General features: G+C 41.4%; 41 protein-coding genes, 1 tRNA gene and 1 pseudogene. 23 read left to right on the forward strand and 20 right to left on the reverse strand.

Annotation, left to right across the window (positions count from 1 at the left end):
- From Q0V26_RS11965 to rpsU, 4 genes are all read right to left on the reverse strand, one after another.
- On the reverse strand, window positions 1-494 hold a 494-nt coding region (locus Q0V26_RS11965), incomplete at its 3' end, for an RNA polymerase sigma factor region1.1 domain-containing protein (RefSeq protein ID WP_297481884.1).
- A 92-nt stretch (window positions 495-586) separates the two neighbouring features.
- Window positions 587-2,344, reverse strand: a complete 1,758-nt coding sequence (dnaG, locus tag Q0V26_RS11970; RefSeq protein WP_297481885.1) for a DNA primase — start codon at window positions 2,342-2,344, stop codon at window positions 587-589.
- Between the two features lie 130 nt (window positions 2,345-2,474).
- A complete protein-coding gene (locus tag Q0V26_RS11975) occupies window positions 2,475-2,918 on the reverse strand; it encodes a GatB/YqeY domain-containing protein (RefSeq protein ID WP_297481886.1) in 444 nt (147 codons plus the stop codon).
- A gap of 31 nt (window positions 2,919-2,949) precedes the next feature.
- On the reverse strand, window positions 2,950-3,165 hold the full coding sequence (gene rpsU / locus Q0V26_RS11980) for a 30S ribosomal protein S21 (RefSeq protein ID WP_005301411.1): 216 nt from the start codon (window positions 3,163-3,165) through the stop codon (window positions 2,950-2,952).
- Between the two features lie 249 nt (window positions 3,166-3,414).
- Between rpsU and tsaD the strand changes: the two genes are divergently transcribed.
- Entirely contained in the window at window positions 3,415-4,431 is a 1,017-nt protein-coding gene (tsaD, locus tag Q0V26_RS11985) for a tRNA (adenosine(37)-N6)-threonylcarbamoyltransferase complex transferase subunit TsaD (protein ID WP_080158581.1), read from the forward strand.
- 71 nt (window positions 4,432-4,502) lie between these two features.
- Here tsaD and plsY read toward each other — a convergent pair whose 3' ends face one another.
- Window positions 4,503-5,117: a glycerol-3-phosphate 1-O-acyltransferase PlsY gene (plsY, locus tag Q0V26_RS11990; protein WP_297481887.1), complete on the reverse strand. Its 615-nt coding sequence runs from the start codon at window positions 5,115-5,117 to the stop codon at window positions 4,503-4,505.
- Between the two features lie 251 nt (window positions 5,118-5,368).
- Between plsY and folB the strand changes: the two genes are divergently transcribed.
- Genes folB through Q0V26_RS12005 form a run of 3 tightly spaced genes read left to right on the forward strand, consistent with a single transcriptional unit; the run spans window position 5,369 to window position 7,054 of the window.
- Entirely contained in the window at window positions 5,369-5,722 is a 354-nt protein-coding gene (folB, locus tag Q0V26_RS11995; protein WP_297481888.1) for a dihydroneopterin aldolase, read from the forward strand.
- The gene (gene folK / locus Q0V26_RS12000) at window positions 5,722-6,195 is read left to right on the forward strand and encodes a 2-amino-4-hydroxy-6-hydroxymethyldihydropteridine diphosphokinase (protein WP_297481889.1); all 474 of its coding nucleotides are present in this window, start codon (window positions 5,722-5,724) and stop codon (window positions 6,193-6,195) included. Before folB ends, folK begins: the two co-directional genes overlap by 1 nt.
- A gap of 55 nt (window positions 6,196-6,250) precedes the next feature.
- Window positions 6,251-7,054 carry an undecaprenyl-diphosphate phosphatase gene (locus Q0V26_RS12005; RefSeq protein WP_297481890.1) on the forward strand — a complete coding sequence of 268 codons (804 nt, stop codon included), beginning with the start codon at window positions 6,251-6,253 and terminating at the stop codon, window positions 7,052-7,054.
- A gap of 59 nt (window positions 7,055-7,113) precedes the next feature.
- Here Q0V26_RS12005 and Q0V26_RS12010 read toward each other — a convergent pair whose 3' ends face one another.
- Window positions 7,114-8,343 carry a multifunctional CCA addition/repair protein gene (locus Q0V26_RS12010; protein ID WP_297481891.1) on the reverse strand — a complete coding sequence of 410 codons (1,230 nt, stop codon included), beginning with the start codon at window positions 8,341-8,343 and terminating at the stop codon, window positions 7,114-7,116.
- A 244-nt stretch (window positions 8,344-8,587) separates the two neighbouring features.
- Between Q0V26_RS12010 and Q0V26_RS12015 the strand changes: the two genes are divergently transcribed.
- Together Q0V26_RS12015 and Q0V26_RS12020 are read left to right on the forward strand one after the other, a co-directional pair.
- Entirely contained in the window at window positions 8,588-10,204 is a 1,617-nt protein-coding gene (locus Q0V26_RS12015; protein ID WP_297481892.1) for an AAA family ATPase, read from the forward strand.
- Window positions 10,204-11,166 carry a general secretion pathway protein GspB gene (locus tag Q0V26_RS12020; protein WP_297481893.1) on the forward strand — a complete coding sequence of 321 codons (963 nt, stop codon included), beginning with the start codon at window positions 10,204-10,206 and terminating at the stop codon, window positions 11,164-11,166. Before Q0V26_RS12015 ends, Q0V26_RS12020 begins: the two co-directional genes overlap by 1 nt.
- Window positions 11,167-11,265: 99 nt before the next feature.
- Here Q0V26_RS12020 and Q0V26_RS12025 read toward each other — a convergent pair whose 3' ends face one another.
- From Q0V26_RS12025 to Q0V26_RS12035, 3 genes are all read right to left on the reverse strand, one after another.
- The gene (locus tag Q0V26_RS12025; protein WP_297481894.1) at window positions 11,266-11,877 is read right to left on the reverse strand and encodes a TIGR04211 family SH3 domain-containing protein; all 612 of its coding nucleotides are present in this window, start codon (window positions 11,875-11,877) and stop codon (window positions 11,266-11,268) included.
- Window positions 11,878-11,992: 115 nt separating this feature from the next.
- Complete coding sequence (locus Q0V26_RS12030) at window positions 11,993-13,258, reverse strand: inorganic phosphate transporter (protein WP_297481895.1); 1,266 nt, start codon at window positions 13,256-13,258, stop codon at window positions 11,993-11,995.
- A 31-nt stretch (window positions 13,259-13,289) separates the two neighbouring features.
- Entirely contained in the window at window positions 13,290-13,970 is a 681-nt protein-coding gene (locus Q0V26_RS12035; RefSeq protein ID WP_297481896.1) for a TIGR00153 family protein, read from the reverse strand.
- A 185-nt stretch (window positions 13,971-14,155) separates the two neighbouring features.
- On the opposite strand from Q0V26_RS12035, the gene Q0V26_RS12040 reads away from it, so the two are divergent.
- From Q0V26_RS12040 to hldE, 4 genes are all read left to right on the forward strand, one after another.
- Window positions 14,156-15,670 carry an inorganic triphosphatase gene (locus Q0V26_RS12040; RefSeq protein WP_297481897.1) on the forward strand — a complete coding sequence of 505 codons (1,515 nt, stop codon included), beginning with the start codon at window positions 14,156-14,158 and terminating at the stop codon, window positions 15,668-15,670.
- 264 nt (window positions 15,671-15,934) lie between these two features.
- Complete coding sequence (locus Q0V26_RS12045; RefSeq protein ID WP_297481898.1) at window positions 15,935-17,527, forward strand: methyl-accepting chemotaxis protein; 1,593 nt, start codon at window positions 15,935-15,937, stop codon at window positions 17,525-17,527.
- A gap of 111 nt (window positions 17,528-17,638) precedes the next feature.
- The gene (glnE, locus tag Q0V26_RS12050) at window positions 17,639-20,527 is read left to right on the forward strand and encodes a bifunctional [glutamate--ammonia ligase]-adenylyl-L-tyrosine phosphorylase/[glutamate--ammonia-ligase] adenylyltransferase (RefSeq protein WP_297481899.1); all 2,889 of its coding nucleotides are present in this window, start codon (window positions 17,639-17,641) and stop codon (window positions 20,525-20,527) included.
- Window positions 20,528-20,598: 71 nt separating this feature from the next.
- Complete coding sequence (gene hldE, locus Q0V26_RS12055; RefSeq protein WP_297481900.1) at window positions 20,599-22,029, forward strand: bifunctional D-glycero-beta-D-manno-heptose-7-phosphate kinase/D-glycero-beta-D-manno-heptose 1-phosphate adenylyltransferase HldE; 1,431 nt, start codon at window positions 20,599-20,601, stop codon at window positions 22,027-22,029.
- A gap of 68 nt (window positions 22,030-22,097) precedes the next feature.
- Here hldE and tolC read toward each other — a convergent pair whose 3' ends face one another.
- Entirely contained in the window at window positions 22,098-23,396 is a 1,299-nt protein-coding gene (gene tolC, locus Q0V26_RS12060; protein ID WP_297481901.1) for an outer membrane channel protein TolC, read from the reverse strand.
- Window positions 23,397-23,716: 320 nt separating this feature from the next.
- Here tolC and nudF point away from each other — a divergent pair, with 320 nt between their 5' ends.
- From nudF to idi, 8 genes are all read left to right on the forward strand, one after another.
- Complete coding sequence (gene nudF / locus Q0V26_RS12065) at window positions 23,717-24,352, forward strand: ADP-ribose diphosphatase (RefSeq protein WP_297481902.1); 636 nt, start codon at window positions 23,717-23,719, stop codon at window positions 24,350-24,352.
- 32 nt (window positions 24,353-24,384) lie between these two features.
- Window positions 24,385-24,813, forward strand: coding sequence for a DUF1249 family protein (locus Q0V26_RS12070; RefSeq protein WP_297481903.1), 429 nt, complete (start codon window positions 24,385-24,387; stop codon window positions 24,811-24,813).
- Between the two features lie 40 nt (window positions 24,814-24,853).
- The gene (gene cpdA / locus Q0V26_RS12075) at window positions 24,854-25,678 is read left to right on the forward strand and encodes a 3',5'-cyclic-AMP phosphodiesterase (RefSeq protein ID WP_297481904.1); all 825 of its coding nucleotides are present in this window, start codon (window positions 24,854-24,856) and stop codon (window positions 25,676-25,678) included.
- A complete protein-coding gene (gene yqiA, locus Q0V26_RS12080) occupies window positions 25,678-26,256 on the forward strand; it encodes an esterase YqiA (protein ID WP_297481905.1) in 579 nt (192 codons plus the stop codon). Before cpdA ends, yqiA begins: the two co-directional genes overlap by 1 nt.
- A 215-nt stretch (window positions 26,257-26,471) precedes the next feature.
- On the forward strand, window positions 26,472-28,355 hold the full coding sequence (gene parE, locus Q0V26_RS12085; RefSeq protein WP_297481906.1) for a DNA topoisomerase IV subunit B: 1,884 nt from the start codon (window positions 26,472-26,474) through the stop codon (window positions 28,353-28,355).
- A gap of 80 nt (window positions 28,356-28,435) precedes the next feature.
- Window positions 28,436-30,715: a DNA topoisomerase IV subunit A gene (gene parC, locus Q0V26_RS12090; protein WP_297481907.1), complete on the forward strand. Its 2,280-nt coding sequence runs from the start codon at window positions 28,436-28,438 to the stop codon at window positions 30,713-30,715.
- A gap of 165 nt (window positions 30,716-30,880) precedes the next feature.
- Window positions 30,881-31,606, forward strand: coding sequence for a 1-acylglycerol-3-phosphate O-acyltransferase (locus tag Q0V26_RS12095; protein ID WP_297481908.1), 726 nt, complete (start codon window positions 30,881-30,883; stop codon window positions 31,604-31,606).
- A gap of 145 nt (window positions 31,607-31,751) precedes the next feature.
- A complete protein-coding gene (gene idi, locus Q0V26_RS12100) occupies window positions 31,752-32,285 on the forward strand; it encodes an isopentenyl-diphosphate Delta-isomerase (RefSeq protein WP_297481909.1) in 534 nt (177 codons plus the stop codon).
- A gap of 50 nt (window positions 32,286-32,335) precedes the next feature.
- Here idi and Q0V26_RS12105 read toward each other — a convergent pair whose 3' ends face one another.
- The 5 genes and pseudogenes from Q0V26_RS12105 to Q0V26_RS12125 all read right to left on the reverse strand — a co-directional run.
- Entirely contained in the window at window positions 32,336-32,722 is a 387-nt protein-coding gene (locus tag Q0V26_RS12105) for a RidA family protein (protein ID WP_297481910.1), read from the reverse strand.
- A gap of 103 nt (window positions 32,723-32,825) precedes the next feature.
- Window positions 32,826-33,296, reverse strand: coding sequence for an aspartate carbamoyltransferase regulatory subunit (pyrI, locus tag Q0V26_RS12110; RefSeq protein WP_297481911.1), 471 nt, complete (start codon window positions 33,294-33,296; stop codon window positions 32,826-32,828).
- A gap of 15 nt (window positions 33,297-33,311) precedes the next feature.
- Window positions 33,312-34,241 (reverse strand): aspartate carbamoyltransferase, encoded by a 930-nt coding sequence (pyrB, locus tag Q0V26_RS12115; RefSeq protein WP_080158556.1) that lies wholly within the window; start codon window positions 34,239-34,241, stop codon window positions 33,312-33,314.
- A 435-nt stretch (window positions 34,242-34,676) separates the two neighbouring features.
- Window positions 34,677-35,687, reverse strand: coding sequence for an ornithine carbamoyltransferase (locus Q0V26_RS12120; protein WP_297481912.1), 1,011 nt, complete (start codon window positions 35,685-35,687; stop codon window positions 34,677-34,679).
- 140 nt (window positions 35,688-35,827) lie between these two features.
- A pseudogene (locus tag Q0V26_RS12125) lies at window positions 35,828-35,953 on the reverse strand (carbamate kinase); the annotation flags it as partial.
- 310 nt (window positions 35,954-36,263) lie between these two features.
- Between Q0V26_RS12125 and rraB the strand changes: the two are divergent.
- Window positions 36,264-36,662, forward strand: a complete 399-nt coding sequence (rraB, locus tag Q0V26_RS12130; protein WP_297481913.1) for a ribonuclease E inhibitor RraB — start codon at window positions 36,264-36,266, stop codon at window positions 36,660-36,662.
- Window positions 36,663-36,864: 202 nt separating this feature from the next.
- Window positions 36,865-39,300 (forward strand): glycoside hydrolase family 2 protein, encoded by a 2,436-nt coding sequence (locus Q0V26_RS12135; protein ID WP_297481914.1) that lies wholly within the window; start codon window positions 36,865-36,867, stop codon window positions 39,298-39,300.
- A 53-nt stretch (window positions 39,301-39,353) separates the two neighbouring features.
- Here the strand turns inward: Q0V26_RS12135 and Q0V26_RS12140 are convergent, their stop codons facing one another.
- The 4 genes from Q0V26_RS12140 to pepA all read right to left on the reverse strand — a co-directional run bounded on the left by Q0V26_RS12140 (window position 39,354) and on the right by pepA (window position 44,890).
- A complete protein-coding gene (locus Q0V26_RS12140; RefSeq protein ID WP_297481915.1) occupies window positions 39,354-39,767 on the reverse strand; it encodes a DUF2061 domain-containing protein in 414 nt (137 codons plus the stop codon).
- Between the two features lie 215 nt (window positions 39,768-39,982).
- Entirely contained in the window at window positions 39,983-42,844 is a 2,862-nt protein-coding gene (locus Q0V26_RS12145) for a valine--tRNA ligase (protein ID WP_297481916.1), read from the reverse strand.
- 33 nt (window positions 42,845-42,877) lie between these two features.
- Window positions 42,878-43,333: a DNA polymerase III subunit chi gene (locus Q0V26_RS12150; protein ID WP_297481917.1), complete on the reverse strand. Its 456-nt coding sequence runs from the start codon at window positions 43,331-43,333 to the stop codon at window positions 42,878-42,880.
- A gap of 48 nt (window positions 43,334-43,381) precedes the next feature.
- Window positions 43,382-44,890: a leucyl aminopeptidase gene (gene pepA / locus Q0V26_RS12155; RefSeq protein WP_297481918.1), complete on the reverse strand. Its 1,509-nt coding sequence runs from the start codon at window positions 44,888-44,890 to the stop codon at window positions 43,382-43,384.
- 194 nt (window positions 44,891-45,084) lie between these two features.
- Between pepA and lptF the strand changes: the two genes are divergently transcribed.
- Window positions 45,085-46,185, forward strand: coding sequence for an LPS export ABC transporter permease LptF (gene lptF, locus Q0V26_RS12160; protein WP_297481919.1), 1,101 nt, complete (start codon window positions 45,085-45,087; stop codon window positions 46,183-46,185).
- Window positions 46,185-47,258, forward strand: a complete 1,074-nt coding sequence (lptG, locus tag Q0V26_RS12165) for an LPS export ABC transporter permease LptG (protein ID WP_297481920.1) — start codon at window positions 46,185-46,187, stop codon at window positions 47,256-47,258. The genes lptF and lptG overlap by 1 nt, the downstream gene beginning before the upstream one ends.
- 63 nt (window positions 47,259-47,321) lie before the next feature.
- Here the strand turns inward: lptG and Q0V26_RS12170 are convergent, their stop codons facing one another.
- Window positions 47,322-47,810 carry an RDD family protein gene (locus Q0V26_RS12170; RefSeq protein WP_297481921.1) on the reverse strand — a complete coding sequence of 163 codons (489 nt, stop codon included), beginning with the start codon at window positions 47,808-47,810 and terminating at the stop codon, window positions 47,322-47,324.
- Window positions 47,811-48,050: 240 nt separating this feature from the next.
- Here Q0V26_RS12170 and Q0V26_RS12175 point away from each other — a divergent pair.
- A tRNA-Leu gene (locus Q0V26_RS12175) sits at window positions 48,051-48,135 on the forward strand.
- The last annotated feature ends 363 nt before the right edge of the window (window positions 48,136-48,498 follow it).

Here is a 48,498-nt window from a genome sequence, read left to right on the forward strand (position 1 = left end):
AAGCCTGAAATGATATCAGTTAGACGAAGTTCATCGGCTTCAACTTTGTCAAACTGCTCAAGTAAATGAGCGATTGCTGAAGGGTATTCAGCAACAGAGCATTGAACTTGGTTTATACCATCTTCAATGCGTTTTGCGATATCAATTTCGCCTTCGCGAGTAAGAAGTTCAACCGTGCCCATTTCACGCATATACATACGTACTGGGTCTGTTGTGCGACCGATCTCGCTTTCTACGCTTGATAATGCTTGCGCCGCTGCTTCAATGGCGTCTTCGTCGGCATTATCTTCAGTCATCATGAGTTCATCGGCATCAGGGGCAGTTTCAACTACCTTGATACCCATGTCATTAATCATTTGAATAATGTCTTCAACCTGATCAGAATCAACAATATCTTCTGGTAGGTGGTCATTTACTTCGGCGTAGGTCAGATAGCCTTGTTCCTTGCCTTTAGCAACAAGTAACTTTAGCTGTGACTGCGGATTTTGCTCCATAGACGGTATCCAACTTCGGGTCTGAGTGATAATTTAGTATGCAGAGTTGCAAACCAGTCATTATAACAAATTTCTTAATTGTTGACTACTTATTAGGCAGGACGATCCAATAATAAGGATTGTAATTCCTGCTTTTCTTCGACTGATAAGCCGACAGTTCTTGATTTAGTCTGCAACTGTTCAATTTGTTGATTAACACATTGAATAATAATTTTATCCATTGCGTCTAAAAATACATCGAGGCTGTTGTCTTCATCATTTGACAACGGTAGCTCCCACGCGGCAAGCCGTGCCATCATGGCTTCATTCTTGGTGCCACGCCAATATTCTAAAAGCTGTCCAGTGCTAATATTGGGATTGTTTCGGCATTTATCAACTATAGATAGCAATAAATTTAATCCTGCGAGCTCAATAACAGCAAATGCGTCCATATCAAATTCAAGTTGTTGCACAAAGTGTGGGTGCTGAATCAATAATGCGATAACTTCTCGCATCGGTGTACGCTTAATTTGTACTTGGCCTACCGGTTTAGTGATTTGACCATGCTTTGATAATAGTTGTTGTAATTGTGCTTCATCAGGTAAGCCGAGTTTTTTACCCAGTAACTCCCGCAAGTATAGTCGCAGAGTGCCACCTGGTACTTTATCAATTAAGGGAACAGCGAGTGTGGTGAGTTTCGCTTTACCTTCACGGCTACTGGTATCAATTTGAAGCATTAAGCTATTAAACAAAAATTCTGATAGCGATGTAGCTGCATCAATGCGCTGTTCAAATTGGGTTTTACCTTCGGTGCGAATACATGAATCTGGATCTTCGCCATCGGGTAAGAACATGAACTTTAATTGACGACCATCGGTTAGGTAAGGCAATGCTTGTTCCATCGCACGCCATGCAGCTTCTCGTCCAGCACGATCGCCATCGTAACAACACACTACAGTGCTGGTTTGACGGAACAGGCTTTGAATATGATCGCCTGTGGTTGCGGTTCCCAAAGAAGCGACCGCATAATCAACCCCAAATTGGGCTAAAGCTACCACATCCATATACCCTTCAACCACCATGATTTTTTCAGGTTCACGGTGGGTTTGTAATACTTCATATAGTCCATAAAGCTCTCGGCCTTTATGAAAAATATCGGTTTCAGGGGAGTTAAGGTATTTTGGGGTGCCATCACCTAATACTCGCCCCCCAAAGCCAATTACACGTCCTCGACGATCATGGATCGGAAACATCACTCGTCCACGAAAGCGGTCATAACGACGACCTTGATCATTTTCGATCAGCATTCCGGTATTAACAAGTGCTTTTTGCGATTCATTATCACGCCCAAAGCGAGTGCGAACCATGTCCCATTGATCGGGAATAAAACCGATATTGAATTTTTTTACAATATCACCCGATAAACCACGTCCCTTGAGATAATCAACCGCAATTTGAGTATCTTGCGCCCGTAATTGTGATTGATAAAACTGTGACACTTGGCCCATGAGTTCATAGTAATTTCGTTTGTCTGCCGCTTTAGGGCCACGAGGTGCATTGGTACCATCGTTTTCTCGTGGTACTTCTAAACCTAGTTGTGAGGCAAGCTCTTCAATAGCATCGACAAACTCTAACCGATCATACTCCATCACGAAATCAAGTACGTTGCCATGAACACCGCACCCAAAACAATGATAGAACTGTTTTTCCTGACTTACCGAAAAAGAGGGTGTTTTTTCGTTATGGAAAGGACAACAGGCACCAAAATTCTTACCTTGTTTTTTGAGTTTTACACGCGCGTCAATGACATCGACAATGTCGTGTCGAGAGATTAAATCATCAATAAATGAACGCGGTATTTTTCCTGCCATAACAAAGCAAACAACCTAGAGTAAACAAAAAGAGTGTAACGGTTAGACCGTTAAAAATGGGATTATCAGATACAAACAAGCCGTGCATTCAAAAAGAATAGCACGGCTTGTTGCAGAATAAGAGGAGTGATTAGCCTAACTTGATTTTCACCAGTTTGCTAACAATCCCCATATCGGCACGACCCTGAATTTGCGGTTTCAGTACGCCCATAACCTTACCCATATCTTGCATGTTGACAGCGCCTGTTGCAGCAATAGCTTCATCCATCAAAGCAGAGATTTCATCTTCACTTAATGGTTGAGGCATAAATTCTGCTAAGACACTGATTTCAGCATGTTCAATATCAGCAAGATCTTGACGGCCTGCAGCTTCATACTGCGCTACAGAGTCACGACGTTGCTTCACCATTTTGGTCAAAACTACCAATACGTCGTCATCGGAAAGAGTGATCTTTTCGTCAACTTCGCGTTGTTTAATTGCAGCAAGAACCAAACGGATAGCACCAAGACGAGGTTTATTCTTCGCCTTCATCGCCGCTATTTGTTCGCCTTTAAGACGTTCAATAAGAGTCATTACGCGATCCTTCTGTTTAATAATCTAACGATTAGTACAGACGAACGCGACGCGCGTTTTCGCGAGCCAATTTCTTCAGGTGACGCTTAACTGCCGCTGCTTTAGCACGCTTACGTACAGTTGTTGGCTTTTCGAAGTGCTCACGACGACGAACTTCAGAAAGGATACCTGCTTTTTCGCAAGAGCGCTTGAAACGACGTAGTGCTACGTCAAACGGTTCGTTTTCACGTACTTTGATTACTGGCATGTAATACTCACCTCAGAGTGATTCGGTTTAATACTGACGTTCAAAGTGTCAGATGATTAAAATGGTGCGAAATTCTAATCTGATTTGGGGGTATTTGTAAAGCATTCTACGCCTATGAACTGGTTAATTTGTGTTAACAGCGGTAACATGGCATCCAATTACTCCCTTATAAACCTGTATCAATTATCGGTTGTTGTTGAAACTAGGCTGATTTTTTAGATTAGGTCCCAGAATAGTATAGAGGCTGTTATGCGTATATTGGGCATTGAGACCTCCTGTGATGAAACAGGTATCGCAATTTTTGATGATGAAAAAGGTTTATTGGCACATGAACTTTACAGTCAAGTAAAGTTACATGCTGATTACGGTGGTGTTGTTCCTGAGCTAGCGTCACGTGATCATGTTAAAAAAACCATTCCCTTAATTACGGCAACCTTGGCGGCTGCGGGCTTAACGCCAGACGATCTTGACGGTGTTGCATATACTGCCGGTCCTGGCCTTGTTGGCGCGCTACTAGTGGGCGCAACAATTGGTCGTAGTTTGGCGTACGCATGGGATTTACCTGCGGTTGCCGTACACCATATGGAAGGTCATTTATTGGCTCCGATGTTGGAAGATAATCCACCTGAATTTCCTTTTGTGGCATTACTGGTTTCTGGCGGACACACCATGATGGTAGATGTGCGTGGTATTGGTGATTATAAAATTCTTGGTGAGTCAGTCGATGACGCGGCGGGTGAAGCTTTTGATAAAACAGCGAAGATGATGGGGCTTGATTACCCCGGTGGTCCGTTACTGTCTAAAATGGCTGAACAAGGTACACCAGGACGATTTAAGTTTCCACGGCCAATGACAGATCGTCCAGGTCTTGATTTTAGTTTTTCAGGATTAAAGACATTTGCAGCGAATACGATTCGTGGCAATGATGATGATCCACAAACACGTGCTGATATTGCGTATGCGTTCCAAGACGCTGTTGTTGATACGTTAGCGATAAAATGTAAGCGTGCATTAAAGCAAACGGGTTATAAGCGCCTAGTGATTGCTGGAGGTGTGAGTGCAAACAAATCATTACGTCAACAGCTTGAAACCTTGATGAAAGGCATGCATGGCCAAGTGTTTTATCCACGTACTGAATTTTGTACCGATAATGGCGCGATGATTGCTTATGCTGGTATGCAACGTCTAAAGAATAATGAATTGATGGATCTTGGTGTTAAGGTTTATCCACGTTGGCCTATCGACCAACTGAAGCCGGTTGCTTAACAATAAATATGCATTAATTCAAAAAAAAGCGAGAACATATGTTCTCGCTTTTTTGTGTTTTTTCTGTGTATTTATTGCTTTTCGTTACTTTTTCGGGAAAATTTCTGCCATATTTTTGTTTCGTCACCGTCGAGTAAACGACGAATATTATCTTGATGGCGAAAGATAATTAAGCAAGACAGCATCGCGACGGGCATGGTGTATTCAGGTTTGACCATCCATGTCATCAGTGGTGCAACAAGGGCGGTAATTAACGATGCGAGAGATGAATAACCGGTTAATGTAAGTGCTGATATCCAAATAATAATTAAACCACCACTGAGATCCCAGCCGATAGGGGCTAATGCACCAAGTGCGGTCGCGACCCCTTTACCGCCTTGAAAATGGAAGAAGATGGGGTAGATATGGCCAAGGCAAGCTGCGATACCTATGATGCCTAATAGGAAAGGATTTAAGCCTAAAAAGTAGCTTACCCAAACAGGGATCATGCCTTTTAAAATATCAGCAACTAACACTAATATGGCAGCTGTTTTACCTCCAAGGCGAAGGACATTGGTTGCGCCCGGATTAAGTGAGCCATGGGTACGAGGATCGGGAAAGTGGTACAGTTTTGAAATTAATACTGCACTGGAAATAGATCCTAATAGATAAGCCGCAATGATCATCAGTAACGCTAATGGTGTCATGCAATATTCCGGTTATTTGAAAGATAAGTGGCACTATTTACGGTCGTTAAATGTTAGCTGGATCTTATCTTGATCAATATTGGTACTGATAAATATCAGCGTGTTTATGGCTGTGATATAGTCATAATTATGGTCAGCATTCAATGTGTTGTTGACCTGTTAGCGAGTGTTCTTGCTAACTTACATAGCCTGATAATACGCGCTTTTGTGTGTATTAGGTATCCGACCTCTATCAAAATTAGCGATTAAATATGGACACGGTATTTATAGAACAACTTGAAGTTATCGCCACTATTGGAGTGTATGACTGGGAACAAAAAATTAAGCAAAAATTAGTAGTAGATTTAGAGATGGCTCACGATAATCGTCCTGCAGCCATAGCTGATGATGTTAATTTAGCGTTAGATTACTCAATGGTTAGTGCTGCGGTTACTGAACATATTACCCAAGGGCGTTTTTTGTTAGTTGAACGCGTTGCAGAAGATATTGCTACTTTGATTATGGCGCGCTTTACAGTGCCATGGATTAAAGTGCGGGTGACCAAACCGAGCGCCATTGCTAATGCAGCTGGAGTTGGGGTTCAAATTGAACGAGGCATTAAGTAGTGATCACCGCTTATATCAGCATTGGCAGCAATATTGATCGCGAACATTATTTACCCGCAGGCGTTGAGGCGGTGGCACGGTTGGCGAGTTCATGGCGTATGTCACGTATTTTTGAAGCAGAACCTGTTGGTTTTAATGGTGATAATTTCTTTAATAGTGTCATTGAAATAAAAACGTCATTGTCATTAGCGACTCTGCAGCAGTCACTAAAAGAGATTGAACGTCAATTCGGACGACCTGAAAATACCAAAAAAAATCAAAGTCGTACCATTGATCTCGATATTTTACTTTATGGTGATGTTATCTGTGAGTGCTCACCAATAATACCCAGATCTGATCTGTATAAATTTGCTTTTGTGCTTTGGCCTATGAGTGAGTTATGTCCTGAATTAGTTATTCCTGGACAGCAACAGACGATTGCGGAGTTATGGCAAAATTTTTCTTCTCAACAGTCATTGTGGCCTGTTGAATGATATTATGTAAGTCATTGCTTGTAGTAATATATATAATCTAAATTAAGGATAATGAATGAGTCACTTTGAAGCAATTATGCTTGCCCTGTTACAGGGATTAACAGAGTTTTTGCCTGTATCGAGTTCAGCCCATCTTATTTTACCGTCAGAAATCTTGGGCTGGTCAGATCAAGGGTTGGCATTTGATGTTGCAGTGCATGTGGGAACATTATTAGCGGTAATGATTTATTTTCGTAAAGAAGTTGTTACGCTACTTGGCGCATGGCTAGCCTCAATTTTTAAACGTCAACATAATGCTGAATCTAAATTAGCGTGGATGATTGTTATTTCAACTATTCCAGCCTGTATTTTTGGCTTGTTGATGAAAGACTTCATTGAGATGTATTTGCGTTCTGCGTGGGTTATTGCTTGTACAACGATTATTTTTGGCTTGCTGTTATGGTGGGTTGATAAACATGCTAAGCAGACTGACAATGAATACCAAACCACATGGAAAAGTGCGATCTTAATTGGTTTAGCTCAAGCTGCCGCTATCATTCCTGGTACGTCTCGCTCTGGTGCAACCATGACAGCCGCTTTATACCTTGGTTTTACACGTGAAGCAGCGGCACGATTCTCATTCTTAATGTCGATTCCTATTATTCTACTTGCTGGTGGGTATTTAGGTCTTAAGCTAGCAACAGGCACTGAGCCGATTGATATCAGTAATCTAAGTATTGGTATTGCTGTCTCGTTTATTAGTGCGTATGCATGTATTCATGTGTTTTTAAAATTAGTGACACGTTTAGGTATGACGCCGTTTGTTATTTATCGTTTAATCTTAGGTGCTGGTTTATTCCTGTTTTTATTATCTAAGTGATTGTAAATAAAGATTTATAAAAAAGCCGACATCATGTCGGCTTTTTTATCGTTCAAATGCTAGCGTCTGGTTCGTTGTAAATATTCATCAACCGCATATGTGCGGGCTTGCGCTAATTGTTGTTTGATTTCAGCGCCAGTGAACCCCGCGGCAACAATCGGGGCAACGGGTACTGCTTGAGCAATATCAAAAGCGGCGATGGTAATATCAGCTTGTGGATAAGCGGTCTCTTCTAAACCTTGGCGGCCACGAGCATCAGCTCGACAGCATAGTGCTAGTTGTTCAACGCGCTGGGGTTTTCTCCACGCATCTATTTGATCAAATATTGAAATAAAAGTACTGGCTCGCATTTCTTGAGCATGATGAATTTTGGTATGCTGGGCACAAACCAATAAGGCTAAATCCCGATAATCATTCGGTACTTTGATGCGCTGACATAACTGTTTAATTGGTTTGATACCATCTCGACAATGGGTTTTATGGTGAGGTAAATCCTCTTTAGGAGAGAGTGCTTTTCCAAGATCGTGTACTTGGGCTACAAAACGAATAGTTGTATTATCACTAAGTAAAGCGGCTTGCTTTGCTACCAGCAAGGTGTGAATGCCACAATCTATTTCAGGATGCCATTTTTCTGGTTGTGGTACGCCAAATAGCGCATCGATTTCTGGCATAATTACTGCCAAAGCACCACATTGACGTAATACGCTTAAAAAGATCTGTGGATCATTGCTTGAAAGTGATTTGTGCCATTCAAGCCATACTCGCTCTGGAGTTAAATTTGCTAATTCACCGCTGACGACAATTTCTTGCATTAATGCCATGGTTTCAGCGGCAATGGTAAAGCCTAAGTGAGCAAAGCGGGCGGCAAAACGAGCGACGCGTAATATTCGTAGTGGATCTTCACTAAATGCAGGTGAAACGTGACGTAAGATCTTATTTTTGAGATCATGTTGACCATGGTAAGGGTCGATGAGTTGTCCCTGTTGATCTTGGGCAATAGCATTGATGGTTAAATCACGTCGTAATAGATCTTGTTCAAGGGTAACATCGGCTGCGGCATAACAGCTAAAGCCAGTGTAACCATGGCCTGACTTTCGCTCGGTGCGTGCAAGGGCATATTCTTGTTTGGTTTGAGGATGAAGAAAAACCGGAAAATCACTGCCAATTTGCTCATAACCTAATTCAAGCATGGCCGTTGGCGTGGTGCCAACAACAACCCAGTCTTGATCTGTTATAGGTAAGCCTAATAAAGTGTCGCGAACAGCACCACCGACAAGATAGGTTTGCAATGAAGACTCCTTAATACCACGCAGGGCTAATAGTTGTAAGTCACAATGAAAAAGTCACCATTATCACAGCATGATAATGTTAATCGGTATTATTTTTTTAACCAATATACACTAGTTTGTTGATGTCATCATGATAGCAAATATCGCTCAGCAATGAGAGTTTGTCAGTACTAAGTATTTTTATGTTATTGATGATGTTATTGATAATTTATTCCTAAATAATTTTAAGTATTAGAGTATAGATATGTACCAAGATTTTTTTGGCATAAATGAAGCACCATTTTCAATTGTGCCAAGCGCCCGTTTTCTCTATCTCAGTGAGCGCCATCGAGAAGCGTTAACGCATATGTTGTCAGGACTCACCGATGGTGGTGGTTTTGGCTTATTAACTGGGGAAGTGGGAACAGGAAAAACAACGGTACTGCGAGCGATGATTTCACGATTACCGCAACAAGCGCAAGTGGCAGTGATCCTCAATCCCGCTTTATCATCGCATGATTTACTGGCCACTATTTGTGATGAATTAGGGTTATCCTATCGCGATGAAGCCAGCTTTAAGCAATTAACCGATATTATTTATCAGCATCTTATTGCTAACCATGCTGCAGGCCGGCAGACATTATTGTTAGTCGATGAAGCCCAACATTTGATGCCTGATGTGCTAGAACAATTGCGATTATTGACCAATTTAGAAACCGATAGCCGCAAATTATTAAAAGTTGTCTTGATTGGCCAGCCAGAATTACAGCAGCTATTGCAACAAGAGCGGTTACGTCAATTAGCACAGCGGATCACTTCTCGTTACCACTTGCTGCCATTGACTGAAATTGAAGTCAGTGAATATATTCGTTACCGTCTTAATGCGGTTGATTGCTTATATTCGGTATTTAATGCCAATATTGTCAGTTATATCGCTAAACAAACTCAGGGAGTGCCACGGTTAATTAATTTAGTGTGCGATAAATCGATGCAGTTGGCCTGTCAGGGTGGTACTCACAGTGTGACCAAAGCAATGGCGGTTCAAGCCTGTGAAGATATATTGAGTTGGCAAGTACCGTCAGTCACTTCGTCACGCTTAAGCTTAGCATGGCTGCCATGGACAATAGCAGCGGCACTGTGTGGCGTGATGGCGACAGTGGCGTGGCAATATTGGCCTCAAACTCATACTATTACACAATCTTTGGCTGCTGTGTCTTCTTCGCAAGCGACAGCAACAGATATGGTACCGTTAAAAACGGCAGTAGTCAGTACTGAAACTCGATTAGAGACCGCTATTAATGATAGTCGTAACCAACGTAATGCGATGCAAAGTCTGTATCAATTATGGGGCTTTGATACCGCATTGAATCAAGCAACATGTGCGACGAGTTCTCGTATTGCATTGACATGTTTTTCTGGTTCAACCTCTTTAACACGTTTAGGGTTAATTAATCGACCAGTGATCGTGACGCTAAAAGATGGTCAACAACAACCTTTTTATGCGGTTGTGTATGCGATTACAAATGATCGAATTGAGTTATTATTAGATAAACAACGCATTTCAGTAACCCCTGCATGGTTTGAGGCGCGTTGGAATGGTCACTTTAGCTTGTTATGGCGTCCACCACTTGGTAATAAAACCACGATTCGGTTTGGTCAAAGTGGAGCGCGAGTCGCATGGTTAAATCAACAGTTAAATACTTTCTTAGGTGATGATGGCCCGCAAGTCAGCTATTTTGATCAAACGATACTTGATAAATTACGTCGTTTTCAACGGGCGCAAGATATTACCGCTGATGGTATTGCAGGTCCGATGACGCTAATGATCCTTGATTCCGCACTTAATCTTCCTGGGCCTACGTTACAACCGGAGCAAGTCTAATGTCTCAGTTATTAACGGCATTAAAACAATCAGATAAAAATAATGCTAGCCAATCAAGTGTTGGTCATGCTGATGAGGAGACGGTGAAAATTGTCCATCCAATGCGGGCAGTTAAAGCTCAGCAATCTCGAGTGAAGTGGGTGATGCCGATTATTATTGCATTATTACCCGCAGCTTCGATTGTGGCATATAAGGTCTATCAGCAACATGCTGACGCTGTAACAGTAACAACAACGCATCAATCTTCATTAGCAACCGTAGCGTTACCATCATCAGTGTTACAAGCACCGAAGCAACAAGCGTTAGACACAGAGTCTGCTGCAGTAAATGCTGATATAATTTTCATGGCGTATCCAGATATCGTGACAGAGCCGTTACCAATCAGTGATGGTCTATATGTAGCTTCCCCTGCTTATCAATTATCTTCAAACGTTGAGACTTATAAGACTGAGCCGCATGAGCAAGAGCGAGATCTTGGTCCTAGTGATGATCTACAGATAGATACTGTTCAACATGTCGCTAAAGTGACATCCACTAAAGATGATCCTTACAAGCTCGATAACCTTGATTTATCAGGGTTATCACCGGATATCGCGGCAAAGCTGAAATCAGCCATTGTGGCAACGACTGGGGAACATTATCAAGATAGCGAGGTTGATCGTAGTAAAGCTGACCGTAATGCGATTAAGCACCACTCAAAGGTAACTAAGGCTTCTAAAAGTAAAGTGACTCCAATTGGTTTATTACCGGCTACGGTGCAGCGAAAGTTGCCTAAGATGAATTTTAATCAGCATATTTACTCTTCTACACCAGCTAAACGTTGGGTTAAAGTCAATGGTAATGAACGTCATCAAGGGGATATGATTGCTCCTGGCGTTAAGCTAGTTAAAATTGAATCACGAGACGTTATTCTCACATTTGATGGTTATGAAATTAGTATGCCAGCGTTATCTGAATGGTAATTTATGCGAAATAAAAATTAAAAAAGGCAGCGAGTTCGCTGCCTTTTTTTATTGGTATCTGCTGTATTTATAATATTATTATCTGTTATTTAGAAACGATTATGCCCAGCCATTAGTACGCTTGCGACGACGAGGGGTAATATGGGGTAGTATTAATCCTAGTAGCAAACCAATCCCAGCAACGATGCCACCGTAAGTGAACCATTTCATTAATAAGTCATCTTTTTGAGTATCAATTTTGGCTCGTAAACTACGGACTTCATCTTGAGCAATGGTTAACTCATTTTGTAATTGCTCATTACGTGTTTCTAATTTATTAATCTGGCTATTACGTTGAGCTAGGGCGCTATTTAAATCACTATTTTTGTCGTCATTAGTCGTCAATGCTTCTGCTAGCCTGGCTTTAACTGTGGTTAATTCAGCTTCAAGTGCGGGTAGACGTTCTTGCAATGCAATATTTGTTGAAATGAATTTAGATTCAACCCAGCCAGTACGGCCTTTAGTATCTGTAATACGACTATAACCGTTATCTTTTTTTAATAGCGTAACAGGTGAGCCTGCATTAATGCTACCGATGATACGGTATTGGCTGCCAGGGCCTTTTAATAAATAGGTAAATAAGTTATCAGAAATATAATGGGTTTTTTCGGCATTAGCTATTGGGCTAATTAGTGTCAAACAGAGCAAAAAAAAGCTTATGAAGTGTTTCACTATCGAATCCTTGATGAACCTGAAATGGTTAGAGATCGAGGATAGTAAAGGCTTTAAATGGAGGGAGCAAGAAAAGAGAGAGGGTGAGACCTCTCTCTTTGAACTTGGCCACTATTTAACTAAAAATTGCTTGTATAATGTAGAAGAAAATGACAGCAAGGAATGCACCTGCTGGTAATGTTACAATCCACGAAGCAACGATGTTGCGAACAACACCTAGGTTAAGAGCGGCAATGCCGCGAGCAAAACCAACCCCCAATACCGCACCAACAAGTGTTTGTGTGGTTGAGATTGGTAAACCTGTACCTGATGCTAGTACAACAGTCGATGCTGTTGCTAACTGAGCAGCAAAGCCACGGCTCGGTGTTAACTCAGTGATGCCTGTACCTACGGTAGCCATTACTTTATGGCCAAGAGTAGCTAGACCGATGACGATACCAATACCACCTAGTGGAAGGATCCACCATGCGATTTGGCTTTGAGCTGCAATTTGTCCTGAACTTTCAATGGTTGAAACAACCGCTGATAGAGGACCAATCGCATTTGCTACGTCGTTTGAACCATGGGCAAATGCCATCGCACATGCAGTAACAACCATCAATACGCTAAATACACTTTCAACACCGGCATAACCATTGCTGTCCACTAGATCGTCATCAGCATATTTACGCTGAATGTAGAAGTAACCTACAACCATAACGATAAATGAAATAGCAATAGAAGCAATCCAAGCTTCACCCGTAGTCAGATGCAAACCTATATGTTTCAGACCTTTCTTAATTGTTACCAATGCAATGACCATCGCTGTGATAAACATATAGACAGGAACGAAACGTTTTGCATTTGCCATCGGGTTATCAGTATCAAAGATTAATCTCTGAGCACTGATGAATATCAGATACGCAAATATACCAGCAATAAACGGTGTAATTAACCAGCTACCTACAATACCTTGGATTGAATGCCAATCCACTGCATTGGTGCCAACAGACACGCAAGCAAAACCGATGATAGCACCGATAATTGAGTGTGTTGTTGAAACAGGCCAGCCCATAAAAGAAGCGACAAGTAGCCATGTACCAGCAGCAAGAAGCGCTGACATCATGCCAAAAACTAGGGTTTCAGGGTGGGCTGCATATAGAGAAGTTTCGATAACACCCTTACGAATAGTATCGGTAACTTCACCACCTGCAAGATAAGCACCTGCAAATTCAAAAATCATCGCGATGATGATCGCTTGTTTTACTGTAAGTGCTTTTGAACCAACTGAAGTACCCATGGCATTGGCAACATCATTTGCACCAATACCAATCGCCATCAAAAGACCAAAAAAAGCTGCCACTCCGATTAATAGAGTGCCGTAGTTAGCCAGGATTTCCATTGTAAAACCTTGTTTTGTTAAATTCCCGTTATTAAGAACGCGAGAGCATAATTTCTAAACGTGAGCCGACCCGCTGTGCTTGATCAGCAATTGCGCCTACCCACTCGAGAATTTTGTACAGGAACATGACATCCACCGGGCTGTGTTGGTCTTCGATGGACATTAATTGTTGACGTAATGTAATCTGCATTGCATCGGTATCGTCTTCGATAACATCTAGCTGATTAATCATCTCGGCGACAAGAGTCACTTCTCTGCCTTTGAAACCAGTTTCGAGTAATTCATCCAATTCGTTGATTACACGACGAGCTTGATCAGCCGCGTCTAAGCAACGTTGAATATATGCCACGAAGTCTGGGTACATGATAGCAGGCATTTGTAGCTTACGACCTAAGACTCGACCAGCGATATCTTTAGAGAGGTTAGCGAGTTTATCCTGCTGGGTTAACAGTCCTAACATATCAGTACGATCTACTGGCATGAAAAGACCACGAGGAAGCTTCAGACGGATCTCACGCTTGAGGACATCCGCATCTTTTTCAAGTTGCGATATCTGTTCGCGTAAAACGGCCGCCTTTTCCCAATCTCCAGCATTACATGCCTCGAAGAACGGAATAAGCAGATCACAACACTCAGTTACGCGAATAACATGGCGTTGTAGTGGTTTGATTGGGGATTTTGCAAAGAGCCCCATTATTGTATTTACTGGCATAGCCGATCAACCTAAAGAGCGCCCGAATAAGGCTAAATCTTGAGCGATGGTCATTGAATCGCGCATTTTAACGTATTAAAGAGTATAGTGGAACTAGTTTAGATCAAGGTTTTATTGATATTTCTCACTTGCCCTTGAGTGAATAAGCAAATATCCTTGGTTTGCCACCGTTTATAGGTATAACTATGGAAACCGAGATAGAACTGAAGTTTTTTGTCTTACCAGAATTTTCAACTCAGCTGGTGGATAAAATTTCCGCAGCTAAAATTCTGCAACAGAGCCGTCGAGAGCTGGGTAATATTTATTTTGACACTCCCGATCAAGCATTGCGCCAGCATGATATTGGGTTACGTATTCGTCGTTTTGATGATGTGTTTGTACAAACGTTAAAAACGGCTGGCCGTGTTGTTGCTGGATTACATCAGCGTCCTGAATACAATATTGAAGTTAATAGTACTGAACCAAGTTTAGCGCTTCATCCCACAGATGCTTGGCCTCATGACTTTGATGTTGTTGCTATTCAGCAGCAAATTCAGCCATTATTTAGCACTGATTTTACTCGCCAGCAATGGTTAGTGGCAATGCCAGATGGAAGCCAAATTGAATTAGCGTTTGATCATGGTGAAGTGAGTGTTGATGATAAACGTTCGCCAATTTGTGAAGTAGAGCTAGAGCTTAAATCGGGTCAGACAGACGCTTTATTCACTTTAGCGCGTGAATTATGCGTTGATGGTGGAATGCGATTAGGTAATCTTAGCAAGGCTGCTCGTGGCTATCGACTTGCTGCTGATTATCAAGGCGACCCTATCAAGCCATTAGTTTTTGTTAATACTACACTTCAAGATTCGGTTGAATCTGCGTTCATTAATACACTTGAACATGCGTTAGAGCACTGGCTGTACCATGAACAGATTTATATGGAACGCCAAGAGCCGCAAGCACTGGTACAAATATCACAAGCGTTAAGCCTATTACGTCAAACTTTTGCAACCATTGGTGGCATTATTCCACGTCGTGCAAGTGCCTTATTACGCCAAGAATTACAATGGTTGGAAGGCGAGCTAACGTGGTTAGAAGATGCCAATAGCATTCAAGCGCTGATTGATGATAAAGCCTATGTATTACGTAAGCTAAATGCCCGTAAAGAGTTGCAGCAGCAATTAGAGCTACGTTATCAAGATCTCCCAGATAGTGACGATATGATCCAATTAATGCGCTCCGCGCGTTACTGTGGGTTATTACTCGATTTAAGCCGCTGGATTTTAAGTCGTGGTTGGCAGCCATTTCTTGACGATAAATCACGCGACAAACTAGCCGCATCAGTGAAAGCATTTGCAGATAATATGCTGACCCGTTCATGGTCTGAATTGCTTGATGTTTTTCCCGCTGAACGCGAACTGAGTCGTATTGATTATCTTGATCAAAAACCGCGTTTATTACGTAATTTGATGAGTGGCATTGCATTTGCTGGGTTATACGATGAAGAGCGTCGTACTTGTTTTAGAATGCCATGGTTAGATTTATTACAAGGTTTAGAAGATTTACGTGGATTAGAGCCTATTCGCCAATTATTGCCTTTATTTACAGGGGATGATTTAGCGCAAATGCAAAAGTGGCTGCAACGTCAGGAAGAATCATTATTGCATGCCATGAGTCAGACTCGGCAGATCAGTATTGAGCTAACCCCTTACTGGCCATAATTGTAATACGTTACATGTAATGAGTTTGTGTTAAATATTAACGCCTCGCTTTATGCGGGGCGTTGTTGTATCTACGAGTATAACGTGTGGGACAGATCATGTTTTGACGTATCTTTCGAAGGGATGATTAAATATTTACCCGTAAATGTCGATAAGTAGTGAAAGAGTGGAGCAATGGTGCTTATTGATGACATTACTGGCTTACGAATAACATCATCATTTTTAATGTGAAGGGTGTAAACGTTAGCGATACGGAGAAAGTAAATGGCAACGCTAGAGTTTAAACCTTGGGAAAAGTGGTTAACCAACCTTAAATTAACCCCTAAACTTATTTTACTGATGATGTTTAGTACGTTGTTATTAATTGGTAAACAATTGTGGGATGCGGAATTATTCTATCAATCGGTTATCGCGACTCAACAAAACAAAGTGCAGCAATTAGCCCAATCAAATGCGTTGATGCTAACAAGCTTAGCCGCTACCAACACTCAATCGTCAGCGTTAAATCCCTCTCAATTATCCACTGAAATGAGCAAGCATAGTGTATATGTTGTTGAATATAAAAATGATAATGTATTGGTGGAATCCAAATTAAATCAGGTTATTAGTATCAACCAGCCATTGGAAGAAGGACTGACATTAAGTCAGTTGCTACGTGATACGAAGCTAAATAATCAGCCATTTACGCGACAAGATAATGATGGCTATGGGTATATAGTTAAATTACCTGCGTTACAGTTAGCGGTTATTAGTTACCAAACAAATGCATTGGCTGCGGGTTATTATCAACAGTATTTGGGACAAATTGTGTGGCAAACATCATTAATGGTGGTGATTTTTGTGGTGGTGTTATTACTCGCATCGCGGATTATGTTGCGTCAAATCGGTGGCTTAAAGCAAAGTATTCAAGCATTCGCCAATAATGATTTGTCACAGCCGATAGCCATGAGGTGTCGTGATGAATTTGGTGAGTTAAGTTGTGAGCTTGAACAAAGCCGTTGTCAACTTAAAGCGGGATTGATTGCTCAGCGGCTGGCTGCAACGACACTATTACAGTCAGCAGAAATGATGTCATTAATGATGGAGCAGACCAAAGAATCATCTCAAGAAGAATTTGCTGAAATTGATCAATTAGCATCAGCAATGGCGGAAATGACATCAACAGTACAAACCGTGGCAGGTCATGCTCGTGATGCATCTAATGCGACCTTAAATACCTCAGAACAAGCGGCAACAGGGCAACAATTTGTGAGTCGTACCATGATGACGATTAATCAATTGTCGAATGATATTACTCAATCAGCCGCCGCCGTTAATCAAGTGGAAACCCGTGTTGATAAAATAAGTTCAGTGATTGTAACCATTCAAAGTATTTCAGAACAAACTAACTTATTAGCACTTAATGCAGCAATTGAAGCCGCACGCGCAGGGGATGCTGGGCGTGGGTTCGCTGTTGTGGCTGATGAAGTACGTAATCTTGCACAACGCACTCAAACAGCGACGGTTGAAATTCAAGATATGATCACTCAATTACAACAAAGTGCTCAACAAGCGGTGAGTTTAATGGAACGCAGTGTTATTGAAGCGGATGAAGGGGTTGATCTCGTTACCAGTGCTGGTGGCGAGTTAAATAAAATTGTTGAGCAGATTCAAGGTATTAATGATATGAACTTTCATATTGCAGCCGCAGCTGAACAGCAAAGTGCGGTGGCTGATGAAATGAATATTAATCTGACAAATGTACGAGAACTGGTTGATGGATCGGTTGGTGTAGTGACTGAGTTGGCGCAAATATCAATTGATATGCAGCATCAAACTATTGATTTAGAATCGAAAATAGACATATTTAAAGTGTAAATAAAATGCGTCATATTGAATAAAATAAAATTATAACGCCCATCAGTTGATGGGCGTTTTTATATGCTAAATTAGAGTTCTTTATCGAGTTACTTGTTCAAGGGACAGCGCATGGCGACCGAAAAATCACAACCTTATCCACTCATTGATCATTGTAGCGATGTCGTTGCTGCAGCCGACTTAGCGTGGGAAAAATTAGCTGATAAGCACCCGCAACTATTGGCATTATGGCAAGGAGAAGCCAAGCAAGAATTGTATACCATGTTGGGGTTAAGTGATTTTATTAGTGCCTCCCTAGTACAAGATTCAACCCTCTTAGCATGGCTACCAGACCAATATCAACATTGTGGTGATATTGATTATCGTCAGTTATTAAGCCTGCAACTCGCACAAGTAACCGATGAAATGGGCTTAATGCGTAGCTTACGTCATTTTAGACGTCGTTATATGACGTTAATTGCGTGGCAAGATTTTAGTCATCGTGCACCTTTACAGCACAGCCTCGCGAGTTTGTCGCAACTAGCAGAAGCCTTGATCATGGAAGCATATCATTGGCTTTATCAGCAGTGCTGTACTGAATGGGGAACACCAATGAATGATCAAGGTGAACCACAACCAATGCTTATTTTAGGCATGGGTAAATTAGGGGGTGGGGAACTTAATTTTTCGTCGGATATTGATTTAATTTTCACTTATCCTGAAAACGGAGAAACGATCGGTGGCCGTCGTAGTCTGGCTAATGCGCAGTTTTTTACCCGTTTAGGACAACGGTTGATTAAAGTGTTAGATCACATCACCTTTGATGGCTTTTGTTATCGAGTGGATATGCGGTTACGCCCTTTTGGCGACAGTGGGCCATTAGTGATGAGTTACGCTGCATTAGAAGATTATTACCAAGAACAAGGCCGTGATTGGGAACGTTATGCGATGATTAAAGCACGGGTAATGGGTAAAGAAAGCTTTACGCAATATCAAGGTTTACGCCAAATGCTACGGCCGTTTGTGTTTCGACGTTACATTGATTTTAGTGCCATTCAGTCATTGCGCCGTATGAAAGCAATGATTGGCAGTGAAGTGCGTCGGCGTGGCCTGACCAATAATATTAAATTGGGGGCGGGTGGCATTCGAGAAGTTGAATTTATCGCACAATCTTTTCAATTAATTCGTGGTGGACGTGAACCAAGTTTACGTGGACGGGGCTTATTACCAATCCTTGCTGCAATTAAGGAATTGGCTTTATTACCGCCAGCTGATGTCGATACTTTAACAGTAGGGTATTGCCATTTACGTCGCCTCGAAAATCTATTGCAAGCGATTGATGATAAGCAGACCCAAACATTGCCAGATAAAGCCCTTGATCAAGCACGGTTAGCCTGTGCCATGGCACTGCCTGATTGGGCTACTTTAGTGATAAAAACAGAACAGCATATGGCCGCTATCCACGCTATTTTTGATAATATTATTGGTCATGATGAGCAAGATAGTCAGCAAGATGTGGCGACGCAATACCATGAAATGTGGGCGATGGTGACGAATGAAGATGTATTACTCACTATTTTGGCTGAGCTTGATGCACCACAACAAGCAGTGCAAGCACAAAACTTGGCATCTTTTAAGCGTGAATTATCGAAACGAACTTTAGGTCCGCGTGGACGTGAAGCATTAGCCACCTTAATGCCTGAAATTTTAGCGCAAGTGGTACTACGAGAAGATGCTGCTCAGTTATTACCTCGATTAACCAAATTAATTATTCGTATTGCAACGCGTACTACTTATCTTGAATTATTAACTGAACACCCTGTTGCACTCAAACAACTGATTCGATTATGTGCTGCCAGTCCAATGGTGGCTGATCAGTTGGCGTTATATCCACTGTTACTTGATGAATTGCTAGACCCTCAGCATTTATATCAGCCAACAAAACTCACCAGTTATCAATATGAATTGCGTGAGTATCTGGCGCGTATTCCTGAAGAGGATATGGAACAACAGATGGAGGCGATTCGTCAGTTTAAGCAGACCCAATTATTACGGATTGCGGCAGCGGATATTGTAGGTGCATTGCCTATAATGAAAGTAAGTGATCACTTAACCTATCTTGCCGAAGCAATTATTGCGGCGGTGGTTAATCAAGCATGGTTACAAATTGCGGCTAAATATGGTGAACCAAGCCATTTATTAGAGCGTGAAAGCAAGGGCTTTGCTGTGATTGGTTATGGCAAAGTTGGTGGCTGGGAATTAGGGTATGGCTCGGATCTTGATTTAGTGTTTGTCCATGATTGCCCTGATAATGTTTATACCACTGGTAGTAAAGAAATTGATGGACGGCAGTTTTATTTACGTTTAGCGCAGCGAATCATTCACTTATTCTCAACCAGAACCGCATCGGGAGTATTGTATGAGGTTGATATGCGTTTACGACCTTCTGGTGCTTCTGGGTTATTAGTCACAACTATCAATGCGTTTGGTGAGTATCAGCAGCAACAAGCATGGACATGGGAGCATCAAGCTCTTGTCCGCGCGCGAATGGTGTATGGTGATGCACAATTACAAGCTGCATTTAGTGATGTTCGCCAACAAGTATTAACTGCCGCTCGTGATTCGGTGCAGTTAGCGAATGATGTAGTGACTATGCGTCATAAAATGCGTGCACATTTTGGTAAGCAAAAAGTGGGCATGTTTGGTCTTAAACAAGACCAAGGAGGTATCACCGATATTGAATTTTTAGCGCAATATTTAGTGTTAGCTTATGCTCATCAACAACCTGCTTTAACACGTTGGTCTGATAATGTGCGTATTTTTGAATCAATGGCTAACTATGGCATTATTGATAGCGCCACTGTTGCTCAATTACAGCAAGCTTATTGTGATATGCGTAATGCCATTCACCGATTGAATTTATTAGGGTTACCTGCTTATGTTGATCAGCAACAATTTGTTGGAATGCGACAGGTGGTAGATCTGGTGTGGCAGCAATGGCTTGAACCTTGTCAGGTTTAGTTGTGATCTCGATGCCCCTTGATTTTAGTTTATGTTAGTATTTGGATGTTGCCATATTCTCGGAGAAAGAAATGAAACTGACGCTGCCTGATTATAACCAAGCAGAGGTATTGATTGTTGGCGATGTAATGTTAGATCGCTACTGGACGGGTCCCACGGAACGTATTTCACCAGAAGCACCAGTGCCTGTGGTTAAGGTTGATCAGATTGAAGAGCGCCCTGGTGGTGCGGCAAACGTAGCAATGAATATTGCTGCGTTAGGTGGCAATGCCAAATTGATCGGCTTAACCGGCGTAGATGAAGCAGCGCGAGCATTAACGGAAAAATTAACTTCATTAAATATTTGTAGTGATTTCGTTGCGCTTGCTCAATATCCGACTATCACTAAATTACGTGTGATGAGTAGAGGCCAGCAGTTGATTCGATTAGATTTTGAAGAAGGTTTTCAAAATATCGATTCAGCCCCGCTTCTTGAACGAATGCAGTCAGCGCTGGCAAATACCAAAGCTGTGATCTTGTCAGATTACGCTAAAGGTGCATTAGTTCATGTGCAAGCGATGATTCAATTAGCACGTGCGGCAAACTTACCTGTGTTAGTTGATCCTAAAGGAACTGACTTTGAGCGCTACCGTGGTGCGACGTTACTGACACCTAATTTATCTGAATTTAAAGCCGTTGTTGGTTGTGTAAATTCAGATCAAGAATTAGTTGAAAAAGGCATGGCACTGATCGAACAATTTGATTTTGAAGCCTTACTGGTTACTCGCTCTGAACATGGCATGACCTTACTTGAAAAAGGGTGTGAGCCGTTACACATGCCAACCCTTGCGCAAGAAGTTTATGACGTCACGGGTGCTGGTGATACGGTAATTTCGGTATTGGCGGCATCATTATCTGCAGGTAAATCGTTATCTGATTCATGCAAACTTGCGAATGCGGCTGCGGGCGTGGTGGTGGCGAAGTTAGGTACATCAACGTTATCGACGATTGAATTAACCGAAGCAATTCATGGTAGTCAAGATACCGGTTTTGGAGTTATTTCTGAATCAGCATTAGTTGATGCGGTGAAAGCGGCACGTGCACGTGGTGAAACTGTTGTTATGACTAACGGTTGTTTCGATATTTTGCATGCGGGTCATGTTGCCTATTTAACAGAAGCGGCAAAATTGGGTGATCGACTTATTGTAGCGGTAAACTCTGATGATTCCGTTAAAGGCTTAAAAGGCCCTGGACGTCCAGTGAATCCAGAAGATCGTCGTATGGCGGTATTAGCTGGATTAGGAGCTGTGGATTGGGTGGTACCGTTTACTGAAGGGACACCACAACGATTAATCAGTGAAGTATTACCGAGCATTTTAGTTAAAGGTGGTGATTACACCCCTGAACAAATTGCAGGTGGTAAAGAAGTGATTGCGGCGGGAGGCCAAGTGTTAGTGCTTAATTTTGAAGATGGTTGTTCAACCTCTAAAATAATTGCAGCTATTCGCAGTGGACGTGGTTAATTTTTGAATTATCTATCACGCACAAAAAAAGCGCCGTTAGGCGCTTTTTTTATATTGATATTAATGGCTTATTTAGTTTGAATTAAACCTGTATTAATATCTAACACGTCTTGTTCGCTAAGTGTGCCTACCGCTTGTTTTAACTGTAATTGCGCCAGGATATAATCATAACGCGCATTAGCAAGCTCACTGTTAGCTGAGTATAGGCTACGGGTTGAGTCTAATACATCAACAATCGTACGTGTACCTACATCAAAACCAGCTTCTGTTGCTTCTAATGCTGATTTTGCAGAAACAACAGATTGTTTATATGCATTGATTGAACCAATCGTTGCATTAATGTTGTTATAGTAGTTACGTACATCTTTTACGATTAAGCGGTATTGTGCTTCAAGATTCTCACTTGCTGATACGTATCTATATTGTGCTTGTTTTACTTGAGATGTGGTATTACCGCCCGTGTATACAGGAAGATCAATTTTAATGCCGGCACTTAGGTTGCCTTGATCTGGGCTCATTGGTCGATTTGTATCATCGTATTGATAACCAGATTCAAATGATAAGGTCGGTAAGTGTCCTGAATCTGCTAATGAAATATTATCACGAGCAATATCTTGACCGATGCGTGATGCGAGTAAGGTCAAGTTTTCAGTTTCTGCATCTTTAACTAGATTATCTGCCGCTTGCTTAGGCTTGCTTGCTGAGAAACTTGCGGTATTTAATAGATTTAATGATGAATAATCATGACCGGTAATTTCACGTAATTCTTCGTAGCTATTAGCAAGGGTATTTTTCTTAACGATAATAGACGCCAATACAGTATCGTATTGTGCTTGTGCGTCGTAAACGTCTGTAATTGCAGATAGACCAACTTCAAAGCGTTGTTTCATTTGCTCTAGTTGACGACCAACGGCTGCTTTTTCTGCTTCACCAAACTTCAAATCATCTTGAGCTTTTAAGACGTTAAAATATGCTGTAGAGACACGTAAAATTAGACCTTGTTGCGTCACTGCGTAAGCGGCATCACTTTGACGAGCTTGCTTTTCTGCAATATCAAGACCAATCCAACTCGCACGGTTATATAGTGACTGGCTTAACGTTACGCCAGCATTGAAACCGTTATCTTTACCTTCTTTTGAGTCAAGGTAGTAGGTGTTGTAGCCTGCAGAAAGATTAATTTGTGGCAAAAGGGTACTACGTGAAGAATTGATTGCTTCAAAAGCTGCATCTTTATCGGCCGCGGCTTTTAGAAGTTGTGGATCATTTTGCTTGGCTTGCTGATAAATCTGAGCGAGATCGTCAGCCGATGCTGATTGACTCATTGAGCCAATTGCAAGGCTAATAATAATTGGAAGCAATTTTTTCATGGATGCCTTTCCTGGTCTTGCTGACAAAAATGGGAATGTATAAATAGTGCAAGCGTCAGTTTACCTGAAGCTGGCTTGCTTGAAACTGATCATTACGTAATTTTACCTAATGACTGTATTCTAACATTCAATAATAAACTTATTGTAATCGATTTAATAAACAGCGTGTCAAAAAGATACGTGATATTTAATTGTTTAAACATTAAAAATGGAATATTACACTTAAAGTATACTCACAGGGAATGACATTTGGTTTTGATACTATTTTGGTTGGTGTTGGTGAGCTTTTTATTGATATTAATCGTTATAAGGAGAAAGTCATGAATAAAGGATTAGATAATTTATCTATGCCTCAGACATTTCATCGAAATGATGTCGAGGTCATATCAACTAATACCGTATATAACGGTTTTTTTAAAATGATTAAATACCGTTTACGACATAAACTGTTTGCTGGTGGTTGGAGCGGTGAGTGTGAGCGTGAGTTGTTTGAACGTGGACATGCTGCGGCTGTTTTACCCTATGATCCCGTGCGTGACCAAGTAGTATTGATTGAGCAATTTCGTGTTGGTGCGATGGCGGCTAATTGTCAGCCGTGGCAACTAGAAATTGTGGCAGGTATGCTCGATCATGATAATGAGTCTCCAGAACAAGTGGTACGCCGAGAAGCAACGGAAGAGTCGGGATTAGTACTGGGTAAAACAGAGAAAATATCACGCTATTTATCCAGTTCTGGCGGTTGTTCTGAAATGCTTGATATTTTTATTAGTGAGGTTGATAGCCGTTTAGCTCAGGGGATCCACGGGGTTGCTAGTGAATCAGAAGACATTCGCGTGCATGTTGTCTCTAGAAATCAGGCTTATCAATGGCTAGAGTCTGGTAAAATTGAAAATGCAGCCACAATTATCGCATTACAATGGCTGCAACTTCATCATCAACGTTTGCGACAGGCATAAAATAAATTATCTTATAATTCTAGGGGAATGATTTGAATAAAAGGTATACTGTTGATTTGAAAAGCCTAATGCGCTTGTATGAAACTAATTACGCTAAACTCCTTCCGTTATTGCCTCGCAGTGATACTGTTGGAGATAAACACGTATACCTAGTGTGTGATGATGTATACCAGTTAGAAGTTATTGAAACAACACGTTACACCACAGTGGTAACATTAGGTTTAGTTGAGAGTAAGGCTGTGGCTGAGTATCTAGCCCCCTTATTAACTGTGCGGTTATACCATGACGCTAAGGTAGCAGAAGTGTGTGCTGCTCAGCAGATTTCTCGTCTCAAGCCAATATATAATTATCCTAACTTGCGTATGCATCAAAAAAATGAGAAACATCAAGTCAACCTTTTCTTAGGTGACTGGTTGAAGCATTGTTTACGCCACGGGCTTAGTAAACAATCCGTTTGTTAATTGAACTTAATTGCTCAGAATAGACAAGGTTTTTTACGTTTTGCAGACCTATTCGCTGCCGCAGACTAACCCCGAAAGTGTGGTTCTTCTGCAAATTACTGATACTCATTTATTTGCCAATGGTTCAGGCTCTTTGCTTGGCGTGGCAACCAAAGAAAGTTTTCATGCCGTGCTTGCTGGGGTAGATATTGCCGCGCGCCATTTTGATGCTATTGTAGCCACGGGTGATATTTCTCAAGACCATACACCATACTCTTATCAGCGTTTTGCTGATGGTATCTCACGTTGGTCGCAACCGTGTTTTTGGTTACCTGGAAATCATGATTTTCAGCCGACAATGCAATCCATTTTACCGAGTGAGCAAATTAAGCCTCAGCAACAGGTATTAGTGGGTGATTACTGGCAAATGATTTTGCTCGATAGCCAAGTACAAGGTGTGCCGCATGGTGAATTAAGCGCGGAGCAATTGCTATTATTAGAGAACGCTCTGACACGCTATCCTGAGCGGCATGCTTTGATTTTATTACATCATCATCCACTAGAAGCGGGTAGTGCGTGGCTTGATCAACATCAACTGCATAATAATAGCGGTTTATGGAATGTGATTGATCGCCACCCGCAAGTGAAAGCGGTATTGTGCGGTCATATTCACCAAGATTTAGATCGTATGTACCATGATGTGCGTGTGTTGGCGACACCATCAACGTGTATTCAGTTTATGCCAGATTCTGATGATTTTGCATTAGATCATAATAATCCGGGGTGGCGTTATTTAGAACTGACTAAAGATGGACGTATCATCACCAGCGTTCATCGCATTAGTGGTGATCAATTTAAACCCAAACTAGATGCAGCTGGTTACTAATGCCATCATTATTGATTTACTTACATGGCTTTAATAGCTCGCCATTATCATTGAAAGCCCAGCAAATGATCGCGTATTGTGACGAACACCGACCGGATATAAAGGTTGTTGCGCCTCAATTACCAAGCTATCCTACTGAGGCAAGCCAATACCTTACACAACTCATTGAGCAGTACCAAGACCACTATACCATTGGTGTTGTCGGAAGTTCTTTGGGGGGCTATTTAAGTGCCTGGCTCAGTGAGCGTTATCAACTGCCTGCCGTGTTGGTTAATCCAGCGGTTAAGCCATATCAATTGTTAGTTGATTTTCTTGGGCCGCAACAGAATCCGTACAGTGGTGAACACTATGTATTGGAGACTCAGCATATTGAACAATTGAAAGCGCTTGAAGTGCTCAATATTACCCAACCGCAATTATTATGGGTATTATTACAGCAAGGTGATGAAGTGCTTGATTATCGCCAAGCAGTATTAAAATATGCACACTGTCGGTTAACAATTGAGGCTGATGGTGATCATAGTTTTTGTGATTTTGAACGTTTTCCCGCCACCATTATTCAATTCTTAGGGTTATAACTTGACTTATCTGTTCATTGAGTAACGAGATAGGCTACCCTATAAATCAAGTTCTGTGCATTAGCATAAATGAATAGCTTGTTTACGCCCCTTTTTAATAAAGCCAAAAAAGAGGTGCTACTCACTGAATGTGAGTTTTCCGCTGACTCTCGCTTGACAACAACGCGAGGGTTACTGACTATTGTTTGTAAAATTTTCCCGTAAATTTCCGTGATATGACAGATCAAAGCTATAACGCTGGAGCCATTGAGGTTCTAAATGGCCTTGAGCCAGTACGCCGCCGTCCGGGTATGTATACCGATACGGTAAGACCTAACCACCTCGGTCAAGAGGTTATCGATAACAGTGTCGATGAAGCCTTGGCTGGACATGCTCGTAAAGTTGAAGTCATTCTTCATGCCGATCAATCATTAGAAGTGATTGATGATGGTCGTGGTATGCCGGTAGATATCCATCCAGAAGAAGGGGTTTCTGGGGTTGAACTTATTCTATGTAAATTGCATGCCGGAGGTAAATTTTCGGGCAAGAACTACCAATTTTCAGGTGGTTTGCATGGGGTAGGTATTTCAGTTGTTAACGCCCTTTCTAATCGGGTTGAAGTGACGGTTAAACGTGACGGTCAAGTGTACCAAATCGCATTTGAAAATGGCGATAAAGTCTCTGAATTAGAAGTGATTGGCACGTGTGGTCGTCGCGCTAAAGGGACTAAAGTTCATTTTTGGCCGAATCCTAAATATTTTGATAGTGCTAAATTTTCAGTTACCCGTCTTAAAAGTAATTTAAAAGCTAAAGCAGTGTTATGCCCTGGCTTAGAAGTGGTGTTTACCAATAAAATAACTGATGAAACAGTTAGTTGGTGCTATGAGGATGGCCTTAAAGATTATTTGGCTGAAGGTGTTAAAGGCTATACTTTATTGCCTGAAGAACCTTTTACGGGTGTCTTTAGTGGTGCAACAGAAGCGGCTGATTGGGCGCTATTATGGTTGCCTGAAGGCGGTGAATTGATCACTGAAAGTTACGTTAACCTGATTCCAACTGCGCAAGGTGGTACTCACGTTAATGGCCTACGCCAAGGCTTACTTGATGCTATGCGTGAGTTCTGTGAGTTCCGTAATTTGTTGCCGCGTGGTGTAAAGCTGACTGCCGACGATATTTGGGATCGCTGTGCGTACGTGTTATCTGTCAAAATGCAGGATCCACAATTTGCAGGTCAAACCAAAGAGCGTTTGTCGTCACGTCAATGTGCGGCATTTGTTTCTGGTGTTGTAAAAGATGCCTTCAGTTTGTGGCTGAATGAAAGACCACAACTGGCTGAATTGTTGGCAGAAGTTTGTATTGCTAATGCTCATCGCCGTATGCGAGCCAGTAAAAAAGTTGTTCGTAAAAAGATAGCTTCAGGTCCTGCATTGCCGGGTAAATTAGCCGACTGTTCCCAGCAAGATTTAAACCGTACTGAATTATTCTTGGTAGAAGGTGATTCGGCGGGGGGATCGGCAAAACAAGCTCGCGATCGTATGTTCCAAGCGATTATGCCGTTACGCGGTAAGATATTGAATACGTGGGAAGTATCATCGGATCAGGTGCTAGCTTCTGAAGAAGTACATAATATTTCAATCGCATTGGGTATTGATCCTGATAGTGATGATTTAAGTGGTCTACGTTACGGTAAAATCTGTGTGCTTGCCGATGCGGACTCCGATGGCTTGCACATTGCAACGTTGTTGTGTGCTTTATTTATGAAGCACTTTGAAGCGTTAGTGCGTGCGGGGCATATCTTTATTGCTATGCCTCCCCTTTACCGTATCGATTTAGGTAAAGAGGTTTTTTATGCACTGGATGAATCAGAAAAGAATGCCATTCTTGAGCGTTTAAAAAGCAAGCGCGGTAAGATCAACGTGCAGCGCTTTAAAGGTCTGGGTGAGATGAACCCACTCCAATTACGTGAAACCACTATGGATCCAAATACCCGTCGTTTGGTGCAATTAACTATTGATGATGATAGTGAAACCAATGAAATGATGGATATGTTGCTTGGTAAAAAACGCGCAGAAGATCGTCGCCATTGGCTACAAAGCAAAGGCGATATGGCGGAAGTGTAATTCATCCCCACGTATATCATTTTTAAATCGGCAAACACTATGTTTGCCGAATCGCATTATTTAAGACGGATTATCTCACGATGACTGATGTCTCTATGGATGGCGTTGAACAGCTTCCACTTAGAAAGTTTACTGAAGACGCTTATTTAAACTATTCCATGTATGTAATCATGGATCGTGCCTTGCCTTTTATTGGTGACGGCTTAAAACCAGTACAACGTCGTATTATTTATGCGATGTCAGAGCTAGGTTTAAATGCTACTGCAAAATATAAAAAATCAGCACGTACTGTTGGTGACGTATTAGGTAAATTCCATCCACACGGTGATTCTGCGTGTTATGAAGCGATGGTACTAATGGCACAGCCTTTCTCTTACCGTTATCCATTAGTGGATGGTCAAGGTAACTGGGGTGCGCCAGATGATCCCAAATCTTTTGCGGCAATGCGTTACACCGAATCACGTTTATCACGTTTTTCAGAAATCTTATTATCTGAAATAAATCAAGGCACAGCCGATTGGGTACCAAACTTTGACGGTACCATGCTTGAGCCTAAAATGTTGCCAGCACGATTACCTCATATTCTATTAAATGGTATTACGGGTATTGCTGTTGGTATGGCAACGGATATTCCCCCTCATAACGTGCGTGAAGTAGCGAATGCTGCAGTACATATGATCGATAATCCTAATGCTGATCTTGAACAATTGATGGAATTTGTTCAAGGTCCAGATTATCCGACTGAAGCTGAAATCATTACCTCTAAATCTGATCTGAAGAAGATGTACGCCACAGGGCGTGGTAGCGTTAAAATGCGCGCTATTTGGCATAAAGAAAATGGTGATATTGTGATCACCGCACTGCCTCATCAGACATCAGGAGCTAAATTATTGGAGCAAATTGCGGCACAAATGCGTGCCAAAAAGCTACCAATGGTTGAAGATTTACGCGATGAATCTGATCATGAAAACCCAACGCGTATCGTGATCGTGCCGCGAACTAATCGTATTGATTGCGATCAGTTAATGAACCACTTATTTGCATCAACAGATTTAGAAAAAAGCTTCCGTGCGAACATTAATATGTTGGGTTTAGATGGTCGTCCACAAGTTAAAGGCTTGGTGACGATTATTAAAGAATGGCTTGAGTACCGCCGTAGTACAGTTCGTCGCCGTTTGCAGTATCGTTTAGATAAAGTGATCGCCCGTTTACATATTTTAGAAGGTTTATTAGCGGCGTATTTAAATATTGATGAAGTGATTGAGATCATTCGTAGTGAAGATGATCCCAAAGCGGAGTTAATGTCACGCTTTGATTTAACCGTTACTCAAGCAGATGCGATTTTAGAAATAAAACTGCGTCAGTTAGCCAAGCTTGAAGAAATTAAGATCCGTGGCGAATTAGACGAATTAGCCAAAGAACGTGAGCAGCTTGAAAAGCTATTAGGTTCTGAGCGTCGTTTAAATACCTTGATTAAAAAAGAAATGATCGCTGATGCTGAAAAGTATGGTGATGATCGTCGTTCGCCATTGATTGAGCGCGCTGAAGCAAAAGCGATGACAGAACGTGATTTAATTCCAAGCGAAGCGATCACTGTTGTTTTGTCTGATAAAGGCTGGATTCGACATGCGAAAGGGCATGAGGTTGATCCATGCACGTTAAATTATAAGTCAGGTGATAACTATCTTGCCCATGCGCGAGGTAAGAGTAATCAACCCGCGATATTCTTAGGCTCTGATGGCCGTAGCTATGCGCTTGAATCTCATAGTTTACCATCAGCGCGTAGCCAAGGTGAGCCGATTACTGGTCGCTTAAACTTAACACCTGGCACCAACATGCGACAGGTAATGATGGCCGATGATAATCAATTATGGCTAATGGCATCAGATGCAGGCTATGGTTTTATTTGTAAGAGCAGTGATATGGTATCAAAAAATAAGAGCGGTAAAGCCTTATTAACTGTGCCTGAAAATTCATTGGTATTACCGCCTCAACCTATTACTGATATTAATAATGATCAAATCATGGCCATCACCAATGAAGGTCGAATGCTATTATTCCCAATTAAAGACTTACCACAGTTGGGTAAAGGCAAGGGCAATAAGATCATTAATATTCCATCAGCTCGCGCAAAAGCCCGTGAAGAGTTTTTATCGTATCTGATGGTGATCACCGCTGATAGTCATGTCACCTTGTATGCAGGTAAGCGAAAGTTAGGCCTGAAACCAAATGATCTTGAGAACTTCCGTGGTGAGCGAGGACGTCGAGGTTCAATGTTGCCACGAGGCTTGCAGCGAGTAACCGATATTGAAATTGATTCTCCGCAAATAGCAACCGATGATCAATTAACCGACAGCTAATAACGGTAATAGATACCCTAAAACCCTCTTTTAATTGAGGGTTTTTTTAATGATTTATGTGTGCAGATTGTGCTGTTAATTATAACGTTATAGATCCATATAACAGGTGTGATTTTCTTTGTAGTGAGTATACTTGCGCGCACTTTTACGCTAAGGAGTGTTTGAATGATTTATATTTTACGCCTGATCGCGGTCACGATTTTTGCGATTGTAACCTTTGTCTTTGGCTGTGGTTATTGCTTATTTAGTCCACGTAACCCTAAACATGTTTATACTTTTGGGCGTCTTTTTAGCAAAATGTCACGTGTATTAGGCATTAAACTGGAGATTCGCTACGCGGAAGGTGCAGAGCACGTTGGCTCTGCGGTTTATATTGCTAACCACCAAAATACTTATGATTTATTTACCGTTTCTGGTGCAATTATGCAGCGAACAGTAACGGTAGGTAAAAAAAGTTTAGTCTGGATCCCGTTGTTTGGGCAACTATACTGGATCACAGGTAACATTCTCATTGATCGTGCAAACCGCAGTAAAGCGGTTGGCACTATTGGTCAGGTTGTGGATAAAATTAAAAAAAATAAAGTCTCAGTATGGATGTTCCCTGAAGGTACACGCTCTCGTGGGCGTGGTTTATTGCCTTTTAAAACAGGTGCTTTTCATGCCGCTATCGGTGCTCAAGTTCCTGTTGTACCCATTGTCTGTAGTTCAACTGATAACGTGAAGCTTAACCGTAGGGATAATGGCCTTGTGATCGTTGAGGTGATGAAGCCGATTGCGACGGTTGGCTTGGGTAAAGAAGATGTACGTAATTTATTAACCCAGAGCCGTGATCTAATGGCTGCTAAATTAGCTGAGCTCGATCAAGAAGTTGCTCAACGTAATAAGCATTAATATCGATAATATAAAGCTTAATAATTATAGTTAAAAGATATAATATGGGCGTTGTTAACAAGGACATGTTTTATGAATATGTCCTTGTTTTATTGTGAATAAACAACAATGAGCAATATTTTGATATAAAAAGTAGAAGATAATCATGACTGAAGAATATGTAGTATTAGTAGATGAGCAGGGTCATGAACTTGGCCTTCAAGAAAAAATGCAAGCTCACTGTGATGGTACATTGCATTTGGCTTTCTCAGTATTACTTTATCGTGATACCCCTTCTGGGCGTGAGTACCTATTACATCAACGTGCATTAGAGAAATATCATAGTGGTGGTTTATGGACCAATACTTGTTGCTCTCATCCACGTCAAGGAGAGTCATTTAGCCAAGCGGGTATTCGTCGCTTACAAGAAGAAATGGGTATTACGTTACCAACGAAATTAACCGATGTAGGTCATTTTTGTTATTACGCTAAATTGGATAAGCAGCTAATTGAGCATGAATTAGATCATGTGCTGATAGCCAATGGTGATGGGTTAGTTTTTACACCTAATGCTGCGGAAGTGATGGCTTATCGTTGGTGGTCTATCGCGGAGTTGGAGTTGCAATTACGACAAGCACCGCAGTTGTTTACCGCATGGTTTGCGCAGGTGTTAGCCATTGTAGAACAGTCACATTCTTAAATCATAAAAAGCGATCACTAATTTCAGTCTCGTGATCGCTTTTTTAACGATTATTTACGTACTGCAATCGCTTCAATTTCAATTTTCACATCTTTAGGCAGACGCGCAACTTCAACACAAGAGCGAGCAGGGTAAGGTGCATTGTGCTCATCGAAAAATGCACCATAAACTTCATTTACTGCCCCAAAATCATTTAGATCTTTAACAAAGACAGTCATCTTCACGATATCAGCAACACCTAAGCCAGATGCTTCAACAACCGCTTTAACGTTATCTAATGATTGACGTGTTTGCGCTGCGATGTCTTCTGCAACTTCACCTGTTAGTGGATTAACAGGGATCTGGCCTGATGTTAGTATCATGCTACCAAGATCAACACCTTGTACGTAAGGACCGATTGCCGCTGGTGCTTGCTCTGTATGAAGAATTTTTGTCATGATTTATCCTATTTAATTATCATGAAAAGGCACAAATAATCGCCTTTAAGTGTTAATTGATATGGGGGCAAGAAAGCTTATATTCAACTAATGATCATCGTAATCAATGGCTATTACATTCAGTGACGATTTGGCGTGAGAACACTTTTTCGCAGTATTTACATTTTAGCTGAATATCTGATTTTTTAGTCAGCACTTTAAAGCCACTGTTAACGGGTTCGCCGTGTGATATACAGTTACTGTTTGGGCATTTGAAGATAGCACTGATAAATTCAGGTAGTGATAAATTTAGCTTTTTAACTACTTCATAATTTTCAATTTGATTAACCGTTGCCTTTGGTGCGTAAAGCGCTAATTGATTGGCTTGATCTTCAGTGACAAACACATTTTCAATTTTAATTAGATCTTTAGCACCTAGCGCAGAAGACGGCAAATTAAGCCCGATAGTGACACGCTCATTTGTACCATCGATATTAAATAATTTAAGAATCTTAATACCAATATTGGCTGGGATATGATCAATAACAGTACCGTTTTTAATTGCTTCAACTTTTAGTTGGGTTTCCTTAACCATGATCATCACACCTTTTTATAAAGTTTCATTAAGTACAAGAGCCAGTAACGCTTGACGCGCATAAACACCATTTTCTGCTTGTTGGAAGAAGTAAGCATATTTAGTCTTATCGACATCGACAGTGATTTCATCAACCCGTGGCAGTGGATGTAATACTTTTAGGTTGTCACGAGCGCTTTCTAACATGTTGGCGGTTAAAATATAAGCGGCTTTCATATGCACATATTCAGACTCATCAAAACGCTCTTTTTGAACACGAGTCATGTAAAGAATATCTAACTCAGGAATGACGTCTTCCATGTTGTTGTGCAAGCTGTAACTGATACCTGCATCATCCAATTCTTCACAAATATAATCAGGCATTGCCAATACTTCAGGGGCAATAAAGAAGAATTTAACATCATTAAACTTTGATAATGCTTGAGTTAATGAGTGTACGGTACGGCCATATTTTAAATCACCAACGAAGGCGATATTAATACCATCAAGTCGACCTTGGGTTTCATGAATAGTAAACAGATCCAACAAGGTTTGGGTTGGGTGTTGGTTTGCACCATCGCCACCATTGATAACAGGTACCCCATTAGAAAACTCAGACGCTAAACGTGCAGCCCCTTCTTGCGGATGACGCATAACAAATGCATCAACATAAGAAGTAATCACTTGCACTGAGTCAGATAATGTTTCGCCTTTATTCGCCAGCGATGTATTTCCTGGTGAATCAAAACCGACCACTGTGCCACCTAGGCGTTGGATAGCTGTTTCAAAAGAAAGACGGGTACGGGTCGATGGTTCAAAGAAGCAACTAGCGACGACTTTATTTTTAAGTAAGGTCGGGTTAGGTTCGGCTTTTAGTCTCGCAGCTGTATCAATAATAAGCTCTAGTTCTGCACGATTAAGCTCTGGTATAGAAATAATATGCTTTTTAAACAGCGAATTAGCCATGGCTTCTTTCCCCTATGATGGTTTAGTTAAATTGAAATACGGTTGTTGTTTGCTAAATTTTAGGCAAAAAAAAGCCCCCTATTAAAAGGAGGCTTTTTTTTGAAAAAGAGGAAAAATAAAATAACAAACTATCATCAGCGGATGATTACTGCGAGTCAATGTCATGTTCATGGTAGGGTTCATTTTTTATCTCTTGCTAGGCAAATTGCAAGGATTATACCGTCTATTTTTAATGGCGCAAGCGTTTGCGTTAACTATTCAATCTACGGATTTTTATGCAATTTCAGTTATGTGATTTTTGGTGTTTTTTTGTTCTTATTAATATGAAAAATAAAGATATTTATTTTTGTGTTGAATTTTATGTCTGCAAAAATATGCAGTTGCCGTTCAAGTGAACGGCAGGGTATTAATGGTAGTTACAACGAATATTGTTATTTAGTTGCCAAGTGTTGCGACCATTACCGCCTTGATTGTATGCATGCGGTTTTCTGCCTCATCAAACACAATTGAGTGGTCAGATTCAATCACTTCATCGGTCACTTCTACCCCTTTAGACAGCGTAGGGTAAGCTTGAGCAAGATCTTTTCCAACTGTGGTATCTTCACCATGGAAAGCAGGTAAACAGTGCATAAATTTCACATGTGGATTACCCGTTGCTTTTAACATTGCCATATTGACTTGGTATGGCAGCATTAAATTGATTCGCTTTGCCCATGCTTCTTTGGCTTCACCCATAGAAACCCACACATCGGTATAAAGGAAATCACACCCTTGAACACCTTCTTGAATGTCTTCTGTCATGGTGATTTTAGCGCCTGTTTCAGCAGAGATCTCACGACATTGAGCGACAAGTTCAGCATCAGGCCAAAAAGCTTTTGGTGCGACAAGGCGAATATCCATCCCCATTTTTGCAGCACCAACCATTAATGAATTACCCATGTTATTGCGTGCATCACCTAGGTAAGCAAATGATATTTCATGTAATGCTTTGCCGCGGCCGTGTTCTTGCATCGTTAGGAAGTCTGCTAAAATTTGCGTTGGGTGGAATTCATCAGTTAAACCATTCCACACTGGCACTCCTGCATATGCGCCAAGTTCTTCAACAATAGCTTGTCCAAAACCACGGTATTCAATGCCATCGTACATACGACCTAATACACGAGCGGTGTCTTTCATTGATTCTTTGTGACCAATTTGAGAACCAGAAGGGCCTAAATAAGAAACTTGAGCGCCTTGGTCAAAAGCGGCAACTTCAAATGCACAACGCGTACGGGTTGAGGTTTTTTCAAAGATCAATGCAATGTTTTTACCTTTAAGGCGAGGTTGCTCATAGCCATTGTATTTTGCTTTTTTTAATTCAGCCGATAGTTCAAGTAAATGTTGAATCTCACGAGGAGTGAAATCAAGTAATTTTAGGAAGTTACGATTACGAAGATTAAAAGCCATGATGTATCCCTCTTAAGGTTCAGTATCTCTTCGACTGAATCTTTTATGTTATGGTTGAGTTACTCGACAATGTTTAATGTTAATAATATGTGTATCTTATTTTTTATTGTTTGTGAATAGTTATTCTGCTTATCTGCAATAATATTTGTCCCTGTGAGATCTTTTAGAATCTCTAAGTCGTCATGTAATGCACCGATACCGACTAATTTGCCACCTCGCTTAATAAATTCGCAGGAAGTTTCAATCTTGGGTCCTATTGAGTCTGCCCAATCAAGATAAACGGCATTAGTATCGACATGATTTTTCGATTAAGGGATATTAGTGTAAAAAATGGGTGGCTATGCGAATAATGGGTATACGAAATGCGGATAAGGGCTGATGCTGCGGCTATTGTTGAATTAATATTGAAATAAGCACGGAATATTATGCGTTATGGTGAGTATTTAGTGGTTTAACGTTAATTTATCAACGCTTGATTAAGACCAATTTAGGCTTGGTGGATGCGTAACATATGGTAATTGAGTGCAAACCATGCGATATTTGCCAGCAAATTTATTCCATAGGTGGAGTGATACCATGTCTTACGCAGAATTGATTGCAGAGCAAAAAGAAGAAACGCGCGAAATTATCGCTGCATTACTTGAAGATGGCAGTGAGCCAGAGGCGCTTTACACTATTGAGCACCACTTCTCTGCTGACACATTTGAAGAACTAGAAGCCGCAGCGGTTGAAGCATTTAAACTTGGTTTTAATGTTTTAGAAGCAGAAGAGCTAGAGCTTGATCCTGAAGATGGCGGTGGCAAGGTTGTATGTTTTGATGCAGTCATGGAGTCAGCTCTAAACGCTGATCTTATTGATGAGCAAGCTGAAAAGCTCATCAAACTAGCTGAAAAACACAGCATTGATTATGACGGTTGGGGTACCTACTTCGAATCTGACCAAGATGATGAAGAAGAGAGCGAAGACGAAGAATAAGTCGTCATAATACCACTCTGTTCTAAAAAGCTGGCATTTTGCTGGCTTTTTCTACTTTTTGGCGGTGATATCAAATTTTGATATCCACGATATGATAGAAATTTACCCGTGATCACTGTCTGTAATCACGACGCGTGTAAATCTTTCCGTTTATCCTCACAAATTTAAATCATACTGAATAGCTTCAGTATTGGAGTGATTGATGACAATCTCACTTAATGGTCAGTGGTTGCTTGCGTGTATTCAACGTCCTGCAATTCAAGACCTTCATATTGATTTGCCGGGTGATGTTCATTCGGCATTATATGCAGCCGAAGAAATCCCTGATCCGTATTGGGCAACCAATGAAAAAAAAGTTCAGTGGGTCGGTGAGTGCGACTGGATTGTCAGCCGCCACTTTGAATTAACAGCTGAACAACTAACGTGTAATGCCATGGATTTGGTATTAGATCAGCTTGATACGGTTGCTGAGATTCGTATTAATGGCCATACCGTTGCTAATTTTACGAATATGTTCATGCGTCATAAGGTGGATGTATTAAGTTGTTTACAAGCAGGCACTAACCGTATTGAAATTGTGTTGCACCGTGCTGATTTAGCTGCTAAAAATCGTGCAGACAAATTGCCGTTTCCATTACCATGGGCTGAAGGTAATAATCAAATTCCGTTTATGAATACGTTGCGCAAGCCTCAATTCCATAGTGGTTGGGATTGGAGTATTTGTCTGTCGGTATTGGGTGTTTATGGTGACATTGTGCTACAGCCTATTGAGCATGTACGTATTAGTCATTTAGCAACTAAACAGAAGTGGAATCAACAAGAGTGTGAGTTAGCGGTTACTTTACATTATGAAGTTGTTTCTGAAAAAGGGTTGGCGAATGCGTCAGTTACCTTTGATGGACAAACTTTCCACCTTACGCTTGATCGCGAAGCAACCAAAGCCAGTGTTATTTTCCGGATTGATAATCCCCGTCATTGGTGGCCTGCTGGCTACGGTAAGCAACGGTTATATAAATTAGCTTTAGAAGCTGATGGGGTTGCCATTACCAAGCAAATTGGCTTACGTAAGTTAGAATTAGTCACTGAAGATGATGATCACGGCCAAAGTATGGTGGTGATGGTTAATGATGTACCCATTTCTGCCCGTGGTGCGAATTGGATTCCGTTAGATACAATGCCTGCGCGAATGAGTGAACAGCGTTACCGTAGTTTATTAACCGATGCAGCTGCGGCCAACATGAATATGCTTCGTGTTTGGGGGGGTGGTATGTATGAAAAAGACATTTTTTATAATATCTGTGATGAATTAGGGCTACTTGTTTGGCAAGATTTGATGTTTGCCAATGCGCTGTATCCATCAACCCCTGATTTTATTGCAGAAGTTGAACAAGAAGTCGAATATCAAGTTCGACGTTTAAAAGATCATCCAAGTTTAGCGTTGTGGTGCGGTGATAATGACGTGTTGGGGGCGATTAATCGTGATCCTGAATCTCGTCAACATCGAGAGAAGCATTTACTTAATTATGATCGTCTTAATCGTACTTTAGCTGAGGTGGTTGAACGTGAAGATCCCTCACGTCGTTTTTGGGCAAGTTCACCGTGTAACGGTGAATTAGACATTATCGATTCGTGGCATCATGACCCTCAACGGGGTGATATGCATTGTTGGGATGTGTGGGATAGTGGTAAAGAGTTTGATGCTTACCTTCAAGTTACCCCTCGTTTTTGTTCAGAATTTGGTTTTCAATCTTGGCCTTCGCTGCCAACGGTAAAGAGTTTCTTACCTGAGCAAGATTGGAATATAAGCTCGCCAAGTTTTGAGAATCATCAAAAAAGCAATCATGGTAATTCGATCATTACTGAGATGTTTACCCGTTATTTCCGGTTTCCAAACGGATTCGTTAATATGCTGTATTTATCGCAAGTGCAACAAGCATTGGCGGTGAAAACAGCGGCTGAATATTGGCGTACTCAAAAACCGATTAACCGTGGAATGTTGTTTTGGCAATTAAATGATTGCTGGCCTGTGAGCTCATGGTCATCATTAGAATACAGCGGCCGTTGGAAACAATTGCATTACCATGCGCGACGCTTCTTTGCGCCGCAAATCGCCACGTTTACTCGTGATCAACAAGGACTTAAATTACACCTCGTTAATGATGGCCGTAAAAATACTGAGTTAAAAGGCGAAGTGGTATGGCAAAGCTGGGAAGGGGAAATTCTTTATCGCGAGCCGATTGCTCAATATTTAGAAGCCGACTCAACCAAAGTGGTATGGGAGTGGCTAAATGAAGATTTAGACGGCCATGAACAAGACGGTTTTTTCCATGTACATTTACATAGTGGCCAACAATTAATTGAAAACACGTGGTTTCCAGCGCGTCCTAAATACTGTGAGTTAGCTTGTCCTGATTTACGGTTTGAAGTTGCAGAGCACAATAATGATATCGTGGTGATGCTAAGTAGCAGTAAGCCCGCTTTCTTTGTGCATTTGGAATTTGAGGGTGAAGGTCGATTTGAAGACTCAAGTTTCACTCTAGTACCGGAACACCAACGTCAAATTAAATACATTGGCTCAGCAAGCTATGATGAAGTGGCACAAGGGTTACGTGTCTATCACCTAAAACAAAGCTACTAACCATCGCTTAATAAAACCCTGCTTGTGACTAGTTACCAGCAGGGTTTTGCGTTTTAATGATGCAAACACACCATCATTGACATTAATTGCTGAGGTGCATTTTGATGATGCTGCTTTTTTTGCCACACTCGTTCGTGCAGGTAATAAGCCAAGGTATTGATTGTTGGCTCGATCATTGCCATGGTGCTACCAATAAGAATATCTCCCGTTAATAAATACACCACTGTAAAAGCGACACTAAAATGCAATATAGCGAAACTGATTGTCTTTTTACTTGGCGAAGAATATTGGGTTTGAACAAGCTTTTTGGTTTGCCATACTTTTTCGTGGAAGTAGAAGGCAACGGTATTAACCATGGGTTCTATTAAAGCAATCAGGCCACCGATCAAAAGATTTCCCGTTAATAGGAATGCCACACTAAAAGCAACGGTAAAATGGATAATGGCAAAACTGAGGGTCTTTTTCATAAGGTCAATCTCATTAATTTGATGTAATGAGTATTACAAACTTACTTCAATAGGTAAATTTGGTATTTTATATATCACTAATAGATAAAAGCTATCATTAGCCCGTATTTTTAAGCGAGCAGTGTTTTTAAAATGATGGGGGAATTGTGCCGTTGAGGGAAATAAAAAAACCGACGTCAAAGCGTCGGTTTTTTATTTATTCAGTAAATAATAACTTATAGCGCAGCAATCGTTGCTTTTTGCTCCGTCAGTTTAACCAGTGTTTCTTCATAACCTGCTAACTTTTCACGTTCTTTAGTGATTACGATTTCAGGCGCTTTAGCAACAAAACCTTCGTTGCTTAGCTTGCCAGAAGTACGTTTGATTTCGCCTTCCATTTTCGCAATTTCTTTATCTAAACGTGCTAGTTCTGCATCTTTATCGATCAGACCCGCCATTGGGATCATCAATTCAGATTTACCCACAAGTGCTGTTGCACAAGCTGGTGTTGCTTCACCGTCAGCCAATACGTTAACTTCTTCTAGTTTTGCTAGAGATTTCAGTACGGTTAGGTTTGCTTCAACGCGTGCGGTATCAGCGGCATCTGCGACTTTTAGCATGACTGATAATGGCTTGCTCGGTGCGATATCATATTCAGCACGTAGGTTACGAATACTCGTGATAAACGCTTTAACAAACTCAATGTCAGTGATTGCTGCTTGATCAAATTGCGCTTCATCAAACTGAGGCAATGCTTGGTTCATGATAGTTTCACCTTCAACACCGTCAACCAGCGGCTTAACGCTCTGCCAGATTGATTCAGTGATGTAAGGAAGAACTGGGTGCGCAAGACGTAATGTCTTCTCAAGTACTGTGATTAGCGTATGACGCGTTGCACGTTGTTGTGCTTCAGTACCTTTCCATAGAACAGGTTTCGTTAGCTCTAAGTACCAGTCACAGAATTGGTTCCAGATGAACTCATAAAGTACACCTGCTGCCATGTCGAGGCGGAAGTTATCAATATGGGTATTGAATTCTTTTGCCGCTAGTTGGAATTGTGATTCAATCCACTTATCAGCAACTGAGTATTCAAGTTCGCTACCCGCAGCGAAACCACAATCTTGATCTTCTGTGTTCATCAGTACGTAACGGCTTGCGTTCCATAGCTTGTTACAGAAGTTACGGTAACCTTCAAGACGCTTCATGTCCCAGTTGATGTCACGGCCAGTAGAGGCCATAGCAGCAAGAGTGAAACGTAGCGCATCGGTACCGTATGGTTCAATACCTGCTTCAAATGTCTTACGAGTGGCTTTTTCAATCTTCGCTGCAAGTTGTGGTTGCATCATGTTGCCACAACGCTTCTCTACTAGAGACTCAAGATCAATACCGTCGATCATGTCGATAGGGTCGATTACGTTACCCTTAGACTTAGACATTTTATCGCCATTTTCGTCACGGATAAGACCGGTTACGTAAACAGTTTTAAACGGTACTTGTGCTTTGCCGTCTTCATCTTTACAGAAGTGCATGGTCATCATGATCATACGTGCAACCCAGAAGAAGATGATATCAAAACCGGTTACCAATACATCAGATGGGTGGAAGGTTTGAAGATCAGCGGTATTTTCTGGCCAGCCCTGAGTACCAAATGTCCATAGTGCTGAAGAGAACCATGTATCAAGTACGTCGTTGTCTTGGTTTAGTACCACAACTGGAGCAAGGTTATGTTTTTCACGTACTTCAGCTTCGTTACGACCAACATAAACATTACCGTCGTTATCGTACCAAGCTGGAATACGGTGACCCCACCACAACTGACGTGAAATACACCAATCTTGAATGTCACGCATCCATGAGTAGTACATGTTTTCGTACTGCTTAGGAACAAATTGGATATCGCCATTTTCAACGGCTTTAATCGCAGGTTCAGCTAATGGTGCTGCGCGAACATACCATTGTGCTGTTAGCATTGGTTCAATAACCACGCCACCACGATCGCCATAAGGAATGGTTAGATCATGATCTTTAATTTCTTCTAACAGGCCGAGCTCGTCAAATTCAGCAACGATAGCTTTACGGGCTGCAAAACGCTCCATACCTTGGTATTTCGCAGGGATTTCAGTGCTGTAAACATCACTTTCTTCGCCGTTAGTGGTGAAGACTTCAGCTGCATCACGAATATCAGCGTTAAAGGTTAGGATGTTGATCATTGGTAGGCTATGACGCTTGCCTACTTCGTAGTCGTTGAAATCGTGTGCTGGGGTGATTTTTACACAACCAGTACCTTTATCCATGTCCGCATGCTCATCACCTAAAATAGGGATGCGACGGCCAACGATAGGTAGAATGATTTCTTTGCCGATCAGATCTTTATAACGTGGATCTTCAGGGTTTACCGCAACACCTGTATCACCCAGCATGGTTTCTGGACGGGTTGTTGCTACCACAATGTAGTCTTTACCATCTGCTGTTTGTACGCCATCAGCAAGTGGGTAACGGAAGTGCCACATGTGACCTTTAACATCTTTGTTTTCAACTTCGATGTCAGAGATTGCTGTGTGTAGTTTTGGATCCCAGTTAACCAGACGCTTACCACGGTAAAGTAGATCTTCTTGGTAAAGGCGAACGAAAACTTCTTGAACTGCATTTGATAGACCATCATCCATCGTGAAGCGCTCACGATCCCAGTCTACAGATGCGCCAAGGCGACGAAGCTGTTTGGTGATAGTGCCACCAGATTCGTTTTTCCATTCCCAGATCTTATCGATGAAAGCATCACGACCGTAGTCATGTTTAGTTTTGCCTTCTTCAGCAGCGATCTTACGCTCCACAACCATTTGGGTAGCAATACCTGCGTGGTCAGTACCAACCTGCCATAGGGTGTTTTTACCTTTCATACGCTCACAACGGATCAGGGTATCCATAATGGTATCCTGGAACGCGTGGCCCATGTGTAGGCTGCCTGTGACGTTTGGTGGCGGGATCATAATGCTGTAAGCATCTTTAGATGTATCACCATGAGGCTTAAAGTAACCAGCCTCTTCCCAGCGCTGATAAAGCGCTTGTTCAATTGATTGTGGGTTGTATGTCTTTTCCATAGCGCTCTTAGAAGGATTCTATTCTATGTGGAATTAAGGCGTCTCAGTAACAGCATTGGCAGTCGTAATTTGAATGCCAGCAAGGCGATAAGCCTTGTAACGCTCGCGCGCTTGCTGTTTGAGCGTTTCATCGCAAGGGACAAAGTCTACCACTTGTGCAAAGCTAACCGCAAAATTTGCGACAATTTCGGCTAAATTAATTAATACTGCGCGGTGTCCGCTATAACGTAAACCGGGCCAACCAATCTCAACCGGCGATCCGCCTCTTGGTCCTTCTCCAAGTAAATTGTGAGGGATAAAGTTGTCGGGATCTTGTTGCCATAGATATTCATCTATTTTTTCTGCTTGTTGTTTATCTGCTGCAAGTAAGTAAACACGTAATCCTTGACGGTAACTCATGGCTGCGCAACAACAAGCAAAATGCCACTGAAAATCACCATCAGAGTCATCTTGCTTATCATCTAATATATAAAACGTAGCATGAGTCATAAATTAATGTCCTAAAAGAAAAGGGCCAATGGCCCTTTTCTGAATGTCTTATTCGACAATCTCTTGGCCTGCTCGATTGAGAAGGAATTGGACCAACAATGGCACGGGACGTCCAGTTGAGCCTTTTGCAGCACCGCCTTTCCAAGCTGTGCCTGCAATATCAAGGTGAGCCCAGTTGTATTTCTTGGTAAAACGCGACAAGAAACAACCCGCCGTAATGGTACCAGCACCTGGTGAGCCTAAGTTCGCCATATCAGCAAATGGGCTAGCAATTTGCTCTTGGTACTCATCACTCATCGGTAGACGCCAAGCACGATCGCCAGCTTGTTCTGAGGCATTAATTAACTCATGCGCTAATGGATTATGGTTACCCATTAAGCCACTAATATGATGACCAAGGGCCATCACACATGCGCCCGTTAATGTGGCTACATCAACCACACATTCTGGCTCAAAACGCTCAACGTAAGTTAATGCATCACATAATACCAATCGACCTTCGGCATCGGTATTTAACACTTCAACCGTCTGACCTGACATGGTGGTTAAAATATCACCGGGGCGATAAGCATTACCACCGGGCATATTTTCACAACCCGCCAGTACACCGACAACATTAATCGGTAGATTTAGTTTTGCCAGTGCCTTCATGGTACCAAACACAGATGCAGCACCACACATGTCGTACTTCATCTCATCCATTTGTGCGCCAGGTTTGATAGAAATACCGCCTGAATCAAAAGTTAAACCTTTACCCACAAGAACAATGGGTTTGGTTTCAGGATCAGGATGGCCTTTGTATTCAATAACTGACATCATGGCTTCGTTTTTAGAGCCTTGACCAACAGCAAGGTATGATGTCATACCTAAAGTTGCCATTTCTTGCTCACCAATAATTTTAGTACTTACCGTTTCAAAATCATCAGCTAAACGACGTGCCTGTGAGGCTAAATAAGCAGGATTGGCAACGTTAGGTGGCATATTACCAAGGTCTTTACTGGCTTTAACACCCGATGAAATAGCAAGACCATGTGCAATAGCACGTTCGCCCAAAGAAAGCTCACGGCGAGTGGGTACATTAAAAACTAACTTGCGTAGTGGACGGCGCGTCTCTGGCTTGTTACTTTTAAACTGGTTAAAGGTATAAAGGCTATCTTTAGTCGTTTCTACTGCTTGACGTACTTTCCAGTAGGTATCGCGACCTTTAACATGTAGCTCGGTTAGGAAACATACCGCTTCCATTGAGCCAGTTTCATTTAAGGTGCTAATGGTTTTCTTGATGATTTGTTTGTATTGGCGTTCGTCAAGTTCACGCTCTTTACCACAACCAACAAGTAGTACTCGTTCTGACAATACGTTGGGAACATGGTGTAATAACAACATCTGTCCTGGTTTACCTTCAAGGTCACCACGACGTAATAATGAGCTAATGTAGCCATCACTAATTTTGTCTAGCTGTTCCGCGATTGGAGAAAGGCGACGTGGTTCAAATACGCCCACGACAATACATGCACTGCGCTGTTTTTCGGGGCTACCGCTTTTGACACTGAACTCCATGCGTACTCCTAACATCCTATAAAGACAATTAACGCTAAATGTTAGATAATACCACACTTGCTTGCTCTGCCGAGATTTCGGTATAGGCTTAAAGCGCGGACTTACATTCAGCCGAAAGATAAAAAAATAACTAATTTAACCAAAAACTATAGTGATTCCATCAAAAAAACAAGTTTTCTATGGGAATATAACGCGTGATTATTGTTAGGTATTTGACGAGAGAGACAGTAAAAAGCCAATTAGCAGTACTTTTTGTGCTTTTTCTTGTCTTTATTAGCCAAAAGTTCATTCGCATTTTAGCACAAGCGACGGATGGTTCGATTCCGAGCGATCTGATTGTGACTTTAATGGGGCTTTCTATTCCGGCAATGGCATTGCTGATGTTACCACTGAGTTTATATATTGGTATTTTGCTTACATTTGGCCGTTTGTACGCTGAAAGTGAAATTACTGTAATGAGCGCCACTGGCATGGGGAATAAATTTCTTATTCGTGCCGCATTAGCATTAGCTTTAATTACGGGCTCGATAGCCACCGCTAATGCATTATGGGTTGCGCCGTGGGCTCAAAATAAAATTGAACAGATTACCGATCAAGCTAAGGCTGATCCGGGGTTAAATATGTTGGTCAAAGGAACATTCCAAATGACACCTAATGGTTCAGGGGTGGTATTTGTTAATGACATTACCGACAAAGGTTCCAAATTACATAAAGTATTTATTGCCCAATTAAAAGCGCAAGATTCATTACAACCGAGTGTGATGGTGGCTGATCGTGGCTTTGTCACCGAACAAGCTGACGGTCGCCAAATGTTAGACCTTCAGCAAGGTACCCGTTATGAAGGTGTACCCACTAAACTCAATTATGCCATTACACAGTTTGATAATTACCAAGCGTTAATTGGTCAACGTAAAGTAAAACAAGGCTCTCGTGACTGGGAAGCGAAAACGACCACTGAATTATTAAAAGATCCAAGTTTAGCGGCAACTGCTGAATTGCAATGGCGATTATCGTTGATTTTATGTATTCCATTATTAGTTATGATTGTGGTGCCATTATCTGCGGTTAACCCTCGTCAGGGACGTTTTGCTAAATTAGCGCCTGCGGTATTAATTTATTTAGCGTATTTCTTAGCAATATCATCGGCAAAATCTGCGATTGAAGATGGTTTTATTCCTGGTTGGATGGGAATGTGGCCGATTAATATTGGCGCGTTATTGATCGCAATCGCTTTAAATAGCTGGGATAGTTTACCGATTCGACGCCTCAAAGATAAATTACGGAGACGTGATTAATGTTTAAAATTCTCGACTGGTATATTGGCCGAACTATTATTGCAACATCGGCATTAACCTTATCAACTCTCGTCGGACTCTCTGCCATCATTAAATATGTTGAGCAGCTACGTAAAGTCGGTCAAGGCAGTTATGATTTACTCAAAGCATTGTATTTTGTGTTGTTATCCATGCCACAAGATATCGTAACATTTTTCCCGATGGCGGTATTACTTGGTGCTTTGATTGGTCTGGGTATGTTGGCATCAAGCTCTGAGCTGGTGGTGATGCAAGCGGCAGGTTTTTCTAAGTTAGATATTGGTTTATCAACCTTGAAAACCGCAGTGCCGTTAATGATCATTGTGACGTTACTTGGGCAATGGGGCGCACCGCAAGCGCAAAAGTCAGCGCGTGAGCTGCGAGCTTTATGGATCAGTGGCGGCAGTATGCTATCGGTTCAAAGTGGTGTGTGGGCAAAAGATGACAATGATTTTATTTATCTTGGCCGTGTGCACGATAAAAACCAAATAGATGTGGTCAACATTTGGCAATTTAATAGCCAAGACAAATTACTTGATGTGATATCTGCAAAAACAGCAATTTATGACGCGAAACTTGGCTGGACGATGCATAATGTGACTGTAACGGATATGACTAACAAGGCGCAGATTACCAATACTCATTATGATACTAAGAAATGGGAAACAACGTTAACCCCTGATAAGTTAGCGGTGGTTACGGTTAAACCAGAAGAGCTATCACTGTCAGGGTTATATGATTATGTGGGTTATTTAAAAGAATCTAAGCAAGATGCAATGCGTTATGAACTCGCCTTTTGGCGTAAAGCACTGCAACCTGTCTCTATTGGTGTCATGATGTTGCTAGCATTATCATTTGTCTTTGGGCCGTTACGCTCGGTGACGATGGGAGCGCGCGTGTTATCTGGAGTTATCTTTGGATTTGCATTTTATATTTCCAATGAAGTTTTTGGCCCGATGAGCTTAGTCTATAATTTACCCCCGGTTATTGGTGCTCTTGCGCCTAGTTTGGTGTTTTTAGCTATCACGATTTATTTACTTCGACGTAAATTATAGCGACTAAAAAAGGAGCCAAAGGGCTCCTTTTTATTACTGGTTTTTATTAAGACAGATGATGTATTAATGTACTTTTTTAGTTACGACCATTTCACATTCCGCCATAATATCTTGCATTGAACGGCGCTTATTATTAAAGGCAAGTAAGTTACCTAAACCAAATGCTGATGTTGCAATACGAATAAAAGCTTGAGTAATTTTAATGCGAGATCCATCTTCATTTTGAAGCTTGAGTTTCCACGCTCGCATACCTAATGTTTGTCCTGCTTGAGTCCAGAAGTAGCTATAAAAACCAATAATAACGATAGCAAGGTAAGCGCTATATAACATGCTGGCGGTCGGATCTGAAATTAAATAGTCACTAGCATCTTGGTAGTCACCTAATGTAAGCACACCCAAATGAAGCAGTGCTGCAACAATCACCATCGCTAGCGCACCTGCAACCATTAAAATAGCAGCGACGATAATTGTATCGTAGAACCAAGCACCTAAACGACGCAATAAGCTAGGGTATTGGTGTGAAATAGTAGTTTGTTGTTTCTTTTTCTGCATGACGATTCCAGTATCAGTAATGGTTGAGCTAATCCTTATTGTCGGCAGTGTAGCAGTAACTAAATGGGAATGAATGGACTAAATTGCTACAAAATATATTCATTCCTGTATTAGCGATGGTTTGATTAGCAGCAATACAATCAATCTAGTTTAAAAAAACAACGGTCTGGTATTTATATTATAAAAATTCTAGCTAATTGCTTGCGCATCAACATGATATCCGTATAATAGCCGCCATAAGCCCGAGTGGTGAAATTGGTATACACGACGGATTCAAAATCCGTTTCCTTCGGGAGTGACGGTTCAAGTCCGTCCTCGGGCACCAAATTTCAGAGAAAAGCCTTAATCGTAAGATTGAGGCTTTTTTTTTGCCCCATTATTATTCCAACTTTCTTAAGTTCGCTTTTCACCTTGTCATCAATCAAAGGAAAGCGGGTTTAAGTCCCTTTGATGATTACGATTTATTATCTCTTTTTTTCTATCTATGATATTGGTTTATATTACTGTTGCTATTGGATCTCGATGAATGAAGAGAGTTTTATGTTATTGTTTTTAATGTTCAATATCATATACGTTGAGTTAGCTATTTCTAGGCCAGTTTTATGGCTATCTAGCTCGTTAAAAAATAACTATTCATCAATACTTGTTAAAAATTTTCAGCTGGCGATAATGCGATATTATAAATAAG

This window comes from uncultured Photobacterium sp., assembly GCF_947039875.1.
In the GTDB taxonomy this organism is placed as follows: domain Bacteria; phylum Pseudomonadota; class Gammaproteobacteria; order Enterobacterales; family Vibrionaceae; genus Photobacterium.

Excerpts from the sequence above, each read along its gene's own strand:
- tolC (WP_297481901.1), bottom strand. The coding sequence starts at position 23,396 with ATGAAAAAATTGCTTCCAATTATTATTAGCCTTGCAATTGGCTCAATG.
- parE (WP_297481906.1), top strand. The coding sequence starts at position 26,472 with ATGACAGATCAAAGCTATAACGCTGGAGCCATTGAGGTTCTAAATGGC.
- tsaD (WP_080158581.1), top strand. The coding sequence starts at position 3,415 with ATGCGTATATTGGGCATTGAGACCTCCTGTGATGAAACAGGTATCGCA.
- Q0V26_RS12145 (WP_297481916.1), bottom strand. The coding sequence starts at position 42,844 with ATGGAAAAGACATACAACCCACAATCAATTGAACAAGCGCTTTATCAG.
- glnE (WP_297481899.1), top strand. The coding sequence starts at position 17,639 with ATGGCGACCGAAAAATCACAACCTTATCCACTCATTGATCATTGTAGC.
- Q0V26_RS12020 (WP_297481893.1), top strand. The coding sequence starts at position 10,204 with ATGTCTCAGTTATTAACGGCATTAAAACAATCAGATAAAAATAATGCT.
- Q0V26_RS12005 (WP_297481890.1), top strand. The coding sequence starts at position 6,251 with ATGAGTCACTTTGAAGCAATTATGCTTGCCCTGTTACAGGGATTAACA.
- rpsU (WP_005301411.1), bottom strand. The coding sequence starts at position 3,165 with ATGCCAGTAATCAAAGTACGTGAAAACGAACCGTTTGACGTAGCACTA.
- Q0V26_RS12015 (WP_297481892.1), top strand. The coding sequence starts at position 8,588 with ATGTACCAAGATTTTTTTGGCATAAATGAAGCACCATTTTCAATTGTG.
- idi (WP_297481909.1), top strand. The coding sequence starts at position 31,752 with ATGACTGAAGAATATGTAGTATTAGTAGATGAGCAGGGTCATGAACTT.
- Q0V26_RS12030 (WP_297481895.1), bottom strand. The coding sequence starts at position 13,258 with ATGGAAATCCTGGCTAACTACGGCACTCTATTAATCGGAGTGGCAGCT.
- Q0V26_RS12095 (WP_297481908.1), top strand. The coding sequence starts at position 30,881 with ATGATTTATATTTTACGCCTGATCGCGGTCACGATTTTTGCGATTGTA.
- nudF (WP_297481902.1), top strand. The coding sequence starts at position 23,717 with ATGAATAAAGGATTAGATAATTTATCTATGCCTCAGACATTTCATCGA.
- Q0V26_RS12045 (WP_297481898.1), top strand. The coding sequence starts at position 15,935 with ATGGCAACGCTAGAGTTTAAACCTTGGGAAAAGTGGTTAACCAACCTT.
- folB (WP_297481888.1), top strand. The coding sequence starts at position 5,369 with ATGGACACGGTATTTATAGAACAACTTGAAGTTATCGCCACTATTGGA.
- Q0V26_RS12035 (WP_297481896.1), bottom strand. The coding sequence starts at position 13,970 with ATGCCAGTAAATACAATAATGGGGCTCTTTGCAAAATCCCCAATCAAA.
- lptG (WP_297481920.1), top strand. The coding sequence starts at position 46,185 with ATGTTTAAAATTCTCGACTGGTATATTGGCCGAACTATTATTGCAACA.
- dnaG (WP_297481885.1), bottom strand. The coding sequence starts at position 2,344 with ATGGCAGGAAAAATACCGCGTTCATTTATTGATGATTTAATCTCTCGA.
- Q0V26_RS12150 (WP_297481917.1), bottom strand. The coding sequence starts at position 43,333 with ATGACTCATGCTACGTTTTATATATTAGATGATAAGCAAGATGACTCT.
- Q0V26_RS11975 (WP_297481886.1), bottom strand. The coding sequence starts at position 2,918 with ATGACTCTTATTGAACGTCTTAAAGGCGAACAAATAGCGGCGATGAAG.
- Q0V26_RS12135 (WP_297481914.1), top strand. The coding sequence starts at position 36,865 with ATGACAATCTCACTTAATGGTCAGTGGTTGCTTGCGTGTATTCAACGT.
- Q0V26_RS12040 (WP_297481897.1), top strand. The coding sequence starts at position 14,156 with ATGGAAACCGAGATAGAACTGAAGTTTTTTGTCTTACCAGAATTTTCA.
- Q0V26_RS12140 (WP_297481915.1), bottom strand. The coding sequence starts at position 39,767 with ATGAAAAAGACCCTCAGTTTTGCCATTATCCATTTTACCGTTGCTTTT.
- yqiA (WP_297481905.1), top strand. The coding sequence starts at position 25,678 with ATGCCATCATTATTGATTTACTTACATGGCTTTAATAGCTCGCCATTA.
- rraB (WP_297481913.1), top strand. The coding sequence starts at position 36,264 with ATGTCTTACGCAGAATTGATTGCAGAGCAAAAAGAAGAAACGCGCGAA.
- Q0V26_RS12120 (WP_297481912.1), bottom strand. The coding sequence starts at position 35,687 with ATGGCTTTTAATCTTCGTAATCGTAACTTCCTAAAATTACTTGATTTC.
- pyrI (WP_297481911.1), bottom strand. The coding sequence starts at position 33,296 with ATGGTTAAGGAAACCCAACTAAAAGTTGAAGCAATTAAAAACGGTACT.
- Q0V26_RS12170 (WP_297481921.1), bottom strand. The coding sequence starts at position 47,810 with ATGCAGAAAAAGAAACAACAAACTACTATTTCACACCAATACCCTAGC.
- pepA (WP_297481918.1), bottom strand. The coding sequence starts at position 44,890 with ATGGAGTTCAGTGTCAAAAGCGGTAGCCCCGAAAAACAGCGCAGTGCA.
- Q0V26_RS12105 (WP_297481910.1), bottom strand. The coding sequence starts at position 32,722 with ATGACAAAAATTCTTCATACAGAGCAAGCACCAGCGGCAATCGGTCCT.
- parC (WP_297481907.1), top strand. The coding sequence starts at position 28,436 with ATGACTGATGTCTCTATGGATGGCGTTGAACAGCTTCCACTTAGAAAG.
- plsY (WP_297481887.1), bottom strand. The coding sequence starts at position 5,117 with ATGACACCATTAGCGTTACTGATGATCATTGCGGCTTATCTATTAGGA.
- hldE (WP_297481900.1), top strand. The coding sequence starts at position 20,599 with ATGAAACTGACGCTGCCTGATTATAACCAAGCAGAGGTATTGATTGTT.
- pyrB (WP_080158556.1), bottom strand. The coding sequence starts at position 34,241 with ATGGCTAATTCGCTGTTTAAAAAGCATATTATTTCTATACCAGAGCTT.